At 71.6% G+C, this 48977-nt stretch carries 45 protein-coding genes and 2 tRNA genes (1 of these 47 only partly in view); 26 read left to right on the top strand and 21 right to left on the bottom strand.

The genetic code is table 11. The features are described 5' to 3' along the window. From ACZ7G3_RS20090 to ACZ7G3_RS20100, 3 genes are all read right to left on the bottom strand, one after another. Positions 1-450: the 5' portion of a glycosyltransferase family 2 protein gene (locus tag ACZ7G3_RS20090; protein WP_470927189.1), read on the bottom strand. It extends 342 nt beyond the left edge of the window; 450 of the gene's 792 nt are visible here — the first part of the coding sequence; its start codon is at positions 448-450; its stop codon lies beyond the left edge, outside the window. An 8-nt stretch (positions 451-458) separates the two neighbouring features. Next, a complete protein-coding gene (locus ACZ7G3_RS20095; protein ID WP_470927413.1) occupies positions 459-1247 on the bottom strand; it encodes a GntR family transcriptional regulator in 789 nt (262 codons plus the stop codon). Between the two features lie 303 nt (positions 1248-1550). After that, positions 1551-1925, bottom strand: coding sequence for a DUF6344 domain-containing protein (locus tag ACZ7G3_RS20100; protein WP_470927190.1), 375 nt, complete (start codon positions 1923-1925; stop codon positions 1551-1553). 337 nt (positions 1926-2262) lie between these two features. On the opposite strand from ACZ7G3_RS20100, the gene ACZ7G3_RS20105 reads away from it, so the two are divergent. After that, entirely contained in the window at positions 2263-2391 is a 129-nt protein-coding gene (locus ACZ7G3_RS20105; protein ID WP_003999697.1) for a DLW-39 family protein, read from the top strand. A 252-nt stretch (positions 2392-2643) separates the two neighbouring features. Beyond that, entirely contained in the window at positions 2644-4044 is a 1401-nt protein-coding gene (locus ACZ7G3_RS20110) for a hypothetical protein (protein ID WP_470927192.1), read from the top strand. A gap of 13 nt (positions 4045-4057) precedes the next feature. On the opposite strand, the gene ACZ7G3_RS20115 is transcribed toward ACZ7G3_RS20110, so the two are convergent. Both ACZ7G3_RS20115 and ACZ7G3_RS20120 read right to left on the bottom strand, forming a co-directional pair. Further along, complete coding sequence (locus ACZ7G3_RS20115) at positions 4058-5815, bottom strand: protein kinase domain-containing protein (protein WP_470927194.1); 1758 nt, start codon at positions 5813-5815, stop codon at positions 4058-4060. A gap of 75 nt (positions 5816-5890) precedes the next feature. Next, on the bottom strand, positions 5891-6439 hold the full coding sequence (locus tag ACZ7G3_RS20120) for a helix-turn-helix domain-containing protein (RefSeq protein ID WP_470927196.1): 549 nt from the start codon (positions 6437-6439) through the stop codon (positions 5891-5893). A gap of 178 nt (positions 6440-6617) precedes the next feature. Between ACZ7G3_RS20120 and ACZ7G3_RS20125 the strand changes: the two genes are divergently transcribed. After that, positions 6618-6690 (top strand) — tRNA-Ala (locus ACZ7G3_RS20125). Between the two features lie 522 nt (positions 6691-7212). Then, positions 7213-7989, top strand: coding sequence for an isoprenyl transferase (locus tag ACZ7G3_RS20130; RefSeq protein ID WP_426599604.1), 777 nt, complete (start codon positions 7213-7215; stop codon positions 7987-7989). Positions 7990-8074: 85 nt separating this feature from the next. Here the strand turns inward: ACZ7G3_RS20130 and ACZ7G3_RS20135 are convergent, their stop codons facing one another. Next, entirely contained in the window at positions 8075-8776 is a 702-nt protein-coding gene (locus tag ACZ7G3_RS20135) for a DUF5324 family protein (RefSeq protein ID WP_426599603.1), read from the bottom strand. Between the two features lie 338 nt (positions 8777-9114). On the opposite strand from ACZ7G3_RS20135, the gene ACZ7G3_RS20140 reads away from it, so the two are divergent. Next, positions 9115-9648: a peptidylprolyl isomerase gene (locus tag ACZ7G3_RS20140; protein ID WP_470927198.1), complete on the top strand. Its 534-nt coding sequence runs from the start codon at positions 9115-9117 to the stop codon at positions 9646-9648. Positions 9649-9751: 103 nt separating this feature from the next. After that, on the top strand, positions 9752-10642 hold the full coding sequence (locus ACZ7G3_RS20145; RefSeq protein WP_470927199.1) for a rhomboid family intramembrane serine protease: 891 nt from the start codon (positions 9752-9754) through the stop codon (positions 10640-10642). Positions 10643-10898: 256 nt separating this feature from the next. On the opposite strand, the gene crgA is transcribed toward ACZ7G3_RS20145, so the two are convergent. Then, positions 10899-11153, bottom strand: a complete 255-nt coding sequence (gene crgA, locus ACZ7G3_RS20150; RefSeq protein ID WP_398135942.1) for a cell division protein CrgA — start codon at positions 11151-11153, stop codon at positions 10899-10901. Between the two features lie 121 nt (positions 11154-11274). On the opposite strand from crgA, the gene ACZ7G3_RS20155 reads away from it, so the two are divergent. The 5 genes from ACZ7G3_RS20155 to ACZ7G3_RS20175 all read left to right on the top strand — a co-directional run bounded on the left by ACZ7G3_RS20155 (position 11275) and on the right by ACZ7G3_RS20175 (position 14783). Next, positions 11275-12054 (top strand): DUF881 domain-containing protein, encoded by a 780-nt coding sequence (locus ACZ7G3_RS20155; RefSeq protein WP_426599599.1) that lies wholly within the window; start codon positions 11275-11277, stop codon positions 12052-12054. Between the two features lie 81 nt (positions 12055-12135). Continuing rightward, a complete protein-coding gene (locus ACZ7G3_RS20160) occupies positions 12136-12297 on the top strand; it encodes a hypothetical protein (RefSeq protein WP_043382636.1) in 162 nt (53 codons plus the stop codon). Then, a complete protein-coding gene (locus ACZ7G3_RS20165; RefSeq protein WP_426599598.1) occupies positions 12294-12932 on the top strand; it encodes an aminodeoxychorismate/anthranilate synthase component II in 639 nt (212 codons plus the stop codon). Before ACZ7G3_RS20160 ends, ACZ7G3_RS20165 begins: the two co-directional genes overlap by 4 nt. Continuing rightward, the gene (locus ACZ7G3_RS20170) at positions 12929-13996 is read left to right on the top strand and encodes a class E sortase (protein ID WP_470927202.1); all 1068 of its coding nucleotides are present in this window, start codon (positions 12929-12931) and stop codon (positions 13994-13996) included. The genes ACZ7G3_RS20165 and ACZ7G3_RS20170 overlap by 4 nt, the downstream gene beginning before the upstream one ends. Before the next feature lie 13 nt (positions 13997-14009). Next, positions 14010-14783: a class E sortase gene (locus tag ACZ7G3_RS20175; protein ID WP_426599596.1), complete on the top strand. Its 774-nt coding sequence runs from the start codon at positions 14010-14012 to the stop codon at positions 14781-14783. A gap of 92 nt (positions 14784-14875) precedes the next feature. On the opposite strand, the gene ACZ7G3_RS20180 is transcribed toward ACZ7G3_RS20175, so the two are convergent. From ACZ7G3_RS20180 to ACZ7G3_RS20210, 7 genes are all read right to left on the bottom strand, one after another. Then, on the bottom strand, positions 14876-15838 hold the full coding sequence (locus ACZ7G3_RS20180; protein ID WP_470927204.1) for a restriction endonuclease: 963 nt from the start codon (positions 15836-15838) through the stop codon (positions 14876-14878). Between the two features lie 230 nt (positions 15839-16068). Beyond that, a complete protein-coding gene (pknB, locus tag ACZ7G3_RS20185) occupies positions 16069-18093 on the bottom strand; it encodes a Stk1 family PASTA domain-containing Ser/Thr kinase (protein ID WP_470927206.1) in 2025 nt (674 codons plus the stop codon). 190 nt (positions 18094-18283) lie between these two features. After that, the gene (locus ACZ7G3_RS20190) at positions 18284-19756 is read right to left on the bottom strand and encodes a peptidoglycan D,D-transpeptidase FtsI family protein (RefSeq protein ID WP_426599593.1); all 1473 of its coding nucleotides are present in this window, start codon (positions 19754-19756) and stop codon (positions 18284-18286) included. Next, positions 19753-21189 carry an FtsW/RodA/SpoVE family cell cycle protein gene (locus ACZ7G3_RS20195; RefSeq protein WP_470927207.1) on the bottom strand — a complete coding sequence of 479 codons (1437 nt, stop codon included), beginning with the start codon at positions 21187-21189 and terminating at the stop codon, positions 19753-19755. The genes ACZ7G3_RS20190 and ACZ7G3_RS20195 overlap by 4 nt, the downstream gene beginning before the upstream one ends. Before the next feature lie 27 nt (positions 21190-21216). After that, entirely contained in the window at positions 21217-22785 is a 1569-nt protein-coding gene (locus ACZ7G3_RS20200) for a Stp1/IreP family PP2C-type Ser/Thr phosphatase (RefSeq protein WP_426599591.1), read from the bottom strand. Between the two features lie 141 nt (positions 22786-22926). Beyond that, positions 22927-23442 carry an antibiotic biosynthesis regulator FhaB gene (gene fhaB / locus ACZ7G3_RS20205; RefSeq protein ID WP_426599590.1) on the bottom strand — a complete coding sequence of 172 codons (516 nt, stop codon included), beginning with the start codon at positions 23440-23442 and terminating at the stop codon, positions 22927-22929. A gap of 10 nt (positions 23443-23452) precedes the next feature. Beyond that, entirely contained in the window at positions 23453-24334 is an 882-nt protein-coding gene (locus tag ACZ7G3_RS20210) for an FhaA domain-containing protein (RefSeq protein ID WP_426556216.1), read from the bottom strand. A 564-nt stretch (positions 24335-24898) separates the two neighbouring features. Between ACZ7G3_RS20210 and ACZ7G3_RS20215 the strand changes: the two genes are divergently transcribed. Beyond that, a tRNA-Leu gene (locus tag ACZ7G3_RS20215) sits at positions 24899-24985 on the top strand. Positions 24986-25392: 407 nt separating this feature from the next. Here the strand turns inward: ACZ7G3_RS20215 and ACZ7G3_RS20220 are convergent. The 3 genes from ACZ7G3_RS20220 to ACZ7G3_RS20230 all read right to left on the bottom strand — a co-directional run bounded on the left by ACZ7G3_RS20220 (position 25393) and on the right by ACZ7G3_RS20230 (position 27809). Continuing rightward, entirely contained in the window at positions 25393-25662 is a 270-nt protein-coding gene (locus ACZ7G3_RS20220) for a hypothetical protein (protein ID WP_470927210.1), read from the bottom strand. Between the two features lie 8 nt (positions 25663-25670). Continuing rightward, the gene (locus ACZ7G3_RS20225) at positions 25671-26351 is read right to left on the bottom strand and encodes a hypothetical protein (RefSeq protein WP_470927211.1); all 681 of its coding nucleotides are present in this window, start codon (positions 26349-26351) and stop codon (positions 25671-25673) included. 567 nt (positions 26352-26918) lie between these two features. Further along, a complete protein-coding gene (locus ACZ7G3_RS20230; protein WP_470927212.1) occupies positions 26919-27809 on the bottom strand; it encodes a dioxygenase family protein in 891 nt (296 codons plus the stop codon). 436 nt (positions 27810-28245) lie between these two features. On the opposite strand from ACZ7G3_RS20230, the gene ACZ7G3_RS20235 reads away from it, so the two are divergent. The 6 genes from ACZ7G3_RS20235 to ACZ7G3_RS20260 all read left to right on the top strand — a co-directional run bounded on the left by ACZ7G3_RS20235 (position 28246) and on the right by ACZ7G3_RS20260 (position 34331). After that, positions 28246-29754: a DUF2252 domain-containing protein gene (locus tag ACZ7G3_RS20235; RefSeq protein WP_470927414.1), complete on the top strand. Its 1509-nt coding sequence runs from the start codon at positions 28246-28248 to the stop codon at positions 29752-29754. Between the two features lie 79 nt (positions 29755-29833). Next, positions 29834-30649 (top strand): hypothetical protein, encoded by an 816-nt coding sequence (locus tag ACZ7G3_RS20240; RefSeq protein WP_470927214.1) that lies wholly within the window; start codon positions 29834-29836, stop codon positions 30647-30649. 49 nt (positions 30650-30698) lie between these two features. Continuing rightward, positions 30699-31028, top strand: a complete 330-nt coding sequence (locus tag ACZ7G3_RS20245) for a rhodanese-like domain-containing protein (protein ID WP_470927416.1) — start codon at positions 30699-30701, stop codon at positions 31026-31028. Positions 31029-31313: 285 nt separating this feature from the next. Next, a complete protein-coding gene (locus ACZ7G3_RS20250; protein WP_470927216.1) occupies positions 31314-32183 on the top strand; it encodes a DUF5819 family protein in 870 nt (289 codons plus the stop codon). Beyond that, positions 32180-33526 carry an HTTM domain-containing protein gene (locus tag ACZ7G3_RS20255; RefSeq protein ID WP_470927218.1) on the top strand — a complete coding sequence of 449 codons (1347 nt, stop codon included), beginning with the start codon at positions 32180-32182 and terminating at the stop codon, positions 33524-33526. Before ACZ7G3_RS20250 ends, ACZ7G3_RS20255 begins: the two co-directional genes overlap by 4 nt. Positions 33527-33536: 10 nt before the next feature. After that, complete coding sequence (locus ACZ7G3_RS20260) at positions 33537-34331, top strand: TrmH family RNA methyltransferase (protein WP_470927220.1); 795 nt, start codon at positions 33537-33539, stop codon at positions 34329-34331. Here the strand turns inward: ACZ7G3_RS20260 and paaN are convergent. Then, complete coding sequence (paaN, locus tag ACZ7G3_RS20265; protein WP_470927222.1) at positions 34328-36019, bottom strand: phenylacetic acid degradation protein PaaN; 1692 nt, start codon at positions 36017-36019, stop codon at positions 34328-34330. The two genes, ACZ7G3_RS20260 and paaN, sit on opposite strands and share 4 nt — an antisense overlap. Before the next feature lie 158 nt (positions 36020-36177). On the opposite strand from paaN, the gene ACZ7G3_RS20270 reads away from it, so the two are divergent. Then, a complete protein-coding gene (locus ACZ7G3_RS20270; RefSeq protein WP_470927224.1) occupies positions 36178-37692 on the top strand; it encodes a 3-hydroxyacyl-CoA dehydrogenase in 1515 nt (504 codons plus the stop codon). Further along, positions 37689-38336: a TetR/AcrR family transcriptional regulator gene (locus ACZ7G3_RS20275; RefSeq protein ID WP_426603202.1), complete on the top strand. Its 648-nt coding sequence runs from the start codon at positions 37689-37691 to the stop codon at positions 38334-38336. The genes ACZ7G3_RS20270 and ACZ7G3_RS20275 overlap by 4 nt, the downstream gene beginning before the upstream one ends. Positions 38337-38450: 114 nt before the next feature. Here ACZ7G3_RS20275 and ACZ7G3_RS20280 read toward each other — a convergent pair whose 3' ends face one another. Then, positions 38451-38969 carry an Lrp/AsnC family transcriptional regulator gene (locus tag ACZ7G3_RS20280; RefSeq protein WP_470927226.1) on the bottom strand — a complete coding sequence of 173 codons (519 nt, stop codon included), beginning with the start codon at positions 38967-38969 and terminating at the stop codon, positions 38451-38453. A 174-nt stretch (positions 38970-39143) separates the two neighbouring features. Between ACZ7G3_RS20280 and pdhA the strand changes: the two genes are divergently transcribed. The 6 genes from pdhA (at position 39144) to ACZ7G3_RS20310 (ending at position 46548) form a co-directional block, all read left to right on the top strand. After that, positions 39144-40310, top strand: coding sequence for a pyruvate dehydrogenase (acetyl-transferring) E1 component subunit alpha (pdhA, locus tag ACZ7G3_RS20285; protein ID WP_470927228.1), 1167 nt, complete (start codon positions 39144-39146; stop codon positions 40308-40310). Further along, on the top strand, positions 40307-41311 hold the full coding sequence (locus ACZ7G3_RS20290; RefSeq protein ID WP_470927229.1) for an alpha-ketoacid dehydrogenase subunit beta: 1005 nt from the start codon (positions 40307-40309) through the stop codon (positions 41309-41311). The genes pdhA and ACZ7G3_RS20290 overlap by 4 nt, the downstream gene beginning before the upstream one ends. Then, complete coding sequence (locus ACZ7G3_RS20295) at positions 41311-42831, top strand: dihydrolipoamide acetyltransferase family protein (protein ID WP_470927231.1); 1521 nt, start codon at positions 41311-41313, stop codon at positions 42829-42831. The genes ACZ7G3_RS20290 and ACZ7G3_RS20295 overlap by 1 nt, the downstream gene beginning before the upstream one ends. A 248-nt stretch (positions 42832-43079) precedes the next feature. Further along, on the top strand, positions 43080-43964 hold the full coding sequence (locus ACZ7G3_RS20300; protein WP_470927418.1) for an NTP transferase domain-containing protein: 885 nt from the start codon (positions 43080-43082) through the stop codon (positions 43962-43964). Continuing rightward, positions 43964-45454: a molybdopterin-binding protein gene (locus ACZ7G3_RS20305; RefSeq protein WP_470927233.1), complete on the top strand. Its 1491-nt coding sequence runs from the start codon at positions 43964-43966 to the stop codon at positions 45452-45454. Before ACZ7G3_RS20300 ends, ACZ7G3_RS20305 begins: the two co-directional genes overlap by 1 nt. Further along, positions 45451-46548 carry a potassium channel family protein gene (locus ACZ7G3_RS20310; protein WP_426603215.1) on the top strand — a complete coding sequence of 366 codons (1098 nt, stop codon included), beginning with the start codon at positions 45451-45453 and terminating at the stop codon, positions 46546-46548. Before ACZ7G3_RS20305 ends, ACZ7G3_RS20310 begins: the two co-directional genes overlap by 4 nt. A gap of 33 nt (positions 46549-46581) precedes the next feature. Here the strand turns inward: ACZ7G3_RS20310 and ACZ7G3_RS20315 are convergent, their stop codons facing one another. Beyond that, positions 46582-47430 (bottom strand): ABC transporter permease, encoded by an 849-nt coding sequence (locus ACZ7G3_RS20315; RefSeq protein ID WP_426603217.1) that lies wholly within the window; start codon positions 47428-47430, stop codon positions 46582-46584. Further along, positions 47427-48461, bottom strand: a complete 1035-nt coding sequence (locus ACZ7G3_RS20320) for an ATP-binding cassette domain-containing protein (RefSeq protein WP_470927235.1) — start codon at positions 48459-48461, stop codon at positions 47427-47429. The genes ACZ7G3_RS20315 and ACZ7G3_RS20320 overlap by 4 nt, the downstream gene beginning before the upstream one ends. Between the last annotated feature and the right edge of the window lie 516 nt (positions 48462-48977).

Genomic DNA, 48977 nt, shown 5'->3' on the forward strand with positions numbered 1-48977 from the left:
GAGCACTTCCCCCCGCTCGATCGGCCCGTGGTCCGGGTCACCGGGGAAACCGGCCGTCGAGCCGTCCGGCAGGAGGTCCAGCACCCGGGACGTCGCCCACCCGAGCGTCGGGTCGGCCTCGAGGGCGGCCAGGTCGCGGGCCAGGGCGCCCGGCGGGAGCTGGTCGTCGGCGTCCAGGATCTTCACGTACTCGCCGTCCGCGTGGGACAGGGCGATCGTGCGGGCCACTCCGGGGCCGCCCGGCTGTCCCCGCCGCCCCTGCCGGAACACGATCCGGGGGTCGTCGGGCACGTGCGGCCGTACGTCGTCCGTCCGCCCGTCCTCCTGGATCACCCAGCGCCACTCCCAGCCGTCGGGCAGCTCCTGCGCGCACAACGACGCGTGGGCCTCCGGCAGGAAGGGGGCGGAGGGGCCGTGGACGGCCGTGACGATGATGATGCGCCGGCTCACGGCAGCACTCACCACCTTTCCAGATGAGTGGTGAAGAGCAGTTCCGTACGGTCACCGGGCAGCGTGACGTCGGAGATGTCCACCACGCGGTCGTCGGTGTCGTACGAGGTCTTGCGCAACAGGATGACCGAGGTGCCCGGCGGCAGGTCCAGCGCGGTGGCCTCCTCCGGTGTCGGCGGGCGGGCGGTGAGGCGTTCCTCCACGCGGTCCAGCTCGATGCCCACGGTGTGGAGCTGGTTCTGGGTGCCGCCCGGCCAGGGCTCGTTGGTCTCGTCCAGGAGATCGGGGTTGGCCGCGACCATGTCCCGGACGAGATGGGAGGTGACGAGGCTGAACGGGGCGGACTCGGCCGAGTGCCGCGTCCGGTAGGCGCGTTGGAGGAGCACGGTGCCCTCGGGCACGCCGAAGGCCCTCGCCAGCTCCCCGGACGCCTCGGTCTCGCGGTACTCCGCGTGGAAGACGAGGTCGTCGATCCGGAGACCGGTGTCGCGCTCCGTGGCGCCTGTTCCGGCCCGCGTCGCGTGTGGTCGGCGTGCCCGGTCCTTCTCCCACTGGTGCCGGCTGTTCTCCCGGACCGCCGGGGTGCGGGGGCGCCGGACGAAGGTGCCGCGGCCGTGCCGCCTGTCGATCAGGCCCTCGTCGCTCAGCAGCCGGAGCGCGTTCTGAACGGTCGGCACGCTGCGCCCGTACCGCTGGGCGAGGTCGGCTTCCGACGGCAGGCGGTCGCCGGGCTTCCGCTCACCCTCGCGGATGGAGCGGCGGAGGGCGTCAGCGATCACCTCGTACGCCTTGGGCACTGGCACTCACCGGTTCCGGTCCGTGGTCGGGCTGTGGGTCCGAGCTGGGCACGACCCGATCACACCCTACGACTCCTCAAGAGGTCTTGATGAGTGGCGTATTCCGCTTCTTTGGTCTTCTCCGGGCTTCTCCGGGCTTCTCCGGGCTTCCCCGGTGTTCCCCGGTGTTCTCCGCACATGGCGGCGGCCCGGCTGCTCTGTCGAGCTGCCGGGCCGTTTCTCGCGTGCGGTGCTGTACGCAGATCGCCGTGTCGTCGGGGCTGGACGGGGGCGGCGCGGTGGGAGCCGTGCGCGCCGGGCCGCTCAGCGTTGGAGAGGCGCGGTGTGCTGGGAGGCGGTGTGCTGCAGGGCCGAGGACCGGGCGGAGTCGTCGCACAGGAGGCCGGGGGCCGCGGCGGCACTGGTGAGCGGGCGGTTGCGGCAGCTGGGGGCCTTGCCGTGGGCCTCGGCGCGGATGCGCTGTTTCATCGTGGGGGGCAGGGAGCCGGTACGTGACCAGGACCAGGGGGCCGCCGTCGTGGGTACCACCTCGGGGGAGGTGCTCTCGGTGTTGCTGTGCGCTCCGGTCTGCGGTACGGCCGCGGAGGCGGTCGTCGTGATGAGTCCGAGCGCCGTGCACAGCGCGAGGAAGGCGGTGACGATGGTTGTCCACAGTGTCAGGACCTTGTTCCGGGCCATGACCCCTCACTTTCGGGTTGGGCGATTTGCGTACTTTCCTCATGATGTGTATGTGGGTCGCGAAGTGGTGGACCGACGCCCGTGGCGCGTGGATGTTCAGATCAACACCACCCGGATGGGCGCAAGAGGGGAGAAAAGGTGACCAGACGGGAGAGAAGCGGCCAAAGTCACCGTCCGTAGAGGTGTGATCACCCTCCGATCGGAACGGAGTGGTCCGCTCTTATCGGGCTCTGACGGTGGTCAGTTGGCCGCCGACACAGGTCACCGATCGGTATCGGCCGGTGTGTATAGTCGGGCGCCAGAGGTCCCCTACGTCAAGGAAAGACGAGGTCGCGCGGTGAAGAAGCTTCTCCTGGTCGCACTGGCCGCCATCGGCGGACTCCTCGTGTACCGCCAGATCCAGGCGGATCGCGCCGAGCAGGATCTGTGGACGGAGGCGACTGACTCCGTGCCCACGGGTTCGTGAGTACGACCGACATCCGGTTCTGAGCAGACCCCGGCCGTCATACGGTCGGGGTTTTGTGTTGCCCGGACTCCGTTGCCCGGACTCCGTTGGCTGGACTCCTCTCCCGGACTCCTTCGCCCGGACTTCGTTGGCCGGATTCCGCTGCCGGGATTCCGAGCGGGGGACGCGGAGCGCGGGGTCGCGGGGCAGGATGGGCCACGGTCCCCTCCGGGTGGCTGCGACAGTGCCGACGAGCTCGAGGGGTGGCGGGTGATGGGACGGTGGTGTACGGCGTGGGGACGTGCCGGATCGGGGCGTGACCGGCCGCCGACGCCCGCGCGGCCCGCGTCGGCGCCCGCGCCCGCGCTCACGCGGCGCACGCCGGTGCGTGGGACGCCCGGGCGGCCGGCCGTCGTCACCGCCGTACTGACCCTGACCGCGGCCCTGACCGCTGCCCTGCCCGGCGACGGTGCGGCTCTCGCGGCCGGTGTGCCCGCCGGCTACGCCTTCGCCGAGGACGCCCGGCGGATCGAGGGCGCGAGCGGCACCTCGGACGCCGCACCGCTGGAACCCGGCGCCACGTACCGCAGCTCCCTGCCGAGAAGCGGCACCCTCTACTACCGCCTCGAACTCGACACCGCCCTCGACACCTACGTCTCCGTCACCGCCGTACCCGGCCCCGGCGGCGAGGTCACCGCGGTGGACGGCATCCGGGTCTCCGTACAGGACGCCGACGGCGGATCCTGCTCCTCGGACAGCGCGACGTTCGGCGCCGCCCACAGCCCCCGCCCGGTCACGGCCTGGGGCATGCGCGAGGTCGCCCCGGGCGCAACCCGGTGCCAGGAGCCCGGCACCTACTACGTCACGGTCGAGCGGTCCCGGCCCCAGGACTCCCCGCCGGAGGCCTGGGACCTGGAGCTCACCGCCGTCACCGAACCCCGCGCGAAACAGACCGGCGCGACCACCGCACCCGAGGCCTGGAACTCCGCCTCACCCGAACCCCTCACCGGCCGGCCGGAACGGCGCCCGGGCGGCAACGGATTCGCCCACGCCACCACCGTCGGCCAAGGCGCCTGGCGCGACGACATCCGGCCCGGGCAGACCCTCTTCTACAAGGTGCCGGTCGACTGGGGCCGCCAGCTGCACGCGACCGCCGAACTCGGCGGCTCCGGCGACCAGTCCGGCTACGCCACCAGCGCTCTTCGCCTGGCCCTCCACAACCCCGTGCGCGGCGAGGCCGACGACGCCGCCAAGGGCTACACCGGCCGTCGGACGACGGTCGGCCTCGCTCCCCTGCCGCCGGTCGCCCACGCCAACCGGTACGCCACCGGCCGGCAGACCAGCGCGATGCGGTTCGCCGGCGCCCACTACCTCGTGGTGCACCTCGCGGCACAGGTGGCCGACGACTTCGGCGAGGGGCCCTTCGCGCTGACGCTGCGCGTCCGGCTCGAGGGAACGGCGCAGGCCGGCCCGCAGTACGCGGGAGAGTCCGAGCCGAAGGGCGTCTTCGAGGTACCGGACCGGGACCGGGGAGCCGCGCCGGAGAACGGGGCCACGAGCGACGACCTCGCCATGAAGGCGGTAGCCGTCGGCGGGATCGGTACCGGCAGCCTGCTGCTCATGGGACTGGGCGTGTGGACGGCGGCGGCACGGCGCAGGACCGGCACCACCTGACGGAGGCCCGGGCTCAGATCCGGGCCAGGGCCCAGAAACCCACGGCGTAGCAGGCCAGCGCGAGGATCAGGAGCGGCACCGCCACCTTGGCCGGAGGCCCCGGACGGCGTCGCCGCCGTGTCGCCCGGTGCTGCCGACGCCCCTGGGCGGAAGGAGGCCCCTGCGGGGTCTGAGCGGTGTACGAGGCGGTGGGCACGTCGGCGTCCTGCCGCGGGAGGGGCGGGGGCAGGGCCTGTTCGGGGAACGGGGGCGGGGTCGGGTACGGGGTCTGGTGCTGCGGTCCGCTCTCCGGAAAGGCTGTTGGCTGTCCGTACGGCTGTGGCCCGGGCGCCGGCTGGTAGGCGACGGCCGCCTGCGGGGGCGGCAGACGGAAACTTCCGGTCTCCGACATGGCGGCCGGCCGAGCGGGCCCGGTGGACGACGCCGACGGCGTGCCGTCAGGGACGGGCAGAGTCCTCCCGGAAGCGGATGGGGACGTTCTGTCCGGGCCTGGCGGCGGGCTCCCGCCCGGGGTGGACGGCGTACGGTCGTGGACCGGTGGGGTTCCGCCCGGGGTAGACGGTGTTCGGTCCGGGGTGGACGGTGTTCGGTCCGGGGTGGACGGTGTTCGGTCCGGGGACCACCTTCCGTCCGGGCTGGACGGCGCATCTCCTGGAAACGACGGCGTATCTCCTGGGAGCGACGGCGTGCCCGCCCCCGGAAACGGCGGCGTGCCACCCGGGATCGCCGGTGTCCGGTACGGGATCGCCGGTGTCCGGTACGGGTGCGGCGGCGTACCGTCCGGGACCGGCGGTGGCCGCCTCGGTGTCGACGGTGTACCGTCGGCCGCCGCTCCGGGGCCGGACGACTGTCGCGGGTCCGCCGCCGCGTCGTTCACCCCCGACGCCCGTTCCAGTGGCCCGTCGGGCCCGAACCCGGAGGGCAACGGGCCGACTTGGTCGAAAATCTCGATCAGCTCGTCGTCGGGCCCGGGCCCCGGCAGCAGCTCCGCCGCCGCGGCCAGCGCCTTGCGCGCCCCCGTGGCGGTACGGAACCTCGCCGACGGATCCGGCTGCACCAGCGTCGCCACGACCTGCCACAGCGCCTCGGGGACCCCCCGCGGCGCGGGCGGCGTCCCGTGCTCGGCGAAGTGCTGCACCAGCGCCTTGGTGTCCGGCTTGGCACCCTCCAGCAGATACAGCGCGACCAGACCCACCGCGAACAGGTCCGCGGGGAAGTCCGGCTCCGCCCCCATCATCTGCTCCGGCGCGAGATAACCCGGCGTCCCCACCACGAGGTTGGTCTCCGTCAGCCGGGGCTCGCCCAGCCGCATCGCGATGCCGAAGTCGGACAGCCGCAGCCGGGGCCGGCCCGTCCCGGTCGCTTCGAGCAGCAGGTTGGCGGGCTTGACGTCACGGTGCACGACGTCCTCCGCGTGCACCGCGGCAAGGCCCGCCAGGAGCTGGTCGAGGAGCGTGCAGACGAACGCCGGCGGCAGGGGACCGTAGTCCCCCACCAGGTGGACGAGCGAACCGCCCGTGACCAGATCCATGGTGAACAGGACCTTGTCGTCGTCCGCCGCCCAGCTCGCGGGCGCGAGCACATGGGGATGATCGATCCGCATCGCCTGTTCACGCACGAACCGCAGCAGCGAGTGCGCGTCCCGCTGCTGGAGCACCTTGGCGGCCACATACCGCCGACGGCGGTGGTCCCAAGCCCGCCAGACGGCACCGGCCCCGCCGCGGCCGACCGGATCGACCAGCTCGTACCGTCCGGCGAAGACCTCACCCATGACTGTGTGTCGCCCCTCCCCTCGCGCCACTGCGGGACCGACCGCCGAACCCCCTTCCGGCGACCGGCCCCGGGATCAGTTCTGGTGGGACTGGTAGTGCGCCACCGCGTCCGAGGTACGGCCAGCGCCGTACACCCGCAGGAACTCCGCCAGCTCCGGGTGGGAAGAGGACAGCGCGTCCGCCGCGTCGATGATGTCCCCCGCAGCGGCCACCGAACGCAGCAGCGACTGGATCTCGCGGACCACCCGCTTCACCGTGGGCGCCCCCGAACTGCTCGTGGTCGTCGTCGTGTTGCTGAGCACCGAGCCCCCCTGCGACTTCTTGATCTCGTCCATGCGCTCCGTCGCCTCGGCCGCGCTCACGCTGCCGTCCGCGACCTGCCCCGCCAGGTCCTGCAGCAGCTGCACCCGCTGGACCACCGCGGGATTACCGATCTTCGCCCGCTGACCGCTCATCAGCTGGGACAGCATCGGCGCGGACAGCCCCAGCACCCCCGCGAGACGCGCCTGGTTGAGACCAAGATCGTCGATAAGCTTGCGGAAGAGCGCCCCCAGCGGCTCCCCGTACCAGTTCCGCTGCAGTTCCCGCGCTCTCGCGGTGGCTTCCTGCTGTGCGGCGTCCATTGCGTCTCCCCATCGCTTCCCCAAAAACCGCAGTTCGCTCCAGCGAACCACGCCGAGCATCTTACGGAGCGTGGTGTTTTCCCGGGACCCCCAATCATTTGTGAGATACGGGGGGCTACCCGGTACTCTTGTCTGCGGCACCCGTCGGGACGCAATGACCCGGCCGGACGCCTCTTCCGGGGCCTTAGCTCAGTTGGTAGAGCGCTGTCTTTGCATGGCAGATGTCAGGGGTTCGACTCCCCTAGGCTCCACCGCAGGTCAGACGCCCTCCGGGACAGTTCCCGGAGGGCGTCCGCACGTTCTGGCACGACTCTCGGGGCACGACGCCCGGCCCTGCGGGTGTCCCCGGCCAACCTCCCTGCGGCGTCGAGCAGCCGGAGCGTCGCTCCAGGTCATCGGGCCGGACCGGTCGTCACCGCGTGCCGTGAAGCCACCGGCCGCCACCCACAGGCCGACCCCGGGAGTGACCGGAAACACCCGGGTAGACCACCTCGGGCGACACCTGCCGACCTGATCGGCAACCGCCGTACCGAAGAAGGAAGTTGGACCGGCCGCGCCCCTGAACAGCGCCCCCGGACCACTGGACCGGAGAAACCGTGCCCCCGCGGCGCACGCCGACTCCCCAGGGCCCCGCCGAGCACCGGGCGGCGCTGTCTGCTCTTGATATCGTCACCCCACAGGGCACCAGCGCCACACCCCTGCGGGGCGGTGCCACGTGGCACATCGCCGTCGCAGCCGACCGGCCGCTGCCGACGAGGTGGAAGGGGTAGACCATGCGGGCGAAGGTACGGGCCGCTCTCGACGCGATCTATATGAAGCGCCTGGTCAAACAACTGGAGGGACGCCAGCGCCCCCAGCACATCGGCATCATGCTCGACGGCAACCGCCGGTGGGCCAAGATGTCGGGCATCGACGACCCCCGAGAGGGCTACCGGGCCGGCGGGGCGAAGGTGCAGGACTTCCTGCGCTGGTGCGACTCCGCGCAGATCGAGCACGTCACCCTGTTCATGCTCTCCGACGACAACCTCCGACGGCCCGAGGAGCAGCTGAACCCGCTCATCGACATCATCGCCGAAGTCGTCGAACAACTGGCCGCACCCGGCAACCCCTGGCCCGTCGAAGCGGTCGGCGCCCTGGACCTGCTGCCCGCCGAATCCGCGAGCCGCCTCAAGACCGCCACCGCCGCCACCCAAGGCCGCCAAGGCGGCACCAAGGTCGACGTCGCCGTGGGATACGGAGGCCGACGGGAGATCGTCGACGCCGTCCGGTCCGCCCTGACCGAGCACAGCTCCCAGGGCGGGGACATCGACGAATTCATCGAGACCTTCACCATGGAGCACATCTCCAAGCACCTGTACTCCAAGACACGGTCCGAATCCGACCTCATCATCCGCACCTCCGGCGAGCAACGCCTCTCCGGATTCCTGCTCTGGCAGTCCGCCTACGCCGAGGTCCACTTCTGCGAGACCTACTGGCCGGACTTCCGCGAGATCGACTTCCTGCGCGCCCTGCGCTCCTACTCCCTGCGTGACCGCCGCTACGGCCGCTGAGCAGCGTTTCACGTGAAACATCACCGCGGGACGGAAGGCCCTGAAGCCTTCCGCCCCGCAGCAAGGTGAAATCCGTCCGGCCAGGTCAGCGAGGCTCGTCGCCCTCCGCCGCCTCCTCCTGCGCCTGCTTGGCCTGCACCTCGGGATCGAGAAGCGCACCACCGGTGCCGTCCACCGACGTCAGCCGCCCCGACTCGGCAACCTCCGTCGCCTCCGGCGGCTCCACCAGCCAGTCCGGGTTCGCCTGCTTGTCCCACCACTTCCAGGCGGCGAAGGCACCGCCCGCGACGACACCCGCCACCGCCAGCACCCTGGCGATCCGCCCGGCCCTCGCCCGACGCCGATGCCTGCGCGTCAGCCTCTGGATCTCCTTGGCCGTCACCTGACCCCGCAGCGCCGCCAACGCGGCAGCACCCCGGGCAGCGGCCTCGTCCCTGACAGGTCCGGCCGCGGCCACCGCCTGCTCGATCCTCGGCCGGGAGTAGTCCGCCGCCTGCCGGGCGGCCAGACGCGTACGGACGGCGGCCTCCTGCGCGGCCGCGTCCATCTTCGGCGGCACATGCGTGCGGGCCTGCTCCAGCCGCGGCGCGACATGCGCACCGTACTGATAGCGGGCCTGACATGCGGCCTGCGACACCTTCGGCGCCAGCCGTACGCGCGCCTCCTGTGCGTAGTGAGCGGCCCTGTCCTTGGCCGTGTCGGCGTAGGGCGCCACCACTTCCGCGGCGTGCAGCACGCTGTCCTTCGCCGAACCGGTCGCGGCGCGCACGCTGTCGATGCGGGTCACGGGTTCCTCCTCCTCGGTGGCGTACGGTAATTCGACTTTCCACCCTTTTACGGATCATGCCTGCGGACGCACTGCCAGGCATGTGAGGGCGGGCATCCGGGTCACAGACGGTGCCTTCGGGCCCTCTGGGACGTCTGGGACTTCTGGGACACATGGTGACGAAGCTGCGCACAAAAGCTGATCAACACCAATAACGAATGAATACCGGGCAACGAGAGCCTGTCGACGACAATGCCACGGAACGGCGCGCCGCGCTCGTGACCCGGCGGTATGAGCGACACACGCGCACGCGACCGTGCGAGGATCGGTGCGCACAACAGGACGACGGAAGGCACACCGTGGCCGAGCAGCTCTACGCCACCCTGAAGACCAGCCAAGGGGACATCGAGATCCGGCTGCTGCCGAACCACGCCCCCAAGACGGTCAGGAACTTCGTCGACCTCGCCCAGGGCCGGCGGGAGTGGACCCACCCCGCCACCGGCGAGAAGTCAACGGCCAGGTTCTACGACGGCACGGTCTTCCACCGCGTCCTCAGCGGCTTCATGATCCAGGGCGGCGACCCGCTGGGCAACGGCACCGGCGACCCCGGCTACCAGTTCGAGGACGAGTTCCACCCCGACCTCGCCTTCGACAAGCCCTACCTGCTGGCCATGGCCAACGCCGGCCCCGCCACCAACGGTTCGCAGTTCTTCATCACCGTCTCCCCGACGACATGGCTGAACCGCAAACACACCATCTTCGGCGAAGTGACCGACGCGACCAGCCAGAAGGTCGTCGACACCATCGCCGCCACCCAGACCAACCCCCGCACCGAGCGCCCCGTCACCGACATCGTCATCGAGTCGGTCGTCGTCGAGACCCGCGAGGACTGACCTCCCCGCCCACAGGGCAGGAACCAAACGCCCCGCTCATCCGTAAAGATGGGCGGGGCGGTGCATGTGCGCACACCGCCCGCAGGACGACCGAGGGGACGCCATGGAACACGCGGCAGCCGGCTCACCGGACGCCCAGAACCCGCCCGGCTGCTACCGCCACCCCGACCGGGAGACCGGCATCCGCTGCACCCGCTGCGAACGCCCCATCTGCCCCGACTGCATGGTCAACGCCTCCGTCGGCTTCCACTGCCCCGACTGCGCCACCGGCCGCACCGGCACCGGACCCGCCCCCGCCGCCTCCCGGCCCCGCACCCTCGCCGGCGGCACCATCTCCGCCGACCCCCACCTCCTCACCAAGATCCTCATCGGGATCAACGCGGCGGTCTTCATCGCCGTACACACCCTGTCGGCGTCGTTCCTCGGCGACATGGTGCTGATCGGACGCTGGCCCCCCGCCCCCTGGGCCCCGACCGAAGGCGTCGCGGAGGGCGAGTGGTACCGCCTGGTGACCACGATGTTCACCCACGAGGAGATCTGGCACATCGGCTTCAACATGCTCAGCCTCTGGTTCCTCGGCGGCCCCCTGGAAGCAGCCCTCGGCAGAGCCCGCTACCTCACGCTCTACCTCGTCTCCGGCCTGGCCGGCAGCGCCCTCACCTACCTGCTGGCCTCACCCACCACGGCCACCCTCGGCGCCTCCGGCGCGGTCTTCGGCCTCTTCGGCGCCACCGCGGCCCTCGTCCGCCGCCTCAACGCCGACATGCGGCCGGTCGTCATCCTGCTCGTGATCAACCTGGTCTTCACGTTCAGCCCGGGCTTCAACATCGCCTGGCAGGCCCACATCGGCGGCCTCGTCGCCGGCGCCGCGATCGGCTACGCCATGCTCCACGCACCGCGTGAGCGGCGGACGCTCGTGCAGTACGGCACCTGCGCGCTGGTCCTCGTGGCCGTCGTCGGACTGACCCTGTTGAGGACCGCTCAGCTCACCTGAGCGCGCGTTGTCCACAGTCGGTGGCCGATCTTGTGCACAGCGTGCGGGAACAAGCGTGCCCCCTGTCGCTGGCTTGCGTTTCTGCAGGTCAGGCAGGGGGCGAACGTGTTTTCGAGTACCGGTACTTCCGTCACACCGGCGTCAACGGACGACGGGTTATCCACAGATCGTCTTTCTTTTCCCCACCATGTGGACGGCGCCTGTGGATAACCCAGTGGATAGCCCTGGGGAGAGCTACCGCGGAGTTACCGCGGCGCTACTTCCACTGCGTCGAGACACCGAATCCCGCGGCGATGAAGCCGAAGCCCACCACGATGTTCCAGTTCCCCAGCGCGTCGATCGGCAGTGAACCGTCGGTGACATAGAAGAGGACGATCCAGGCGAGACCGATGACGAACATGGCCAGCATGACGGGCGCCACCCAGCTGCGGCTGGTCAGCTTGATGCTGGTCGCCTGCTTCGACGGCGGCGGCGTGTAGTCGGCCTTCTTGCGGATACGTGACTTCGGCACGAGGGTCTCTCCTGTCGATGCGCTGCGTGGCCGCGCAGGGAACGGGGTCGGGGACTTGGAGCGCTCCCCCGGGCGTCCGTTAGCGTAGTGCTTCCGTGGCGCCGAAGGAGATAAGGGTACGTTGAGCAATTCTGCCGACTCTCCCGGGACGGGATCCAGCCCTGTCCGCAGGCGCCGTTTCCGGCCCGTGCGGGTTCTCACGGCAGCCGTCTTCGCCCTCGCGGGGCTCATTTTCTTCACCAGCTTCAATACCGCCAAGGGCACCAATATCCGCACCGACGCCTCTTTGCTCAAGTTGTCCGATCTCATCCATGAGCGCAGCCGGGAGAACGGTGAGCTGGAGGAATCCAACGCGGCTCTCCGGGACGACGTCGACGCACTCGCCGAGCGCGACGACGGCAGCACGAAGGCGGAGGACGACAAACTCGCGGAGCTGGAGAAGAAGGCGGGCACGCGGAAACTGAAGGGCGAGTCGATCTCGGTCACGCTCGACGACGCCCCGCCGGACGCCACCGCCAAGCTGCCCGGCTATCCGGAACCCGAGCCCGACTACCTGGTGATCCACCAGCAGGACCTCCAGGCGGTCGTGAACGCCCTGTGGCAGGGCGGTGCCGAGGGCATCCAGGTCATGGACCAGCGACTGATCTCCACCAGCGCGGTGCGCTGTGTGGGCAACACGCTGATCCTTCAGGGCCGGGTCTACTCACCGCCGTACAAGATCCAGGCGGTCGGTGATCCGGAGCGGCTGAAGGAGGCGCTGGCGGCGTCGCCGGCGATCCAGAACTACATGGTGTACGTCAACGTGTACGGGCTGGGCTGGAAGGTCGAGGACGAGGGGCGGGTGACGCTGCCGGGCTACTCGGGCACGGCTGACCTTCACTATGCCCAGCCTGTGGATTGACGCCGTTCCACGGGGCCCCGCGCCGTTAGTCTGGTGCCGTACGGCGTGAGCCTTGCGCCGTGGTGCGACGGAAGGGACGGCATGTACGGCTGGATCTGGCGGCATCTGCCGGGGAACGCGTGGGTGAAGGCGCTGCTCTCACTCGTGCTGGCGGTGGCCGTGGTCTACGTCCTCTTCCAGTACGTCTTCCCGTGGGCCGAACCGCTGCTTCCCTTCAACGATGTGACGGTGGACAACCAGTGAGTGCGCGCATCCTCGTCGTCGACAACTACGACAGCTTCGTCTTCAACCTGGTGCAGTACCTCTACCAGCTGGGCGCCGAGTGCGAGGTGCTGCGCAACGACGAGGTGTCGACGGCGCACGCCCAGGACGGTTTCGACGGCGTGCTGCTGTCGCCGGGCCCGGGTACGCCGGAGCAGGCGGGCGTGTGCGTCGAGATGGTGCGGCACTGCGCGGCGACCGGGGTGCCGGTCTTCGGTGTCTGCCTGGGCATGCAGTCGATGCAGGTGGCGTACGGCGGTGTGGTCGACCGGGCGCCGGAGCTGCTGCACGGCAAGACCTCGCCGGTCGAGCACGTGGGCCGGGGCGTCTTCGCTGGGCTGCCTTCTCCGTTCACGGCGACGCGGTACCACTCGCTGGCGGCGGAGCCGGCCACGGTGCCGGCGGAGCTGGAGGTGACGGCCCGGACGCCGGACGGGATCGTGATGGGGCTGCGCCACCGGGAGCTTCCGGTCGAGGGCGTGCAGTTCCATCCGGAGTCGGTGCTGACCGAGCACGGGCACCGGATGCTGGCCAACTGGCTGGTGGAGTGCGGCGACCAGGACGCGGTGGCGAGGTCGGCGGGGCTCGCCCCGGTGGTGGGCAGGGCCACGGCGTGACCGCGCTGCGTCCCGAGCGCGAATCCGGCGCGGCCGGTGACCAGGGATCCTCGTACGGGCAGCCGTACGGGGATTCCGGTGCGTTCGGGGACGGTTGGAACGAGGACTTCCGTCCTGGCGGGGCGTATCGGCCGGTCGTCGACGACGAGACGGTGGCGTTGCGGATTCCGGAGCCGCCGCCGGAGCGGAGGGCTGCCCCCTTTCCTGCGTCCGCCACCTCTCCTGCGGTCGGTCCCGCGGGCGGCGGGCGCGCGGCGCGCCGGAAGGCCGCGAAACGGCGTCACGGGCGCCGTGGGGCTGCCCGGGAGCCGTCGGCGGTATCGGAGTCGGAAGAGGCGCCGGGAGCGCCTCTGTCGCGCGTTGAGGCGCGTCGGCAGGCCCGTGCGCGCAAGCCGGGCCCGGCCGTGATCGCGAGCCGGGCGGTCGGTGAGCTCTTCATCACGTCCGGTGTGCTGATGCTGCTGTTCGTCACGTACCAGTTGTGGTGGACGAACGTACGGGCGCAGGCGCAGGCGGACAAGGCGGCGAGCAGCCTCCAGGAGGACTGGGCGAGCGGCAAGCGGAATCCGGGGGCCTTCGAGCCGGGGCAGGGGTTCGCGCTGCTGCACATTCCCAAGCTGGACGTGGTGGTGCCGATCGCGGAGGGCATCGACAGCAAGAAGGTGCTGGACCGCGGCATGGTCGGGCACTACGCGGAGGGCGCGCTGAAGACGGCGATGCCGGACGCGAAGACGGGCAACTTCGGGCTGGCGGGGCATCGCAACACGCACGGTGAGCCGTTCCGGTACATCAACAAGCTGAGCCCGGGCGATCCGATCGTCGTGGAGACGCAGGACGAGTACTTCGTCTACAAGATGGCGTCGATCCTGCCGGTGACGTCGCCGAGCAACGTGAGTGTCCTCGACCCGGTGCCGAAGCAGTCGGGTTTCAAGGAAGCGGGCCGCTACATCACCCTCACCACCTGCACGCCGGAGTTCACGAGCAAGTACCGGATGATCGTCTGGGGCAAGATGGTCGAGGAACGGCCGCGCAGCAAGGGCAAGCCGGATGCGCTCGTCAGTTAAGGGCGGATGACCAGTGGCAGCGACCACCGACACGGAGCACGAAGAGCAGTCCGGCGTGGCCGGCCGGCCCAGGCCCGCGGCACGCCGCGGCGGTCGGGGGCCTGGGCGGTTCCTCGCGCGGGCCGTCAGCGTCTTCGGCGAGCTCCTGATCACCGCGGGCCTGGTGCTGGGCCTGTTCGTCGTCTACTCGCTGTGGTGGACGAACGTGGTCGCCGACCGAGCGGCGGGCGAACAGGCAGACAAGGTCCGCGACAACTGGGCCCAGGACAGGGTCGGCACGGACGGTCCGGGGGCGCTGGACACGAAGGCGGGTATCGGCTTCCTGCATGTGCCGGCGATGGGGAACGGCGACATCCTGGTGGAGAAGGGCACGTCGATGAAGGTCCTCAACGACGGCGTGGCCGGCTACTACACCGACCCGGTCGAGTCGGCGCTGCCGACGTCGGGCAAGAAGGGCAACTTCTCGCTGGCGGCCCACCGGGACGGGCACGGGGCGAAGTTCCACAACATCGACAAGATCGAGGAGGGGGACCCGATCGTCTTCGAGACGAAGGACACGTGGTACGTCTACAAGACGTACGCGGTCCTTCCCGAGACGTCGAAGTACAACGTCAGGGTCCTCGACCCGGTCCCCAAGGAGTCCGGCAGGAAGAAGGCCGGCCACTACATCACGCTGACGACCTGCACGCCGGTGTACACGAGCCGGTACCGGTACGTGGTGTGGGGGGAGCTGGTGCGTACGGAGAAGGTGGACGGGGAGCGGACTCCGCCGAAGGAACTGCGCTGACCGACCTTCTTGTGGGAGGCCAGTCGCCTAACATGACGGAGGTCCGAAGCCGCAACTTCGTCTTGCGGCTTCGGACCCCTTTGTTCACCCCACTACAGGACAGTCAGTGGTGCACCGGCGCTCCATTCCTCCAGGAGTCCGCGGTGTACGGCGGTGATGCCGCTCTCGGCGGCGATGTTCTGGGCGTCACGGGTGAAGGGACACGTCGCCACGAACAGGGCCACCTCGCAGCTGTGCAGGACCTTCGCTCCGACGAACTTCTGGACCTCGGGGCTGGTGATGGAGAGATGGGGCGCGAACCTCTTGCACTGGACGACGAGAGTTCGCCCGTCGGCTGTGAGCGCGGTGATGTCGATGCCTCGGTCCCTGCTGCCACCACGCACGATGACGTTGGTGCAGCCGTCGCGGCGGAGCAGTGTGGCGATGTGATCCTCGAACTCACGGCCGTTCATGGCGTCCATGGAGGCCATGACGCCGGCGAGGGGGCGGTGCTCCCGAGGGGCTTCCAGCCTCTGGAGCCGGGCGTGGTGTTGCCGGAGCCGCATCTCGATGCGCTGGACGCCTGTCCGGAGGGCGACGAGTTCTCGTTGGTGCTCGCTCGATGTTTCGATCAGGGCGTTGAACATCGGCACGACGGTCCTGCCGAGGATGTGGGTGATGCGCTCGTCGATGCGGGCGTCGAGGGCGGCGGTTGCGGGAGCGGGGTCTTCCACAGGCTGTGTGCGCGCCAGGTACTCCGTGTCGAGCAGGTACGTGCGTACCTGGCGGGCGGTTTGGCTGTCGCGCAGGAGCATGGCGATGTTGAGTACGGTTCGCCTGGAGTAGACGGTGAGGCTTCGGCGGGCCTGTGGATAACTGAGCAGCGAGAGTGACATGTTGTCACTCTCGAATTGCCGCAGGTCAGCACCTCGGAGCACGGTCATTCCGTTGGCTTCGAGTTCTTCACGGTGGCGCTTGGCCAGCTGACGGACGGCTTCGACGGTGACCTCGAAGTACGCGGCCACCATCGCCGTCGTCACGTGCATGCCGTCCGGCAGCAGTGACAGTGCTTTCACCTTGTCGAGTGCATCCGTGCGTGCGAGGACGCTGCCGCGTAGGGCCGGTGATTCCAGTAGGACGGTCTCGCTGATCACGTTTCTCCCCCTCGGGTGGGCTGTGTGCTCACCGTGAGTAAACGAGTCATGACATACGAAGACACGATCGATTCCCGGTGACGCACACGACAGAGCCCCGGTCCCTCCGCTGAGGGGCCGGGGCTCTGGCCGTTCGGGGTTCCGTCGGCGGGTCAGTCGTCGTCGCCGCCGCGGAGGCCGCCGATGAAGCCGCCGCCGTTGTTCCCGCCGCCGCCGTTGCCGTTGCCGTTGCCACCCATGGTGGTGAGGGTGATCTGCGTGGCGGCCGGGTCGTCGACCTCGGTGCCGGGCTGCGGGTCCATGGCGATCACCGTCGCGTTGTCGTCACCCGGGGCGTTGGGAGCGACCTGGACGTTGGTGAAGCCGCTCTGCTGCAGGGTCTGCCGTGCCTGCGCGAGGGACTGGGTGCGGACCTCCGGCACCTTCGTCTTCGCCGTGACCTTGCCGATGGCGATCGTCACCTGCGAGCCCTTGTCGACCTGCTGGCCGGACTGCGGTGTGGTGGAGATGACCTTGCCGGCCTGGTTCGGGTCGGTCGTGGGCTGCTCCGTGCAGGTGGCGACCAGGTTGCTGTTCTCCATCTGGGACGTCGCTTCTTCACAGGTCCGGCCGAGCACGTCGGGCACCGTGGCCTTCTCCTCGGCCTTGGCGACCTCCAGGGTCACCGTGGAGCCCTTCTCCAGCTCGTTGCCCGGGTCGGGGTTCTGGCTGAGGACGGTGCCCTCGTCCTGGGAGGACTCGGTCTGCTTGGTCTCGACCTCGAAGCCCTTGTCCTTGAGCTGCTGGGTGGCCTCGTCGACGTTCTTGTCGATGACGTTCGGCACGGCGACCTTCGGGGCGCCGGTCGAGACGACCAGGTTGACGGTGGACTTCTTGTCGACCTCGGTGCCCTGCTTGGGGTCCTGGGAGCAGATGCTGCCCTTCTTCTGGTCCTCGCAGGGCTTCTGCGTGAAGGCCAGTTCCAGGTCGGCGTTGGTCGCCAGTTGCCTGGCGTCGTCCTGGGTCTTGCCGACGAAGGCGGGCACCGGGACCTTGTTGTTGTCCGGCCCTCCTCCGTTGCTGAAGGCGTACTTGCCGATGAGGATGGCGCCGACGAGGACGAGGATGCCGGCCAGGACCAGGAAGATCGTGGAGGCGTTCGACTTGCGCGGCTGCTGGCGGCGCCGGTCGGGGCGGTCGTCGTAGGCGTAGCCGCCGTCGTCCGGGTTCATGGGCGGCAGCATCGTCGTGGCGCCCGCGCCGGCGTCGGAGCGCAGGGCGGTGGTCGGCTGGTCGTCGGGGTAGGCGCCGTAGCCGCCGGCGGTCATGGCGCCGAGCGCGGCGGTGGCGCCGACGGGCTGGCCGTCGAGGCAGGCCTCGATGTCGGCGCGCATCTCGTCGGCCGACTGGTAGCGGTAGTCGGGGTCCTTGACCAGGGCCTTCAGCACGATCGCGTCCATCTCGGGCGTGATCTCGGGGTCGAAGACGCTGGGCGCCTGCGGTTCCTCGCGGACGTGCTGGTAGGCGACGGCGACCGGGGAGTCGCCGACGAAGGGCGGGCGTACGGTCAGCAGTTCGTAGAGGAGGCAGCCGGTGGAGTACAGGTCGGAGCGGGCGTCGACCTGCTCGCCCTTGGCCTGCTCCGGGGAGAGGTACTGGGCGGTGCCGATGACCGCGGCGGTCTGCGTCATGGTCATGCCGGAGTCGCCCATGGCGCGGGCGATGCCGAAGTCCATGACCTTGACCTGGCCGCCCCGCGTCAGCATGACGTTCGCGGGCTTGATGTCGCGGTGGACGATGCCGGCGCGGTGGGAGTACTCCAGGGCCTGGAGGATGCCGATGGTCATCTCCAGGGTCCGCTCCGGCAGCAGCTTGCGGCCGGAGTGGAGCAGCTCACGGAGTGTGGAGCCGTCGACGTACTCCATGACGATGTACGGGATCGACACGTTGTCGATGTAGTCCTCGCCCGTGTCGTACACCGCCACGATCGCGGGGTGGTTGAGCGAGGCGGCCGACTGGGCCTCCCGGCGGAAGCGGGCCTGGAAGGACGGGTCGCGCGCGAGGTCCGCGCGCAGTGTCTTCACCGCTACCTGGCGTCCGAGCCGGGTGTCATGAGCGTGGTAAACCTCCGCCATGCCACCACGGCCGAGCACTGGGCCCAGCTCGTACCGGCCGCCGAGGCGACGCGGCTCTTCCATGGTTACCTACCAGCCCTCTCCGTCGGTCCCGACCGGCATGCTTGTACGGTCGGAGGCTGCCGTCCGGCCTACCGTACCCGGCTCGCTCCGGGTGACCTGGCCAAGCCCGATACCCGATACACGACCGGTATCGCAACGTGCGCCTATGTGAAGGGGACGTGACCGGAGTCACGCCCTGTACAGCCCGTGGTTACTTCTTGCTCTCCAGAACGGCCTCCATGACGTTCTTCGCGATCGGCGCCGCGAGTCCGCCGCCGGAGATGTCGTCACGGACGGCGTTCTCGTCCTCGATCACCACGGCCACGGCGACGGGCGAGCTGCCGTCGTCGCCCTTGGCGTACGAGATGAACCAGGCGTAGGGGTTCTCGCTGTTGTCGACGCCGTGCTGTGCGGTGCCGGTCTTGCCGCCCACGGTGACGCCGTCGATCCGTGCGTTGGTTCCGGTGCCGTCCTTGACGACGGTCTCCATCATGTCCTGGAGGATCTGGGCGTTGTCCGCGGAGAGCGGCTTGCTCATCTCCTCGGGGTCCGTCTTCTCGATGGTGTCGAGGCCGGGGTCCTGGAGTTCGTCGACCATGTACGGCTTCATCAGGGTGCCGTTGTTGGCGATGGCGGAGGTGACCATGGCCATCTGCAGGGGGGTGGCGGCGGTGTTGTACTGGCCGATGGCGGAGAGCGCGGTCTGCGACTTGTTCATGTCGTCGGAGAAGACCGAGGCGCTGGAGCGGACGGGGACGAACTGCTCCTCGGTGAAGCCGAACTTCTTGGCGGTCTCGAGCATCTTGTCGTTGCCGAGGTCGGAGCCGATCTTGCCGAAGACGGTGTTGCAGGACACGCGGAGTGCTTCGCGGAGGGTGGCGTTCTCGCAGGGGAGGTCGCCCTCGTTGGGCAGCTCGGTGGTGGTGCCGGGCATCGTCCAGGGCAGGGGGGAGTCGGTCTTCTCGTCCGCCGAGTCGTACTTTCCGTGTTCCAGGGCGGCTGCGGCGGTGAGCACCTTGAAGGTGGAGCCGGGCGGGTAGACCTCGCGCAGGGCGCGGTTGAGCATCGGGTCGTCGGGGTCGTTCTTCTTCTGGAGCCTGTTCCAGGCCTCGCCGTCCGCGGTGCTGCCGCCGGCGATCGTCGTGGGGTCGTACGACGGGTAGGAGGCCATCGAGAGGATCTTGCCCGTGGAGGGTTCGAGCGCGACGACGGCTCCCTTGGCGCCCTGCTTCTTCAGGCCGTCGTAGGCGGCCTTCTGGGCGGCGCCGTTGAGGGTGGTGACGACGTTGCCGCCCTCGCGCTTCTTGCCGGTGATCATGTCGAGGGTGTTGCGGAAGAAGAGCCGGTCGTCGTTGCCGGTGAGGATGCCGTCGTGGATGGCTTCGAGCTGGGTGGCGCCGTAGGCCTGGGAGACGTAGCCGGTCACCGGCGCCCACATGGCGCCGTTCTTGTAGGTGCGCTTGTACTTGAAGTCGCCGTCGGTGGTGGCGTGGCCGGTGATGGCCTGGCCGTCGACGATGATGTCGCCGCGCGGGCTGGCGTACCGCTCGATGGCGACGCGGCGGTTGTGTTCGTCCTCCTTGAGCTCGTCCGCCTGGACGTACTGGAGCCAGTTGTCGCGGATGAGCAGGGTGAGGACCAGGAGGCCGCAGAAGATCGCGATGCGGCGCAGTGGCTTGTTCACGGTCGGACCACCTGGGTCATCTCGGCGTCGGGGCTGGCGGGGGCCGCGGGTGCGGGGCGGCGTGCCGTGTCGCTGATGCGCAGGAGGATGCCGATCAGGGCCCAGTTGGCGATGACGGAGGAGCCGCCGTAGGCCAGGAAGGGCATGGTCATGCCGGTGAGGGGGATGAGGCCCATGACGCCGCCGGCGACGACGAAGACCTGGAGGGCGAAGGCGCCGGAGAGGCCGATGGCGAGGAGTTTGCCGAACGGGTCGCGGGCGGCGAGGGCGGTGCGTACGCCGCGTTCCACGATCAGCGCGTAGAGCAGGATGAGGGCCATGAGGCCGGCGAGGCCGAGTTCCTCGCCGAAGGTGGCGAGGATGAAGTCGGAGTTCGAGGCGAAGCGGATGAGGTCGGAGTGGCCCTGGCCCCAGCCGGTGCCGAGGGTGCCGCCGGAGCCGAAGGCCCACAGGGCCTGCATGGCCTGCTCGGAGTGGCCCACGACCTGCTCGCGGGAGAGCATGTACTCCTTCATCGGGTCGAGCCAGGCGTCGACGCGCTGCTGGATGTGGGGTTCGAAGCTGGCCACGCCGACGGCGCCGACGCCGGACATGAGCAGGCCGAAGACGATCCAGCTGGTCCGTTCGGTGGCGACGTACAGCATGATCACGAACATGCCGAAGAAGAGCAGCGAGGTGCCGAGGTCGGTCTCGAAGATGAGGATGAGGATCGAGATCGCCCAGACGACGAGGATCGGGCCGAGGTCGCGGCCGCGGGGCAGGTAGAGGCCCATGAAGCGGCGGCTGGCGAGGGCGAGGGCGTCGCGTTTCACCATGAGGTAGCCGGCGAAGAAGATCGCGAGGACGATCTTGGCGAATTCGCCGGGCTGGATGGAGAAGGAGCCGACCTGGATCCAGATGCGGGCGCCGAAGACGTTCTTGCCGAGGCCCGGTACGAGCGGGAGCAGCAGCAGGACCAGGGCGCCGACCATGGAGATGTAGGTGTAGCGCTGGAGGACGCGGTGGTCCTTCAGGAAGATCATCACGGCGACGAACAGGGCGATGCCCATCGCGGTGTACATCAGCTGGCGGGGTGCGGCGCTGCCGGCCTGGTCGATTCTCTGGAGCAGTTCGGACTGGTCGAGGCGCCAGATGGCGACGAGGCCGAGTCCGTTGAGCAGGGTGGCCAGGGGCAGCATCAGCGGGTCCGCGTACGGGGCGAACTTGCGGACGACGAGGTGTCCGACGCCGGCCAGGAGGCCGAGGCCGAGGCCGTAGCTCAGCAGGCCGGCGGGCACCTCGTCGTTGATGGCCAGTCCTACGTTGGCGTAGGCGAAGACCGGGATGACGACGGCGAACACGAGCAGAGCCAGCTCGGTGTTGCGCCGGCTCGGGGCGCCGATGGCGCCGATCGTGGACGTGTGGTGCGTCGGCGAGTTGGAAGTACTGCTCATCGTGTGACGGGGCCTCTCACGGCTTGCCTACTGCTTACCGCACAGCGAGACGACCTTCTGCTCTTCCTCCGAGAGGGTCGGGCCGGGGCCTGGAGTGGGTGCGGTCGTGGACGGGGTCTCGGACGATTCGGGTGCCTTCGGTGATCCCGACGGGTTCGGGGACGGTGAGGCCTTGGACGTGAAGGAGGCGGGAGTGGTTCCCGTGGTGCCTCCGGCCTCGCCCTCGCCCTCGCCCGGCTTCGCGTTCTTCTCGTTCGCGGTCTGCTCGGTCTGGGCGGTGCGCCGGTCGGCCTGCTTCTTGCAGGCGGAGGCCTGGACGGCCAGTTCCTCGATCTTCGCCCGGGCGTCGGCCAGGTCGCTTTCGGGGATGGTGGCCTCGACCAGTTTCTGCTGGTAGGGCGGGAGGTACTTGAGTTCGATCTCGGGGTGGTCCTTCTGGACCTTCGAGAGGGAGACCCAGGCGAGGTCCTGGCTGATGCCCCGGTAGAGCGCGAGGTGGTCGTCCTTGGTGCCGACGTAGTACTGGGTCTGGGTCCAGCGCCAGCCGCCGTACGTGCCGCCGCCGATGACGGCGAGGGCGAGCACGGTGTAGAGGGACCTCTTCAGCCACGTGCGGTTCTTACGGGGTTTGACGAAGTCGTCGGGGCCGTAGTCGTCGAAGTCGCCGGCCGGGATGTAGCCGGTGGTGTCGCCGCTGCCGGGCGGGCCGAACTCGCCGCCCCCGCCGCGCTGTCCGCCCTGGCGGCCGAGGCCGGCGGCGCGGCCGGCCGGGGTCTGCATGATGCCGTTGTCGCCGAACTGGGCCTGGTTCTCGGCGACGGCGCCGACCACGACCGGGGTGTCGGAGAGCTGGCCTGCGAGGGTGTCGCCGGTGTCGAGGTCGAGGACGTCGGCGATGATGACGGTGATGTTGTCGGGGCCGCCGCCGCGCAGGGCGAGCTGGATCAGTTCCTGGACGGTCTCCTGGGGGCCCTGGTAGCTGGCGAGGGTGTCCTCCATCGTCTGGTGGGAGACGACGCCGGAGAGTCCGTCGGAGCAGATGAGGTAGCGGTCGCCGGCCCGGACCTCGCGGATGGACAGGTCGGGTTCGACGTGGTCGCCGCTGCCGAGGGCGCGCATCAGCAGGGAGCGCTGCGGGTGGGTGCCCGCCTCCTCCTCGGTGATGCGTCCCTCGTCGACGAGGCGCTGCACCCAGGTGTGGTCCTGCGTGATCTGGGTGAGGACCCCGTCGCGCAGGAGGTAGGCGCGGGAGTCGCCGACGTGGACGAGACCGAGGCGCTGGCCGGTCCACAGCAGGGCGGTGAGGGTGGTGCCCATGCCTTCGAGGGCGGGGTCCTCCTCGACCATCTGCCGCAGCTGGTCGTTGGCGCGCTGCACGGCGGTGCCGAGGGAGGTGAGGATGTCGGAGCCGGGCACGTCGTCGTCGAGGGCGACGATGGTGGAGATCACCTCGGAGGAGGCGACCTCGCCGGCGGCCTGGCCGCCCATGCCGTCGGCGATGGCGAGCAGGCGGGGACCGGCGTAGCCGGAGTCCTCGTTGCCCTCCCGGATCATGCCCTTGTGCGATCCGGCGGCGAAGCGCAGTGACAGACTCATGCGCACCTCGCCCGTCGGCTCCGCCTGCAGCCGGTCGTGTCGAGCCACACTGCCCACCCTCCGGTCGGGAGCGCGCCGGGGCCCGGCGTGCCGGCCACCGCTGCGTGCTCGCTCCGCTCGCGCTGTTTCATTGGTGTAGCACTACTTCCGCAGCTCGATGACGGTCTTGCCGATGCGGATCGGCGATCCCGGCCCGATCGGTGTGGGGGTCGTCAGCCGGGACCGGTCCAGGTACGTGCCGTTGGTGGAGCCCAGGTCCTCGACGATCCACTGGCCGTTCTGGTCCGGGTAGATCCTGGCATGGCGGCTGGAGGCGTAGTCGTCGTCCAGCACGATGGTCGAGTCGTGTGCCCGGCCGAGCGTGATGGTCTGGCCCTGGAGGGCAACGGTGGTGCCGGTGAGGGTGCCCTCCGTGACGACCAGTTTGGTGGGCGCGCCGCGGCGGCCCCGGCCGCCGCTCGGCTGCTGGCGCTGCGGTGGAGGCGCCTGGCCCTGGCGCGAGGCCTGCTGCGGTCGGGCGGCGTCGCGCCGCGCTCCGCGCTGGGTGACCCGCGTACCGAACAGGTCGCTGCGGATGACCTGTACGGCCACGATCACGAACAGCCACAGTACGGCGAGAAAACCCAGCCGCATGACCGTGAGGGTCAGCTCTGACATTGCCCCCGGATCACCCTTCGGCTTGCCTATAGAGAATGGTGGTGCTGCCCACGACGATCCGCGAGCCGTCGCGGAGCGTAGCGCGGGTGGTGTGCTGCCCGTCCACCACGATGCCGTTGGTGGATCCGAGATCCTGGATCGTCGAGGGCGTTCCGGTCCGGATCTCGCAGTGCCGGCGGGAGACGCCGGGGTCGTCGATCCGCACGTCGGCCTCGGTGCTGCGTCCGAGGACGAGGGTCGCGCGGGAGATCTGGTGGCGGGTGCCGTTGATCTCGATCCAGTGGCGGGTGCGTCCGCCGGGCGCGGGTGCGGCCGGGGGCTGCTGGCCGCCCGCGGGCTGCGGGTAGCCGTATCCGCCGGGGCGTCCGCCCGGCGGCGGTGCGGCCGGCATGGGCGGGGCGCCCGCGGGGGCGGAGGGCTGCGGGTAGCCGTAGCCACCGCCGGCGCCGCCGGGCCGCCCGGTGGGGGCGGGGGGCGCGGAGGGGCCCGCGGAGGGCGGGCCGCCCTGCTGGTTGCTGGAGGAGGCGAGCGTACGGCTGCGCACCCGGTACAGGCCGGTGTCGAGGTCGTCCGCCTTCTCCAGGTGGACCTTGATCGGTCCCATGAAGGTGTAGCGCTGCTGCTTGGCGTAGTCCCGCACCATGCCGGCGAGCTCGTCGCCGAGCTGGCCGGAGTAGGGGCTGAGGCGCTCGAAGTCGGGCGTGCTCAGCTCCACGATGAAGTCATTGGGTACGACGGTGCGGTCGCGGTTCCAGATGGTCGCGTTGTTGTCGCATTCGCGCTGGAGCGCTCCCGCGATCTCCACGGGCTGCACCTCGGACTTGAACACCTTCGCGAAGGTGCCGTTGACCAGACCTTCGAGACGCTGCTCGAACTTCTTCAGGACTCCCATGGGGCACCTCCTCCGTCGCTGCCGTCCTGTCCACTGCCTTGCGTACTGCTGCCTTGCGTATCGCTGCCCTGCGTACCGCTGTCTTCCGTACCGCTGTCTTCCGTACCGCGTACGGGCGAACCGCTCACCCGCGCACTGCTTACCTGGTACTGCTTACTGATCGTATCCACGCGCCGGTCGATCGGCTGGTTCCCCCTGTCGGCCCGGTCGACAGGTGTCGACGCCTCTCGGAGTTCCCGCCGGAGCTCCCCTTCGAACGCTCGGGGCCCTTCGGGATGTGCTCCCGCAGGTACTCATGCCCAGGATCGTAGAGGCGGCCGCAGACCAGTGTCCCGCACCTGGCTGCGGACCCCTACCGGCTCCCGGGGAGACGGACCCGACCGGTACGAGGTTGATACGTGAACGGCCACGGGCCGCGACGAGTGCCCGAAGGAGGGCGGGCGCCCTGCTCCCGCGGCCTGCCCCGCCTGCGAAGGGATGTGAATCCACCCCTTCCAGCGTGCTAATGTTCTCGTGTCGGAAGGCGCCGGACCGCAAGGAACGGGGCCCGAGGACACACCCAATGCGCGGGTGGCGGAATAGGCAGACGCGCTGGATTCAGGTTCCAGTGCCCGCAAGGGCGTGGGGGTTCAACTCCCCCCTCGCGCACCAGGGAGCACCGTCGAGGTGCTTCAGCTGCATCGAAGAGACCGGCCGCATCGTATTCACGATGCGGCCGGTCTCTTGTTTGTGAGCAATGACACGTGAGCGGCCGACGCCTCTGTGGCCGTCGGCCGTCGGCTGGCCGGCTCGGTATCCGGCTCCGGCTCCGGCTCCGTGGGTCTGCCCCGGGGCGCCGGGCGTGGCGGGGGTGGTCGGCGGCTTGTGAGGAAGATCTCAGGGGCTGTCTCAGGGTCTGCCGACGTGGCTTTCGGGGGCCGTGGTGTCGGGCTGGTTGCCCGGGGGCGGTGGTCGCCGTGGGACGAACGGTGCCCGGCCGGGTGTGGGACCGGCCGGGCCGGCACGGGTGCCGTGCATCCTCGGGCGAGAGGAGCGCATGAGGGACGGTGTCCTCCTCCTCAGTCCGGGACGTGGTCGCAGTCGTCGGTGTGGTCAGGGATGTGGCCGAGGTCGTCGGCGTGGTCGGGACAGGGGCCGTCAGGGGCGTCCGACAGGTTCGCCTGGTAGGCGCGGTAGGACTCCTCGTCCGTCTCCTCGTAGCCCAGTTCCCGGTAGGCGGTGGCGTCTCGGAGGTTGTGGACGACCTGGACGGCCTCCCCTTCCTTGGCGAAGTAGCGTGCGCGGGGACCGATGGAGGGGTCCGCGCCTCTGGTGGATTCGCGGCTCATCCGTGCCCCTAGTCGGAGATCTTGTGCCACGAGATGCGGGGCGCGCGCACCTCGGCGCGTTGCACCGTGCTGTTCTCGGCCACCCGGCCGTAGGCGGCGGCCACCACGCGGAGGGTGGCGCGGTCGCCGACGACGACGTTCCGCGTGAGGGATCCCTGGCCCACGTGGCAGGCCTGGTAGCCGTTGCCGGTGGCCGGGAAACCGTACTGGTGCTGCACCACGCCGTACCCGGTCAGGATGACGTCGTTGTCGCGCTGCAGGGCGAACGAGATCCACACGTTGGTGCTGTACCTGGCGATGGCGCAGATCTGTCCCACGGCCATGGCCGTGACCTGGTAGACGCCCGGCTCCGGCAGCGTCGCGACGCAGTCGGTGGGGGTCCACTCGCCGTTGACGGGCAGCGAACGGTTCTGGCCGGCGGCCTGTCCGTAGACGGGGGTGAGCCGGGCGCCGATGGTCCACGTGTCGGGGCAGTTGTCGCCTCCGGTGTCGGTGACATCGATGTCCACCGAGCGGGCGCCGCCGATGTTCCCGCCCCGGTCGATCCCCGAGGGGACCGTGCGCGGGACCAGCAGCCCGTCGGGTGTGCAGCGGAGGGTGTTGCAGTCGTCCGGGTGGAGGACCGGTTCGAGCTCGTACGGGTCGTTGCGCCTGCCGGTACCGGTGACCTGGATGCAGGACGTGCTCACGATGTCGGTTCTGTTCGGGGGAGGAGGTACGGTCATGTCACTTCCCTGGCTCGTGCGAGTGGTGTCCGGAAGTGCGGTCCGGCCGCCCGGTCGCCCGGGGCGAACATGAAGTGGGCCCGCCGGTCGGTGAGTCGCGTTCCTCCGCGGGGAAGGGATGCCACACCGTCGGTGCCGAAGGCCGAGGCCGCTTCCTCAGTCGAAGCTAGGAGCGGCTTCGCGTGTGCACCATGGGGTGAGCAGGGCCGATCGGGGCACGGGGCGGCGAGAAGGATTCACCTTATTGTGTGAAGTGCGCGGCTTGAGGTGGTGCGCACCTCCTCGGTGCGTGCTCACAGCGCCTCCCGATGCGTGGAGGCCCGTCCTGTGGCGCCCCCTGTCCACCTGGCCGCGGTAAGCGGTCCCGGTGTGCCGGGAGGCTGTCTCCGCGGCCCTGCACGACGTGCGTGACCAGGGGTTTCTGCCGGTGCCGCAGCAGCCGGACGCCCCCCAGGACCCAAGCTCGGACCCGGGGGGCGTGCGCATGGCCGGACGCGGTGTCACGGAGCGGAGCGCGCTGTGAGGAAGGTCTCAGGAGTCGGCGCGCCACAGGGCGGGCACGCGGGGCGGCTCCCAGCCCGTCATCGAGGTGTGCGCCTGGAGGCAGCGGTATGCGCCGCCGCCGTACGTCACCCGGTCGCCGGTGGTGTAGGAGCGGCCCGCCGCCCAGGTGCCGCTCGGTGGGTCGGTGGGCGGGTCGGTGGGGTCCGGGCCCGGCCCGCCGTCCACGTCCAGGACGAAGTCGAAGCTCGCCTCCCTGCCGCCGCCGGCGTCGCGGACGTTCATCAGCAGGGCCGGGTCGAAGAGCGCGTCCGTGCTGTTGCGGGGTTCGCCGGGGAAGTAGAGCTGGGTGGTCAGCACGGGCTCGCCGGGTGCCTGCGTCTTGACGTGGATGTGCCGGGTACGGCCCGGATAGAGGCCGGGGACGATCGTCCGCAGGGTGAACGCGCCGGTGGCGTCGGTGAACTGGTGGCCGCGGAAGGCGTATCCGGTCATGTCGTAGGCGCCGGTGTTGTCGGCCTGCCAGAAGTCGAGCAGTACGCCGGCCAGCGGGACGCAGTTCCGCCCGAAGACGTAGCCGCTGACGGTCAGCCGGGTGCCGGCTGTGCCGGGGGGCACCAGGTCGGTGCGCAGCGGGGAGTTCGGCTTGAAGTAGGGGCCCTCCATCTGGTCGGGCGTCGGGTCGTCGCCGTCGTCGCAGAAGGGGGTCGGTGACAGGGTCCGTCCGGTGGAGGAACGGGCGGTGTCCCGGGCGAGCGCCATGGAGCCGGTGGCGAGCAGCGGCACGGTGGCGCCGGTGGCGAGGGCCGCCCTGAGCAGCGTCTTGCGGCTGATGCCGCGGTCGGTATCGGTGCCGGGGCGGGCGTCGGCACCGGTGTGGGAGCCGGGTTCGTCGGGGGTGGTGGGGGCGTCGGAGGTCATGGGGCTCCTCGGTCTCTTCCGTCTCTGCGGTCTCTTCGGTGGAGTGGTCCGTCGGGGAGGTGGACGGGACGTGCGGCATCCGGGACGTGAGGACAGGGAACGCGCCCGCCGGTGCGGGGCAGGCTGCTGTCGTGGCTTCGGCGGGCGCGTGCCGTGGTGATCGCTGCACACCGTAGGCGCGCCGGTGGGGGCCCGGACACCTCCTGTTCCGCCCTCTGCCGGGCGTTATGCGGGCGGTGGGGCGGGGTGCGGGATGGGGCCCGTGTACGGGCGGTTCGGCCGGGGGTACGGTCGTGGCGCGTCGGCGTCGGCGTCGGCGTCGGCGTTGGTGGTCGGGCGAGGCGCGGACGCGGGCACGGCTCGGGGACGGGCACGGCACGGTGACGAGTACGGCACGGTGACGAGTACAGGGAGGGCGGCCGGGATGGGCGACGCGATGACGGGGGCGGTGGCCGGGGCGATGAGCGGCACGGGGACGGCAGCAGGGGCAGCGGAGGCAACAGGGGCAGCAGAGGCGGCGGAGGCGGCGGAGGCCCGTGCGGGTACGGAGCCCGGTGGGGGCGCGCGAGTGCCGGTCGTGCCGGGGTTCGCGCGGTGGCCCGTCGGCGGCTCGCCGAAGGAGGAGGGCAAGGCGCTGCGCACGGGTGTTCCGCGGTCCGCGCACGCCGTCCTCGACCCGGACCACTCCCGGCCGGACGCGGTGACCGCGGTCGAGGAGTCCAACCGCGGCCGGATACCCGGGCTCACCCCGATACGCGCCGGGCGGATGGCGGCCACGCCGTTCGCCTTCCTGCGCGGGTCGGCGGGGCTGATGGCGTACGACCTGGCGCGTACGCCGACGACGGGGATCGGCGCCCAGATTTGCGGCGACGCGCACGCCGCCAACTTCGGCCTCTACGGTGACGCCCGCGGTGGCCTGGTCATCGACCTCAACGACTTCGACGAGACGGTCCACGGCCCCTGGGAGTGGGACCTCAAGCGGCTCGCCGCCTCGCTCGTCCTCGCGGGCCGGGAGGCCGGCGCGGACGAGGACACCTGCCGCGCGGCCGCCCACGACGCGGCGGGCGCCTACCGGCGCACCATGCGGCTGCTGGCCAGGCTCCCGGCGCTCGACGCCTGGAACGCCATCGCGGACGAGGAACTCGTCTCCCACACCGACGCCCACGACCTGCTCGGCACCCTGGAGCGGGTCTCCGAGAAGGCGCGGGCCAACACCAGCGGGCGTTTCGCGGCCAGGTCGACCGAGCCGACCGAGGACGGCGGGCGGCGCTTCGTGGACGCGCCGCCGGTGCTGCGGCGCGTACCGGCGCAGGAGGCCGCGTCGGTCGCCGCCGCGCTGGAGCCGTACCTGGCCACACTCTCCGAGGACCGGCTGCCGCTGCTGGCCCGGTACGCGGTGCACGACGTCGCCTTCCGGGTCGTCGGGACCGGCAGCGTGGGCACGCGGTCGTACGTCGTGCTGCTCCTGGACCACCGCGGCGAACCGCTCGTCCTCCAGGTGAAGGAGGCCCGGCCCTCGGCGCTGCTGCCCCACCTGGCGACCGCCGGCTTCGACACCCCCGAGGTCGCGCACGAGGGACGCCGGGTGGTCATGGGGCAGAAGCGGATGCAGGTGGTCAGCGACATCCTGCTGGGCTGGACCTCGGTCGGCGGGCGGCCGTTCCAGGTGCGGCAGTTCCGCAACCGCAAGGGCAGCGTCGACCCCACGGCCCTGGCCGCCGACCAGATGGACGACTACGGCCGGATGACCGGCGCCCTGCTGGCCCGCGCCCACGCGCACAGCGCCGACCCGCGCCTCATCGCCGGCTACTGCGGCAAGAACGACGAGCTGGACCAGGCGGTGGCCGCCTTCGCCGTGGCCTACGCCGACCGCACGGAGGCCGACCACGCTGAGCTGGTGACCGCGGTGCGGGCGGGGCGGGTCGCGGCGGAGCTGGGCGTGTGACGGAGCTGGGCGTGTGAGGGCCCCCGGGCCCGCCGGGCACACCGGAGGGGGCATGCCGATCGTGGCCTAGGCTGGTCGGGTGACGACGCCGGAAGCTGAGCCCGAGCAGGGGGGTGCGCCGCGTCCCGAGGAACGGCTGGAACAGGCCGTACGGGCCGCCGAGCAGGCACTCATCGAGTACGAGATCGCGCTGGAGACCTTCCGTGTGGAGGTCGAGAACTTCTCCCGCCTGCACGAACAGCGGCTCGGCCCGGTGTACGCGCGGCTCGAGGAGCTGGAGGCGCAGATCCTGGAGGCCAGGGCGGCCCGCACCGGTGACGCCGAGGACATCAGCCGGGCCGACGAGGCGCGGGCCCGGCTGATGCCCATCCCCGGGGTCGAGGAGCTGCTGCACGGCTGGATGGACGGGGACGGCCTGTTCCCGGAGGCCACGGCGATGCTCACGGACCAGGCGGTACGTCCCCCGCAGCGGGTGCGGCCCGGCGAGGAGGCCCGCAAGCTCTACCGCGAGCTGGTCCGCAAGGCCCACCCCGACCTGGCGCAGGAGGACGAGGAGCGGGCCCGGCGTGAGGAGTTCGTCACCCGGGTCAACGCCGCCTACGCCCGCGGTGACGCGTCCGCGCTGCGCGAGCTGGCCGAGGAATGGGCCGCGGGGCCGGTGCCCGTACGGCGTCCGAGCCGGGGCGAGGAGCTGTACGCCCGCCTCGAATGGCTCGACCGGCGCAAGGAGATGCTGACGCTGCTCGCCAAGGAGCTGGAGGAGAGCGCCATCGGCGCCATGCTCCGGCTGGCCCCGGACGATCCCGACCGTCTCCTGGAGGAGATCGCCGAGCAGCTGGCGACCCAGGTGCGGGAGCGGGAGGCCGAGCTGGCGGCGGCGCTCGGGCAGGACTGAGCCCGGTGGTGGCTCGGGTAGCGTCTGGGGCATGAGTTTTGGAGCTGGTGTGCCCACGGTCGAGGTCACGGACCTCAAGGACGGCGACTTCCTGCTGGACGTCCGCGAGGACGACGAGTGGCAGGCCGGTCACGCTGCCGGGGCGCTGCACATTCCCATCAGCGAGTTCGTGGCCCGGTACGGTGAGCTGACCGAGGCCGCCCCGCAGGAGGGCCGGGTCCACGTGATCTGCCGGTCCGGCGGGCGCTCGGCCCAGGTCACCATGTACCTGGTCCAGCAGGGCGTCGACGCCGTGAACGTCGACGGCGGCATGCAGGTGTGGGCCGCGGCCGGCCGTCCCGTGGTGGACGGGAAGGGCGAGCCGGGGCACGTCGTCTAGCGTCGTCCGCCGTCCGGGTCGTCTCCGGGCTGTTGTCGAGCTGTTGTCGGGCCGTCTCCGGGTTGTCCCAGGGCTGTATCCGGGCCGTCTCCGGGGTGCCGCGGACGTCGGCGCACGGTGACGGGTGTGGCGACGGCCACGATGCGGCCGGTTTGCCGGGGCTGTGCGGGCGGCCGGTCCTGAGTACCGTTCCCGTTCGAACGCTGCCGGGCAGCCGCACCAGTGGCGCGCGGGAGCCCCGCGGCGGGGCGGGCGGAACGACGGTCGGGACCGGAACGGGGCGTAATGGACGCGTACGACACAGGTTCGAACGCCTCCCGGCGGGGGCGGGACGAGCAGGCGGGCCTGAAAGGGACCGGGGTGCCCGTCGGGACGGGGACCGAGTCCGGGACCGGAACCGGCCCCCGTACGGCGATCGCGGAGTCCGGGCCGGCGGCAGCGGAGCCCCGTAGCGGGGTCGCCGCGCTCTCCCCGCGGTACCAGGTCGGTGCCGTGGTCGCCCTCGCGGTCGTCGCCGTCGCCGTGTGCGCCCACATGGGCCTGGTGTTCCTGCACGTCGCCCCCTCGAACACCCTCACCAGGCAGCACGGCGCCGCGGTCGACGAATGGGTCTACCCGGAGTTCGAACAGAACTGGAAGCTCTTCGCGCCCAACCCGCTCCAGCAGAACATCTCCGTCCAGCTCCGTGCCGAGGTCACCACGGCGGACGGCGCGATACGGACGACCGGCTGGTACGACCTGTCCGCGGAGGACGGCCGGAGCATCGACGGCAATCCGCTGCCGAGCCACACCCAGCAGAACGAACTCCGCCGGGCCTGGGACTTCTTCGTCGCCACCCACGACTCCGACGACCGTGCGGTGGGCATGCGGGGCACGCTGTCCGAGGAGTATCTGCGCCGTATCGCGGTCCTGCGCCTGGACCGGAACGACGCCGCCGGGCCGGGCGGTGTCGTCGAGCGCGTCCAGTACCGTTCCCGGACCGTCAACGTGGCGCCGCCCCCGTGGAGCGGTGAGAACGTCTCCGACCGCCCGGTCTACCGAGAGCTGCCCTGGTGGCCGGTGCCCGGCGACACGCAGGACGGCACCGCACGGGACGGCACCGCACGGGACGGCACCGCGCAGGGCGGTATCGCGCAGGAAGGGGGCGTCGCGTGAACGGCATCGCCCTCTCCGTCTCCCGCGGCATCGCCCGCGTCACCGGCGCCGCGCTCGGTCCGTACCAGACCGCGGTGATCCGCATCGGCTTCAGCGCCACCTGGCTGCTCTTCCTGCTGCGTGAACTGCCCCACCGTCACGAGCTGTACGGCCCCGACGGGCCCTGGAGCCACGACCTCGCCGAGCGGCTGATCGCGGACAACGGCGCCTTCACGACGCTGATGTGGTCGGACGGGCGGACCTGGTTCGAGATCGTCTACGCGCTGGCGGTGCTGAGCAGTGTGCTGCTCCTGCTGGGCTGGCGCACCCGGACCATGTCCGTCCTCTTCATGGTCGGCGTGCTCTCCCTCCAGAACCGCAGCGTCTTCATGGGGGACGGCGGCGACAACGTCCTGCACCTGATGAGCATCTACCTGGTCCTGACGCGCTGCGGCCAGGTGTGGTCGCTGGACGGGCGCCGGGCCCGGCGGGCGGGTGCGGCACGCGCGCGTGGGGAGCGTGTCGTGGACCGGGTGGGGCCGGTGCTGTGGTGCGTGTTCGGGTTCGTGCTGCTCACCATGACGTCGGTGGGCGGGCTGGACGGCGACTGGTTCGTTCCGGCGCTGCTGTGGGCGGTGTGGGCCGCGCAGGGCCTGTGGTGGGCCGTGGGGCGCTGGGCCGGCAGCGGCGAGCCGCGGATCCTGCTCGATGTGGTCGCCAACATCGTGCACAACGGCGCGCTGGTCGTGATCATGGCCGAGGCGTGCCTGATCTACGCGACCGCGGGCTGGTACAAGATCCAGGGTTCGCGCTGGCAGGACGGCACCGCGGTCTACTACCCGCTCAACCTCGACTACTTCTCGCCCTGGCCCGCCCTCTCCGACGCGTTGGCCGCCAACGGCACGATGGTCATGCTCATCACCTACGGCACGGTCGTCGTGCAGGTCGCGTTCCCGTTCACGCTGTTCAACCGGCGGGTCAAGAACGTGCTGCTGGCCGCCATGATGACCGAGCACGCGGTGATCGCCGTGGTGCTCGGGCTGCCGTTCTTCTCGCTGGCGATGATCGCGGCGGACGCGGTCTTCCTGCCGACCTCGTTCCTGCGCCGCCTGGGTGACTGGACGGCACGTGCGCGGGGCCGGTCGGGAGGCCGGCCGCCGGCCCGGCTGCCGGGCATGCGTGGGGGCGGCCGTGCGGCGGCGCTGCCCGGACCCCGTGCCCACGATGACAGGGAGGTCAGGGAGGTCAGGGAGGACAGGGAGGACAGGGAGAACCGGAAGGGCGCGGAGGGACCTGTGGGTCCTGTGGGCCCTGTGGGCCCCGTGGGTCCCGCGGGCAAGAGGGCCCCGAGCACACCCACGTAGGCTTCGGGGCATGACCGGCCCCGCCCCCGATCCCCGCCCCGACCTCGCTGCGCCGGCCGCCTGGCGTCGGCACGCCGGAGCGTGTGTGCTGCTCGACGGCTTCCACGCCCTCAAGCACGCGCTGCGTTTCGGCGCCGAGGTTCCGGTGGCCGTCACCAGTGACCGCGCGGGCGCCCTGGCCCTCGCCGACGAGCTGGCACCCGACGTACGGGACGCGCTGGACGGTCTGCTGGACGAGGTGCCGCAGGAGGTGTACGCGTCCCTCGTCGCCCGGCCGCATCCCACCGCGGTGGCCGCCCTGGCCGTACGGCCCTCGCGCACGGCCAACCTGCGGGCGCTGACGCGGCTGCCCCGCCGTACGCCCGTCGTGGTCCTCGACCAGCCGCGCAACCTCGGCAACGCGGGGGCGGTGATCCGGCTGGCCGCCGGTTTCGGGGCGGCAGGTGTGGTCACCACGGGCACGCTCGACCCGTGGCATCCCACGGTGGTGCGCGGCGGGGCGGGGCTGCACTTCGCGACCGCCGTGGAGCGGCTGGACGTCGGGGAACTGCCGCCGGGGCCGGTGTTCGCGCTGGACCCGGAGGGCGAGGACATCCGCGGGGTGAAGCTGCCGGACGACGCGCTGCTCGCGTTCGGTTCGGAGCGCAGTGGGCTGTCGCGGGAGCTGCGCGCGCGTGCCGACCATCTGGTGGCGCTGCCGATGCGCCCCCAGGTCTCCAGCTACAACCTCGCGACCAGTGTGGCCATGGCGCTGTACCACTGGAGTGCCACCGGGGGCGCACCGCAGGCGCCGAAGCTCGACTAGGCCGGCCGGCGCACCTCCACCACCCGGAAGCGGTTGGCCACGAACGCGCCGTCGCACAGCGCGGCGTTGGCCGCCGGGTTGCCGCCGGAGCCGTGGAAGTCGGAGAAGGCGGCCGTCTGGTTGACGTACACCCCGCCGGTGAGGTTGAGGGAGAGCTGGGCCGCCTCCTCCAGGCAGGCCTCCTGCACGGCCTGCTCGACCTCCGGGTCGGTCGTGTACGCGCCGACGGTCATGGCGCCCTTCTCGCGGACGCTGTGGCGCAGCAGGTCCACGGCGTGCCGCGCGGAGTCGACGGCGACGGCGAACGAGACGGGGCCGAAGCACTCGCTCGTGTAGGCGGCCTCGTCGTCGGGCTTGGCGCCGTCCAGTTTGACGATCACCGGGGTGCGCACGACCGCGTCGGGGAAGTCCGGGTGGGTCACCTCGCGGGAGGGCAGGGCGACCTCGCCGAGGCCGGCGGCGGCCTCCAGGCGGGCCTTGACGTCCGGGTTGACGATGGCGCCGAGCAGGGCGTTCGCGCGCGCGTCGTCGCCGAGGAGCGTGTCGACGGCCCGCGCCAGGTCGGCGGTCACCTCGTCGTACGTCCTGTCGCCCTGGTCGGTGCGGATGCCGTCGCGGGGGATCAGCAGGTTCTGCGGGGTGGTGCACATCTGGCCGCTGTAGAGCGACAGCGAGAAGGCCAGGTTGGCGAGCATTCCCTGGTAGTCGTCGGTCGACTCCACGATCACCGTGTTGACGCCGGCCTTCTCCGTGAAGACCTGCGCCTGGCGGGCGTTGGCCTCCAGCCAGTCGCCGAAGGACGTGGAACCGGTGTAGTCGATGATCCGGATCTCGGGCCGGGTCGCCAGGGTCTTGGCGATGCCCTCGCCGGGACGCTCGGCGGCCAGCGCGACCAGGTTCGGGTCGAAGCCGGCCTCGGTGAGGACGTCGCGGGCGACCCGCACGGTGAGCGCGAGCGGCAGCACCGCGCGCGGGTGGGGCTTGACCAGGACCGCGTTGCCGGTGGCGAGGGAGGCGAACAGGCCCGGGTAGCCGTTCCAGGTCGGGAAGGTGTTGCAGCCGATCACGAGGCCGATGCCGCGCGGGACCGGCGTGAACCGCTTGGTCAGCGCCAGCGGGTCGCGCTTGCCCTGCGGCTTGGTCCACTCCGCCGCCTCGGGGGTGCGGGTCTGCTCCGCGTACGCGTACGCCACCGCTTCCAGGCCGCGGTCCTGGGCGTGCGGGCCGCCCGCCTGGAAGGCCATCATGAAGGCCTGCCCGGAGGTGTGCATGACGGCCTGCGCGAACTCCATCGTGCGGTCGGCGATCCGCCCCAGGATCTCCAGGCAGACCATCGCGCGCAGCTGCGCGCCCGCGTCCCGCCACTCCCGCTGTCCGGCCCTCATGGCGGGCAGCAGCACGTCGAGGTCGGCGTGCGGGTAGGTCACGCCCAGCTCGATCCCGTACGGGGAGACCTCGCCGCCCACCCAGTCGTCGGTGCCGGGCTGGCCGAGGTCGAGGCGGGTGCCGAGCAGGGCGTCGAAGGCTGCCTTGCCCCCGGCCGTGTCCAGGCTGCCGTTCTCCCCGTAGGCCTTGGGGTGCTCCGGGTGGGGGGACCAGTACGCGCGCGTGCGGATCGTTTCCAGCGCCTGGTCCAGGGTCGGCCGGTGCCGGTCGATCAGCTGGTGCGCGGTGAGTGCGGCGGCCATGCGGGACCAACTCCTCGTCTCACGAGCTCTCCGTCGAGTCGTGACCTGGGGGAAGTCTGGGCAGAAACAAGCGGTCACGGCTAGAGTAACCGAACGATCGGTCGGGACAAGGGGGACCGCCGCATCTGTGGAAAACCCCGTGCGGGAGGATCGCGCACATGACAGCACTCGACCTCAGCAGCCCCGTGGCCGTCGTCGGCACCGGCACCATGGGCCAGGGCATCGCCCAGGTGGCGCTGGTCGCGGGCCATCCCGTACGGCTGTACGACGCCGTCCCCGGGCGGGCCCGGGAAGCGGCCGGCGCGATCGGCGCCCGGCTCGACCGGCTCGTCGAAAAGCAACGGCTCACCGGCGCCGACCGGGACGCGGCCCGTGCCCGGCTGGAGCCCGCCGAGACCCTCGCCGACCTCGCCGGCTGCGCGTTGGTCGTCGAGGCGGTCGTGGAGCGGCTGGACGTCAAGCAGGAGCTGTTCCGCGCCCTGGAGGACGTCGTCGGCGACGACTGCCTGCTCGCCACCAACACCTCCTCCCTGTCCGTCACCGCCGTCGGCGGAGCGCTCCGCGACCCCGGCCGCTTCGTCGGCCTGCACTTCTTCAACCCCGCGCCGCTGCTGCCGCTGGTGGAGGTGGTCTCCGGGTTCGCGACCGACCGCGCGTCGGCCACGCGCGCGTACGAGACGGCCCGCGCCTGGGGCAAGACCCCGGTCGCCTGCGCCGACACCCCCGGATTCGTCGTCAACCGCGTCGCCCGGCCCTTCTACGCCGAGGCGTTCTCGGTGTACGAGGCGCAGGCGGCCGACCCGGCCACCATCGATGCCGTGCTGCGCGAGTCCGGCGGCTTCCGCATGGGTGCCTTCGAGCTGACCGACCTCATCGGGCAGGACGTCAACGAGGCCGTCACGCACTCCGTGTGGCAGGCGTTCTTCCAGGACGCGCGGTTCACGCCGTCGCTCGCCCAGCGCCGCCTGGTCGAGTCCGGCCGGCTCGGCCGCAAGAGCGGGCAGGGCTGGTACGACTACCGGGACGGTGCCGAACGCCCCGAGCCGCACACCGCCGAGCCGGCCGACCGGCCGGCGTACGTCGTCGTCGAGGGCGACCTGGGGCCGGCCGCCGAACTGGTCACGCTGATCCGCGAGGCCGGTATCGAGGTCCGTGAGGAGGACGGCGGCAGCGGGTCGCTCCTCCTGCCCGGTGGTGGCCGGCTGCTCCTCGCCGACGGGCGGACCTCCGGCGAGCTCGGTGACGTCGTCCATTTCGACCTCGCGCTCGACTACCGGCGGGCCACCCGTATCGCCCTGTCCGCCCACCGGGCCCTGCCGCCCCGGACGCTCGCCGAGGCCACCGGTCTCTTCCAGGCGCTCGGCAAGAAGGTCAGCGTCGTCGGCGACGTTCCCGGCATGATCGTCGCGCGTACGGTCGCGCGGATCGTCTGCCTGGCACACGACATGGTCGCCCTGGGGGCGGCCTCCGCACAGGACGTCGACACCGCGATGCGACTGGGCGTCAACTACCCGCTCGGCCCCTTCGAGTGGGACGACCGGCTCGGCCACCACTGGGCGTACGGACTGCTCGAGGGCCTGCACCGGCGCGAACCCTCGGGGCGCTACGCCCCGTCCCTCGCGCTCTACCGCCACGCGCACGCATCCGACGCAGGGGAGGGAACCCCCTCATGACCACCGCCAGACGCGACACGTACACACCCGAGACACTGCTCTCCGTCGCCGTGCAGGTCTTCATCGAGCGCGGCTACGACGGCACCTCCATGGAGCACCTCTCCAAGGCGGCCGGCATCTCCAAGTCGTCGATCTACCACCACGTCACGGGCAAGGAGGAGTTGCTGCGCCGGGCCGTGAGCCGGGCCCTGGACGAGCTCTTCGGGATCCTCGACGAGGAGCACGCGCGCGTGGGGTCCGCCGCCGAGCGGCTGGAGTACGTCGTACGGCGCATGGTCGAGGTACTCATGGCCGAACTGCCCTACGTGACACTGCTGCTGCGGGTGCGCGGCAACACGGGCACCGAGCGGTGGGCGCTGGAGCGGCGGCGCGAGTTCGACCACCGGGTGGCGGATCTGCTGAAGGCCGCGGCGGCGGAGGGGGACGTACGCGCGGACGTGGAGGTGCGGCTCGCGACGCGCCTGGTCTTCGGCATGATCAACTCGATCGTCGAGTGGTACCGCCCCGAAGGCCCCGGCGGTTCCGGTGGCGCCGAAGACTCCGGCGGACCGGGCGGCAGGGGCGGCGCGGGTGGCGCGGGTGAGCGGGAAGTGGTCGACGCGGTGGCGCGGCTGGTGTTCGGAGGGCTGCGCAGGGCGTCCTGAGCCGCCGGTGGCCGGGGCCGGTGATGGGTCTGCACCTGTGGTCGGCCGGGGCCGGTGGCCCGCCGGGCCCCGGTGGTCGGCCGCCACAGGTGGTTGGCCGGGGCCGGTGGCGGGTCAGTTCTGCGGTTCGAGGTCCTCGGTCTCGAACACGAGCAGGGTGCGCGTGCTGAGCACCTCCGGGATGGCCTGGAGGCGGGTCAGCACCAGCTCCCGCAGGGCCCGGTTGTCGGGGGTGTGCACCAGGAGCAGGACGTCGAAGTCGCCGCCCACCAGGGCGATGTGGGAGGCCCCGGGGAGCCGGCGGAGCTGGGAGCGGACCGTGCGCCAGGAGTTCTGGACGATCTTCAAGGTGATGTACGCCGAGGTGCCGTGGCCCGCGCGCTCGTGGTCGACGCGGGCGCCGAAGCCGCGGATGACGCCGTCCTCGACGAGCCGGTTGATGCGCGCGTAGGCGTTCGCGCGCGAGACGTGCACCCGCTCGGCGACCGAGCGTATCGAGGCGCGGCCGTCCGCCTGGAGCATGCGCAGGATGTCCTGGTCGATGGCGTCCAGCGGGCGCGGGGGCGGCGGGGCGACGGACTCTTCCTGCTCGCCGGCGTCCTCCGGGTGTTCGGCCATTTGTTCAGATGCCATGTCCCCCCGCCTTCTTACCATGGACGTACTGCGTCCATCTCAGGCTGTGGAGAACCGTTTGTCCACAGCCTGGGGCCGCCTGTAGCCAGAATGTGCCGACGACCGAACAATCGGTAGGTGAGGCCCGTCACACCCGTGCCGAGCCCGGAGCCGCTCCCACGAGGAGGTGCCGTCATGACGGTCATGGAGCAGCGGGGCGCATACCGGCCCACGCCGCCGCCTGCCTGGCAGCCCCGTACCGACCCCGCGCCGCTGCTGCCCGACGCGGAGCCGTACCGCGTCCTCGGCACGAAGGCCGCCGAGCAGGCCGACCCCCGGCTGCTGCGCACGCTGTACGCCCGGCTGGTGCGCGGCCGGCGGTACAACGCGCAGGCCACGGCCCTGACCAAGCAGGGCAGGCTGGCCGTCTACCCCTCCAGCACCGGCCAGGAGGCCTGCGAGGTCGCCGCCGCGCTGGCACTCGAGGAGCGGGACTGGCTCTTCCCCAGCTACCGCGACACGCTCGCCGTGGTCGCCCGCGGAGTCGACCCGGTCGAGGCCCTCACCCTGCTGCGCGGCGACTGGCACACCGGCTACGACCCCTACGAGCACCGGGTCGCCCCCCTGTCCACGCCGCTCGCCACCCAGCTGCCGCACGCCGTCGGCCTCGCGCACGCCGCGCGGCTCAAGGGCGACGACGTCGTCGCGCTGGCGATGGTCGGCGACGGCGGCACCAGCGAGGGCGACTTCCACGAGGCGCTGAACTTCGCCGCCGTCTGGCAGGCGCCGGTCGTCTTCTTCGTACAGAACAACGGCTTCGCGATCTCCGTCCCGCTCGCCAAGCAGACCGCCGCCCCGTCGCTGGCCCACAAGGCCGTCGGCTACGGCATGCCCGGCCGCCTGGTCGACGGAAACGACGCCGCCGCCGTGCACGAGGTCCTCTCCGACGCCGTACGGCACGCGCGCGAGGGCGGCGGGCCCACGCTGGTGGAGGCGGTGACGTACCGCGTCGAGGCACACACCAACGCCGACGACGCGACGCGCTACCGGGGCGACGCCGAGGTCGAGACCTGGCGCCGGCACGACCCGATCGAGCTGCTGGAACGGGAGCTGACCGAGCGCGGCCTGCTCGACGAGGACGCCGTCCGGGCCGCCCGCGAGGACGCCGAGACCCTGGCCGCCGACCTGCGCGCGCGCATGAACCAGGACCCGCGGCTCGACCCGATGGACCTGTTCGCCCACGTCTACGCCGAGCCCACCCCGCAGCTGCGCGAGCAGCGGGACCGGCTGCGCGCGGAGCTGGAGGCCGAGGCCGAGGCGGGCGCAGGGGCCGGGGCCGAGTCGGAAGGAACGCGCCGATGACCACCGTCGCCGTCAGGCCGGCCACCATGGCGCAGGCCCTCACGCGCGCGCTGCGCGACGCCATGGCCGCCGACCCGGGCGTGCACGTCCTGGGCGAGGACGTGGGCACCCTCGGCGGCGTCTTCCGGGTCACCGACGGGCTCGCCGAGGAGTTCGGCGCGGACCGCTGCACGGACACACCGCTCGCCGAGGCCGGCATCCTCGGCACGGCCGTCGGCATGGCGATGTACGGGCTGCGCCCGGTCGTGGAGATGCAGTTCGACGCCTTCGCCTACCCGGCGTTCGAACAGGTCGTCAGCCACGTCACCAAGATGCGCAACCGCACCCGCGGGAAGATGCCCCTGCCCCTGACCATCCGCGTCCCCTACGGTGGCGGCATCGGCGGCGTCGAGCACCACAGCGACTCGTCCGAGGCGTACTACATGGCGACTCCGGGGCTCCATGTCGTCACGCCCGCGACCGTCGCCGACGCCTACGGGCTGCTGCGCGAGTCCATCGCCTCCGACGACCCGGTGGTCTTCCTCGAACCCAAGCGTCTGTACTGGTCGAAGGACTCCTGGAACCCCGAGGAGCCCGCACCCGTTGAGCCGGTGGGCCGCGCGGTGGTGCGGCGCTCGGGCCGGAGCGCCACACTCATCACGTACGGGCCGTCGCTGGTCGCCTGCATGGAGGCGGCCGAGGCGGCCCGGGCCGAGGGCTGGGACCTCGAAGTCGTCGATCTGCGCTCCCTGGTGCCGTTCGACGACGAGACGGTGTGCGCTTCGGTGCGGCGGACGGGACGCGCGGTCGTCGTCCACGAGTCGGGTTCCTTCGGGGGCCCGGGCGGGGAGATCGCGGCCCGGGTCACGGAGCGCTGCTTCCATCACCTGGAGGCGCCGGTGCTGCGTGTGGCCGGGTTCGACATCCCGTATCCGCCACCGATGCTGGAGCGCCACCACCTGCCCGGTGTGGACCGGATCCTGGACGCCGTGGGGCGCCTGCAGTGGGAGGCCGAAAGCTGATGGCACACGCTTCTGACGGTCACGGCCTGGAGTTCAGGCTCCCCGACCTCGGTGAGGGGCTCACCGAGGCGGAGATCGTGCGTTGGATGGTCGAGGTCGGCGACGTCGTCGTCGTCGACCAGCCGGTCGTCGAGGTCGAGACGGCCAAGGCGATGGTCGAGGTGCCCTGTCCCTACGGCGGTGTGGTCACCGCCCGCTTCGGCGAGGAGGGCACGGAGCTGCCCGTCGGGGCGCCGCTGCTGACGGTGGCGGTCGGCGAGACGGCCGGCCGGCCGCCCGGCGAGCGGGCCGGGGGGCCGGCGGGTGGGCGGGCCGGGGAGCCGGCGGGCGAGCGGGTCGGGGAGCCGGCAGGGGAGCCGCAGGACGTGAAGCCCCGGGCCGAGCAGGTTCAGGCCGAGCGGTCCCGGGAGCGGCAGGCGAAGGCCGAGGGCTCGGGCAACGTCCTGGTCGGGTACGGCACCTCCGAGGCGCCCGCGCGGCGGCGCAGGGTGCGGCCGGTGCCGTCGGCGTCCGCGTCGGCGTCCGCGTCGGCGTCCCCTTCGGCGTCCGCCCCGGCGGCGACCGGGCGGGCCAACGGCCGGGCCCGTTCCGCCGACCCGGTGGACGGCCCCGTCCCCGTCATCTCCCCGCTGGTGCGCAGGCTCGCCCGGCAGAACGACCTGGATCTGCGCGAGCTGACCGGCTCCGGCCCGGACGGGCTGATCCTGCGGGCGGATGTGGAGTACGCGCTGCGTGCCGCCGCCGCGCAGAGCGGCCGTACGGCGGCCCGGAGGAGCGGGCCGCACGAGGCCGGAACCGGACCGGCAGCCGCCTCCGCCCCGGGGTCCGACGGCATCATCCGCGTCCCCCTCAAGGGCGTCCGTGGCGCCGTCGCCGACAAGCTCTCCCGCAGCAGGCGGGAGATCCCGGACGCGACCTGCTGGGTGGACGCCGACGCGACCGAGCTGATGCGGGCGCGCGCCGCGATGAACGCCGCCGGTGGGCAGAAGATCTCCCTCGTCGCCCTGCTGGCCCGGATCTGCACGGCCGCACTGGCCCGCTTCCCCGAGCTGAACTCCACGGTCGACATGGAGACCAGGGAGATCGTCCAGCTCGGCCGGATCCATCTCGGCTTCGCCGCCCAGACGGACCGGGGGCTGGTCGTTCCGGTCGTCCGGGACGCGCACGCGCGGAACGCCGAGGGGCTCACCGCGGAGTTCGCCCGGCTGACCGAGGCTGCCCGGGCCGGTCGGCTGACGCCCGGTGAACTGACCGGCGGCACCTTCACGCTGAACAACTACGGCGTGTTCGGCGTCGACGGGTCCACGCCGATCATCAACCACCCCGAGGCCGCCATGCTCGGCGTCGGCCGCATCGTCCCCAAGCCCTGGGTGCACGAGGGCGAGCTGGCGGTGCGCCAGGTCGTCCAGCTGTCGCTCACCTTCGACCACCGGGTGTGCGACGGCGGCACGGCGGGCGGTTTCCTGCGGTACGTCGCGGACTGCGTGGAGCAGCCGGCGGTACTGCTGCGCACCCTGTGACGGCGGTGCCGGAGCACGCGCGCTGAACGCGCGGCCTCCCCCGCGTTCCCTGTGATCGCGCAGGGACGCATACTCGGGGGGTGACCGCGTACGAGCCCTCCGGTGCCCCCGGCACCGGCCCCGCCGTCGGCTCCGGCCCCGCCGTCGGCTCCGGCCCCGCCGTCGGCTCCGGCTCCGCGCCCGGCACCGGCCCCGCCGTCGGCTCCGGCTCCGCGCCGGGTCCGGGCCTCGCCGGGTACGACGCCGTCGTGCTCGCCGGCGGGGCCGCCCGGCGGCTCGGCGGCGCGGACAAGCCGGGTCTCCGTGTGGGCGGGCGCCCGCTGCTGGACCGGGTGCTCGCCGCCTGCGCCGGAGCGCGCACCACCGTCGTCGTCGCCGACCCCCGCCCCACCGCCCGCCCGGTGACCTGGGCGCGCGAGGACCCGCCCGGCGGTGGACCGCTCGCCGCCCTCGCCGCCGGCCTGGCGCACGCCACGGAAGAGCACGTCGTGGTGGTCTCCGCCGACCTGCCGTTCCTCGACGCGCCCACCGTCGGACGACTGCTGTCGGCCCTCACCGCGAGCGACTGCGACGGCGTGCTGCTCACCGACGCCGACGGCCGCGACCAGCCCCTCGTCGCCGCCTACCGCGCATCCGCGCTGCGCCGCGGACTCGCCGCGCTCACCCGGGACCGGGCGGACCTCGCCGGGCTGCCCCTGCGCCGCCTGACCGGCGCGCTCCGTCTCATCCGTGTCCCCGACGCCGTCGCCTCCTTCGACTGCGACACCTGGGACGACATCGCCACCGCAAGGGCACGCATCAGGGAGCATGGTCACGTGTTGGATGAATGGATTACCGCAGCCAAGGACGAGTTGGGCATCGACCTCGACGTCGACACCGGCGTCCTGCTCGACCTCGCGCGCGACGCCGCCCACGGGGTGGCCAGGCCCGCCGCCCCGCTGACCACCTTCCTCGTCGGCTACGCGGCCGGACGGGCCGGGGGAGGACCCGAGGCCGTCGCCGAGGCCGCCCGCAAGGCCGCGGCCCTCGCCCAGCGCTGGGCCCGGGAAGCCGCCGACGCCGGACCCACCCCCGCGCCGGGCGAGCCCGACGTGGCGCCCGACGCCACCCCCGACACCCGCCCGGACGCGTGATGACCTCCCCCCGGACACGGGCCGACGACGAGGCGGAGGACCTGGACGTCGAGGAGGCGCTCGCCCTCGTGAACCAGCACCCCGGCCCCTCCCGCGGCGACCGCGGCCACCCCGCGACACCCGCGCACGCCGAGCATCACGACAGCCACGACAGCAACGGCGCTCACTTCAGCCACGGCAGCAACGCCGCGCACAACAGTCGCGTCAGCAACGCCACTCAAGCCAGTCACGGCAGCCACAGCCACCACGGCGCCCCGCGCGAGCCGGCGGAACCCCGCCACCGCGCGACCCCGTGGCCCGAAGCCCGGGCCGCCGCCGAGCGCGCCGCCCGCGCCGCGGCCCGTGCGGGATCCCGCGCCCCGGTCTCCGTACCCCTCGACGCGGCCCTCGGTCTCACCCTCGCCGCGCCTCTCACCGCCCTCACCGATCTGCCCTCCTTCGACACCTCCGCGATGGACGGCTGGGCCGTCGCCGGCCCGGGCCCCTGGACGGTGCGCGACGAGGGCGTCCTGGCCGGACACGGGCAACCCGCGCCTCTCACCGACGGCACGGCCGCCCGGATCGCCACCGGCGCACGCATCCCCCTGGACACGACCGCCGTACTGCGCACCGAGCACGGCCGCACCGACGGCAGGCACCGGCTGCAGGCGACGCGTGAGGTCGTGCACGGCCAGGACATCCGCCTGCGCGGCCAGGAGTGCCGCAGCGGCGACCAACTGCTGCCCGTCGGCACCCTGGCGACCCCGGCCGTACTGGGCCTCGCGGCTGCCGCCGGTTACGACACCCTCACCGCGGTCCCCCGCCCGCGCGTCGACGTCCTCGTCCTCGGCGACGAACTGCTCACCGAGGGCCTCCCGCACGACGGCCTCATCCGGGACGCGCTCGGCCCGATGCTGCCGCCCTGGCTGCGGGCCCTGGGTGCCGAGGTCCGCGCGGTCCGCCGGATCGGTGACGACGCCAAGGCCCTGCAGCGTGCCGTCACGACCTCCAAGGCGGACCTGATCGTCACGACCGGCGGCACCGCCGCGGGCCCCGTCGACCACGTTCACCCCGTCCTGCGCCGGGTCGGCGCCGAACTCCTCGTGGACGGTGTCGAGGTACGCCCCGGACACCCCATGCTGCTGGCCCGTCTCAAGGACGGCCGGCACCTCGTCGGACTGCCCGGCAACCCTCTCGCCGCCGTCTCCGGACTGCTCACGCTCGCCGAGCCGCTGCTGCGCACCCTCGCCGCCCGCCCGGCCCCCGAGCCGTACGCGCTGCCGCTGAGGGACGCGGTGCACGGGCACCCGCACGACACCCGGCTCGTCCCCGTCGTCCTGCGCGGCGACGGTGCCGTGCCGCTGCACTACAACGGTCCCGCCATGCTGCGCGGCATCGCGGCCGCCGATGCCCTGGCCGTCGTACCCCCGGGCGGGACGCGGCCGGGACAGGAGGCCGAACTGCTCGACCTGCCCTGGGCCACCGGTGGAATCGGAGTGTGTTTCACGTGAAACTTCCGGGCCAGGACGCGATCGCCCGCCAGGCGGACGAGCATCTCGTGACCCATCGGGTGAAACTCCCGAGGAAGCTGGTGGAGCACCCGATCCGCCAGGTGGGCAAGCGGCTTTCCACGGCACTGCTGGTCCTCTTGGTGACCGCCGTCATCGTCTATGCCGACCACGACGGCTACACCGACAACTCCGACGGGTCCGTCGACCTCCTCGACGCCTTCTACTACGCCACCGTCACCCTCTCCACCACCGGGTACGGCGACATCACGCCCGTCAGCGACGCCGCCCGGCTCACCAACATCTTCGTCATCACGCCCCTGCGCGTGCTGTTCCTGATCATCCTGGTCGGCACCACGCTGGAAGCCCTCACCGAGCGCACTCGGGAGGAGTGGCGCCTGAACCGCTGGAGGTCCACCTTGCGCGATCACACCGTCGTTGTCGGCTTCGGTACCAAGGGACGGTCGGCGATCCAGACCGTCTGCGCGACCGGGCTGCGCAAGGAGCAGGTCGTCGTGGTCGATCCCAGCGGGAAGGCCGTCGAGGCCGCGACGGCCCACGGGTACGCGGGCGTGGTCGGTGACGCGACGCGCAGCGATGTGCTGAACCGCGCCGAGGTGTACCGGGCGAAGCAGATCATCATCGCCACCCAGCGCGACGACACGGCCGTGCTGGTGACGCTGACGGCCCGGCAGCTCAACCGCGGCGCGAAGATCGTGGTCGCGGTCCGCGAGGAGGAGAACGCGCCGCTGCTGAAGCAGTCCGGCGCCGACGCCGTGATCACCAGCGCCAGCGCCGCGGGCCGCCTGCTCGGACTCTCCGTGCTCAGCCCCGCGGCCGGCATGGTCATGGAGGACCTCATCAGCCAGGGCAGCGGCCTCGACCTCGTCGAGCGACCGGTCATAAAGGCCGAGGTGGGCAGGAACCCGCGGGAGACGGACGACCTGGTGGTGAGCGTCGTACGCGGGCACCGGGTGCTCGGCTACGACGATCCGGACGTCGGCGGGCTGGAGCTGACGGACCGCCTGATCACGATCGTGCGGGCGACGCCGGCCACCCATGTGGCGCCCGACGCCCGCCCGCTGCCCCGCGACTGACGGGGCACCGGTCCCGTACAGGGCGCGCGGGGGCTACTTGCGGTTGTAGAGACGCATGGTGACCGGGCCGAAGACCAGCAGGAACAGGCCCGCCCAGCCCAGCGTCCAGCCGATCTCGACGCCCGGCCAGCCACCCGCCATCAGCCCGCGCACCGCGGACGCCAGGTGGGTGATCGGGCTGTTGTTGACGAACACCTGCAGCCAGCCAGGCATGGTCTTCGGATCGACGAAGACGTTGGACAGGAAGGTGAGCGGGAAGATCACCATCATGCTGATGCTCATCACCGACTTCTCGGTGCGCAGCATCAGCCCGAACATCGTCCAGATCCACGAGAAGGCGAACGAGAACACCAGCAGCAGCGCGATCCCGGCGACCACGCCACCGAACCCGCCGTCGGGGCGGTACCCGAGCAGCAGGCCGACGGTGAGCATCACGACGGACGCGATGGTGTAGCGCAGCGCGTCACCGAGCAGGTAGCCGACCATCGCCGAGGGCCGCCAGATGGGCAGCGAGCGGAAGCGGTCGAAGACGCCCTTCTCGATGTCGATGTTCACCGAGACCCCGGTGTACATCGTGATCATCACGACCGACATCACGAGGATGCCCGGCAGCACGAACTGGATGTAGTCGCTCGGCGAACCCGCCAGCGCACCGCCGAAGAGGTACGTGAACATCAGCAAGTTCATGATCGGGAACGCGGTGACGTCGAAGAGCTGCTCCGGCACGTGCTTGATCTTGAGGATCGCGCGCCATCCGAAGGTCACGGACGTGGACAGGGCGCTGGGCCGTGGCGGGCGCTCCTTGGCGACCAGCAGGGCCGCCAGCGACTCGGTGCTGACCGGGGAGAGTTCCTTGCCCTCGGTGCTCGTGGCCGTACTCATGCCGCCACCTCGTCCTTCGCGTCGGGGCCGGTGCCGGTGCCGTCGCCGGCACCAGGGCTCTGGCCGGTGTCGTGCCCGGTCAGCGCCAGGAAGACCTCGTCGAGGCTGGGCTGGCCGAGAGAGAAGTTGTCGACGGTGATGCCGGCCCGGGCCAGCTCGGCGAGTGCCCTGGCGGCCTGGTCGGCGGCCGTGTCGCCGGACGCCGCCCCCAGGCGGGCGGTCAGCGCGACCGGGTCGTGTTCCAGCTGGACCTCGGCGACCAGCAGATCGCGCAGGACCCGCTCGGCCTCCGGCCGCCGGCCGGGATCCCGCAGCCGCAGGTGGACGGAGCCGGCGCCGACGGACGCCTTCAGCTCGCCCTTGGTGCCCTCCGCGATCACCCTGCCCTTGTCGATCACGGCGATCCGGGACGCCAGCTGGTCGGCCTCGTCCAGGTACTGCGTGGTCAGCAGCACGGTCGTGCCCTGGGCGACGACCGCGCGCACGATGTCCCACACCTGGTTGCGGCTGCGCGGGTCGAGGCCGGTCGTCGGCTCGTCGAGGAAGAGCAGATCGGGGGTGTTGAGGATGGACGCGGCGATGTCGATACGCCGCCGCATGCCGCCGGAGTAGTGCTTGACCTGCTTCGCCGCCGCGTCCGTCAGCCCGAAGGCCGCCAGCAACTGGGCGCCGCGTTCGCGCGCGGCCGCTTTGCCGTGCCCGAGGAGGCGTCCCAGCAGGACCAGGTTCTCGGTGCCGGTGAGGTCCTCGTCCACGGACGCGTACTGCCCGGTGAGGCTCACCCTGCCGCGCACCTCGTCCGCCTCGCGTACGACGTCGTGGCCGAAGACGTGGGCCTGGCCGCCGTCCGGACGCAGCAGGGTGGCGAGCATCTTCACCACGGTGGTCTTGCCGGCGCCGTTCGGGCCGAGGACGCCGTAGACCGTGCCGGCGGGCACCGCGAGGTCCACCCCGTCCACGGCCCGGGTCTCGCCGAACGTCTTCACCAGTCCCGCGGTCTCGATCGCGAGACCGGACGTGTGCGTGCTCATCGGTGGTCCCTCCGCGTTCTCGGGCTACGCATGGGAAGACCTCCACCGTCGCGCAAACTCATCGGTCGCGCACAGGGATTCCCGGCGGACGGTCCTGAAGACGGAGGACGTCCCGACCTGGGTCCCGGGTGGGAGGGCCTTCCGGCCTGGGTCCCGGGTGGGAGGCCTTTCCGGCCTGGGACCGGGTGGGAGGGCGCGCCGTCCGGGGGGCCGGTGGGGAGGGAGTTCCGTCCGGGGACCGGGTGGGAGGCGTTCCGACCTGGGTCCGAGCGGGGGGCGTCCCAGCCTGGGACCGGGAGGGGAAGGCGTTCCGTCCGGGGGCCCGCGTGGGGAGGGCCTCCCGGCCTGGGGACCGGGTGGGAGGCGTTCCGACCTGGGTCCGAGCGGGGGGCGTCCCAGCCTGGGACCGGGAGGGGAGGGCGTTCCGTCCGGGGGCCCGCGTGGGGAGGGCCTCCCGGCCTGGGGACCGGGTGGGAGGCGTTCCGACCTGGGTCCGAGCGGGGGGCGTCCCAGCCT

The organism is Streptomyces sp. NPDC037271 (assembly GCF_055603605.1).

What these genes read in the sequence shown, in the direction of transcription:
- ACZ7G3_RS20100 (WP_470927190.1), bottom strand. Translation starts at nt 1,925, where the DNA reads ATGGCCCGGAACAAGGTCCTGACACTGTGGACAACCATCGTCACCGCC.
- ACZ7G3_RS20110 (WP_470927192.1), top strand. Translation starts at nt 2,644, where the DNA reads ATGGGACGGTGGTGTACGGCGTGGGGACGTGCCGGATCGGGGCGTGAC.
- ACZ7G3_RS20115 (WP_470927194.1), bottom strand. Translation starts at nt 5,815, where the DNA reads ATGGGTGAGGTCTTCGCCGGACGGTACGAGCTGGTCGATCCGGTCGGC.
- ACZ7G3_RS20120 (WP_470927196.1), bottom strand. Translation starts at nt 6,439, where the DNA reads ATGGACGCCGCACAGCAGGAAGCCACCGCGAGAGCGCGGGAACTGCAG.
- ACZ7G3_RS20130 (WP_426599604.1), top strand. Translation starts at nt 7,213, where the DNA reads ATGCGGGCGAAGGTACGGGCCGCTCTCGACGCGATCTATATGAAGCGC.
- ACZ7G3_RS20145 (WP_470927199.1), top strand. Translation starts at nt 9,752, where the DNA reads ATGGAACACGCGGCAGCCGGCTCACCGGACGCCCAGAACCCGCCCGGC.
- ACZ7G3_RS20160 (WP_043382636.1), top strand. Translation starts at nt 12,136, where the DNA reads ATGTACGGCTGGATCTGGCGGCATCTGCCGGGGAACGCGTGGGTGAAG.
- pknB (WP_470927206.1), bottom strand. Translation starts at nt 18,093, where the DNA reads ATGGAAGAGCCGCGTCGCCTCGGCGGCCGGTACGAGCTGGGCCCAGTG.
- ACZ7G3_RS20195 (WP_470927207.1), bottom strand. Translation starts at nt 21,189, where the DNA reads ATGAGCAGTACTTCCAACTCGCCGACGCACCACACGTCCACGATCGGC.
- ACZ7G3_RS20200 (WP_426599591.1), bottom strand. Translation starts at nt 22,785, where the DNA reads ATGAGTCTGTCACTGCGCTTCGCCGCCGGATCGCACAAGGGCATGATC.
- fhaB (WP_426599590.1), bottom strand. Translation starts at nt 23,442, where the DNA reads ATGTCAGAGCTGACCCTCACGGTCATGCGGCTGGGTTTTCTCGCCGTA.
- ACZ7G3_RS20210 (WP_426556216.1), bottom strand. Translation starts at nt 24,334, where the DNA reads ATGGGAGTCCTGAAGAAGTTCGAGCAGCGTCTCGAAGGTCTGGTCAAC.
- ACZ7G3_RS20220 (WP_470927210.1), bottom strand. Translation starts at nt 25,662, where the DNA reads ATGAGCCGCGAATCCACCAGAGGCGCGGACCCCTCCATCGGTCCCCGC.
- ACZ7G3_RS20230 (WP_470927212.1), bottom strand. Translation starts at nt 27,809, where the DNA reads ATGACCTCCGACGCCCCCACCACCCCCGACGAACCCGGCTCCCACACC.
- ACZ7G3_RS20235 (WP_470927414.1), top strand. Translation starts at nt 28,246, where the DNA reads ATGACGGGGGCGGTGGCCGGGGCGATGAGCGGCACGGGGACGGCAGCA.
- ACZ7G3_RS20250 (WP_470927216.1), top strand. Translation starts at nt 31,314, where the DNA reads ATGGACGCGTACGACACAGGTTCGAACGCCTCCCGGCGGGGGCGGGAC.
- ACZ7G3_RS20260 (WP_470927220.1), top strand. Translation starts at nt 33,537, where the DNA reads ATGACCGGCCCCGCCCCCGATCCCCGCCCCGACCTCGCTGCGCCGGCC.
- paaN (WP_470927222.1), bottom strand. Translation starts at nt 36,019, where the DNA reads ATGGCCGCCGCACTCACCGCGCACCAGCTGATCGACCGGCACCGGCCG.
- ACZ7G3_RS20270 (WP_470927224.1), top strand. Translation starts at nt 36,178, where the DNA reads ATGACAGCACTCGACCTCAGCAGCCCCGTGGCCGTCGTCGGCACCGGC.
- ACZ7G3_RS20275 (WP_426603202.1), top strand. Translation starts at nt 37,689, where the DNA reads ATGACCACCGCCAGACGCGACACGTACACACCCGAGACACTGCTCTCC.
- ACZ7G3_RS20280 (WP_470927226.1), bottom strand. Translation starts at nt 38,969, where the DNA reads ATGGCATCTGAACAAATGGCCGAACACCCGGAGGACGCCGGCGAGCAG.
- pdhA (WP_470927228.1), top strand. Translation starts at nt 39,144, where the DNA reads ATGACGGTCATGGAGCAGCGGGGCGCATACCGGCCCACGCCGCCGCCT.
- ACZ7G3_RS20290 (WP_470927229.1), top strand. Translation starts at nt 40,307, where the DNA reads ATGACCACCGTCGCCGTCAGGCCGGCCACCATGGCGCAGGCCCTCACG.
- ACZ7G3_RS20295 (WP_470927231.1), top strand. Translation starts at nt 41,311, where the DNA reads ATGGCACACGCTTCTGACGGTCACGGCCTGGAGTTCAGGCTCCCCGAC.
- ACZ7G3_RS20305 (WP_470927233.1), top strand. Translation starts at nt 43,964, where the DNA reads ATGACCTCCCCCCGGACACGGGCCGACGACGAGGCGGAGGACCTGGAC.
- ACZ7G3_RS20315 (WP_426603217.1), bottom strand. Translation starts at nt 47,430, where the DNA reads ATGAGTACGGCCACGAGCACCGAGGGCAAGGAACTCTCCCCGGTCAGC.
- ACZ7G3_RS20320 (WP_470927235.1), bottom strand. Translation starts at nt 48,461, where the DNA reads ATGAGCACGCACACGTCCGGTCTCGCGATCGAGACCGCGGGACTGGTG.